General features: G+C 57.1%; 67 protein-coding genes and 1 pseudogene (2 of these 68 only partly in view). 29 read left to right on the top strand and 39 right to left on the bottom strand.

Translation table 11 applies throughout. The annotated features are described in order from the left end of the window. Positions 1-26, bottom strand: the start of a protein-coding gene (locus tag ACZ9A3_RS10415; RefSeq protein WP_476252542.1) for a LysR substrate-binding domain-containing protein. It extends 886 nt beyond the left edge of the window; 26 of the gene's 912 nt are visible here — the first part of the coding sequence; its start codon is at positions 24-26; the stop codon falls past the left edge of the window. 122 nt (positions 27-148) lie between these two features. Here ACZ9A3_RS10415 and ACZ9A3_RS10410 point away from each other — a divergent pair, with 122 nt between their 5' ends. The 5 genes from ACZ9A3_RS10410 (at position 149) to ACZ9A3_RS10390 (ending at position 7,254) form a co-directional block, all read left to right on the top strand. Next, a complete protein-coding gene (locus ACZ9A3_RS10410) occupies positions 149-1,498 on the top strand; it encodes a serine hydrolase domain-containing protein (RefSeq protein ID WP_476252541.1) in 1,350 nt (449 codons plus the stop codon). A 1,263-nt stretch (positions 1,499-2,761) separates the two neighbouring features. Further along, entirely contained in the window at positions 2,762-4,060 is a 1,299-nt protein-coding gene (locus ACZ9A3_RS10405; RefSeq protein WP_476252540.1) for a tyrosine-type recombinase/integrase, read from the top strand. Between the two features lie 213 nt (positions 4,061-4,273). Next, the gene (locus tag ACZ9A3_RS10400; RefSeq protein WP_371918904.1) at positions 4,274-4,753 is read left to right on the top strand and encodes a hypothetical protein; all 480 of its coding nucleotides are present in this window, start codon (positions 4,274-4,276) and stop codon (positions 4,751-4,753) included. Between the two features lie 559 nt (positions 4,754-5,312). Next, positions 5,313-5,840 (top strand): SH3 domain-containing protein, encoded by a 528-nt coding sequence (locus ACZ9A3_RS10395; RefSeq protein ID WP_101323020.1) that lies wholly within the window; start codon positions 5,313-5,315, stop codon positions 5,838-5,840. Positions 5,841-6,351: 511 nt separating this feature from the next. Continuing rightward, on the top strand, positions 6,352-7,254 hold the full coding sequence (locus tag ACZ9A3_RS10390) for a DUF6685 family protein (protein WP_401293649.1): 903 nt from the start codon (positions 6,352-6,354) through the stop codon (positions 7,252-7,254). Positions 7,255-7,820: 566 nt separating this feature from the next. Here the strand turns inward: ACZ9A3_RS10390 and ACZ9A3_RS10385 are convergent. From ACZ9A3_RS10385 to ACZ9A3_RS10360, 6 genes and pseudogenes are all read right to left on the bottom strand, one after another. Further along, positions 7,821-8,651, bottom strand: a pseudogene (locus tag ACZ9A3_RS10385) (hypothetical protein); the annotation flags it as partial. A 349-nt stretch (positions 8,652-9,000) separates the two neighbouring features. Beyond that, positions 9,001-9,516 carry a DUF4376 domain-containing protein gene (locus tag ACZ9A3_RS10380; protein ID WP_476252539.1) on the bottom strand — a complete coding sequence of 172 codons (516 nt, stop codon included), beginning with the start codon at positions 9,514-9,516 and terminating at the stop codon, positions 9,001-9,003. Between the two features lie 9 nt (positions 9,517-9,525). Further along, entirely contained in the window at positions 9,526-11,376 is a 1,851-nt protein-coding gene (locus ACZ9A3_RS10375) for a gp53-like domain-containing protein (protein WP_476252538.1), read from the bottom strand. 3 nt (positions 11,377-11,379) lie between these two features. Continuing rightward, a complete protein-coding gene (locus tag ACZ9A3_RS10370; RefSeq protein ID WP_476252537.1) occupies positions 11,380-11,961 on the bottom strand; it encodes a phage tail protein in 582 nt (193 codons plus the stop codon). Further along, positions 11,954-13,075, bottom strand: a complete 1,122-nt coding sequence (locus tag ACZ9A3_RS10365; RefSeq protein ID WP_476252536.1) for a baseplate assembly protein — start codon at positions 13,073-13,075, stop codon at positions 11,954-11,956. Before ACZ9A3_RS10365 ends, ACZ9A3_RS10370 begins: the two co-directional genes overlap by 8 nt. Beyond that, positions 13,059-13,436, bottom strand: coding sequence for a GPW/gp25 family protein (locus tag ACZ9A3_RS10360; protein WP_476252535.1), 378 nt, complete (start codon positions 13,434-13,436; stop codon positions 13,059-13,061). Before ACZ9A3_RS10360 ends, ACZ9A3_RS10365 begins: the two co-directional genes overlap by 17 nt. A gap of 89 nt (positions 13,437-13,525) precedes the next feature. On the opposite strand from ACZ9A3_RS10360, the gene ACZ9A3_RS10355 reads away from it, so the two are divergent. After that, positions 13,526-14,152, top strand: a complete 627-nt coding sequence (locus ACZ9A3_RS10355) for a DUF6338 family protein (RefSeq protein WP_433886055.1) — start codon at positions 13,526-13,528, stop codon at positions 14,150-14,152. Positions 14,153-14,465: 313 nt separating this feature from the next. On the opposite strand, the gene ACZ9A3_RS10350 is transcribed toward ACZ9A3_RS10355, so the two are convergent. The 5 genes from ACZ9A3_RS10350 to ACZ9A3_RS10330 are packed head-to-tail and all read right to left on the bottom strand — an operon-like array spanning position 14,466 to position 19,951. Continuing rightward, entirely contained in the window at positions 14,466-14,999 is a 534-nt protein-coding gene (locus tag ACZ9A3_RS10350; RefSeq protein WP_476252534.1) for a phage baseplate assembly protein V, read from the bottom strand. Beyond that, positions 14,999-16,111, bottom strand: coding sequence for a phage late control D family protein (locus ACZ9A3_RS10345; RefSeq protein ID WP_476252533.1), 1,113 nt, complete (start codon positions 16,109-16,111; stop codon positions 14,999-15,001). The genes ACZ9A3_RS10350 and ACZ9A3_RS10345 overlap by 1 nt, the downstream gene beginning before the upstream one ends. Next, positions 16,099-16,305: a tail protein X gene (locus tag ACZ9A3_RS10340; protein ID WP_433886058.1), complete on the bottom strand. Its 207-nt coding sequence runs from the start codon at positions 16,303-16,305 to the stop codon at positions 16,099-16,101. Before ACZ9A3_RS10340 ends, ACZ9A3_RS10345 begins: the two co-directional genes overlap by 13 nt. After that, positions 16,305-17,189 (bottom strand): phage tail protein, encoded by an 885-nt coding sequence (locus tag ACZ9A3_RS10335; RefSeq protein WP_476252532.1) that lies wholly within the window; start codon positions 17,187-17,189, stop codon positions 16,305-16,307. Before ACZ9A3_RS10335 ends, ACZ9A3_RS10340 begins: the two co-directional genes overlap by 1 nt. Further along, positions 17,189-19,951: a phage tail tape measure protein gene (locus tag ACZ9A3_RS10330; RefSeq protein ID WP_476252531.1), complete on the bottom strand. Its 2,763-nt coding sequence runs from the start codon at positions 19,949-19,951 to the stop codon at positions 17,189-17,191. Before ACZ9A3_RS10330 ends, ACZ9A3_RS10335 begins: the two co-directional genes overlap by 1 nt. Before the next feature lie 19 nt (positions 19,952-19,970). Between ACZ9A3_RS10330 and ACZ9A3_RS10325 the strand changes: the two genes are divergently transcribed. Next, positions 19,971-20,231, top strand: a complete 261-nt coding sequence (locus ACZ9A3_RS10325) for a hypothetical protein (protein WP_476252530.1) — start codon at positions 19,971-19,973, stop codon at positions 20,229-20,231. Positions 20,232-20,266: 35 nt separating this feature from the next. On the opposite strand, the gene ACZ9A3_RS10320 is transcribed toward ACZ9A3_RS10325, so the two are convergent. Further along, entirely contained in the window at positions 20,267-20,662 is a 396-nt protein-coding gene (locus tag ACZ9A3_RS10320; RefSeq protein ID WP_476252529.1) for a phage tail assembly protein, read from the bottom strand. A 78-nt stretch (positions 20,663-20,740) separates the two neighbouring features. On the opposite strand from ACZ9A3_RS10320, the gene ACZ9A3_RS10315 reads away from it, so the two are divergent. Continuing rightward, on the top strand, positions 20,741-21,205 hold the full coding sequence (locus tag ACZ9A3_RS10315) for a hypothetical protein (RefSeq protein ID WP_476252528.1): 465 nt from the start codon (positions 20,741-20,743) through the stop codon (positions 21,203-21,205). Here the strand turns inward: ACZ9A3_RS10315 and ACZ9A3_RS10310 are convergent. The 23 genes from ACZ9A3_RS10310 to ACZ9A3_RS10200 all read right to left on the bottom strand — a co-directional run bounded on the left by ACZ9A3_RS10310 (position 21,202) and on the right by ACZ9A3_RS10200 (position 36,220). Continuing rightward, positions 21,202-21,726, bottom strand: a complete 525-nt coding sequence (locus ACZ9A3_RS10310; protein WP_476252527.1) for a phage major tail tube protein — start codon at positions 21,724-21,726, stop codon at positions 21,202-21,204. The two genes, ACZ9A3_RS10315 and ACZ9A3_RS10310, sit on opposite strands and share 4 nt — an antisense overlap. Further along, complete coding sequence (locus ACZ9A3_RS10305; RefSeq protein WP_476252526.1) at positions 21,727-23,151, bottom strand: phage tail sheath subtilisin-like domain-containing protein; 1,425 nt, start codon at positions 23,149-23,151, stop codon at positions 21,727-21,729. It abuts the gene before it with no gap. Next, entirely contained in the window at positions 23,141-23,392 is a 252-nt protein-coding gene (locus tag ACZ9A3_RS10300) for a hypothetical protein (RefSeq protein ID WP_476252525.1), read from the bottom strand. Before ACZ9A3_RS10300 ends, ACZ9A3_RS10305 begins: the two co-directional genes overlap by 11 nt. Next, positions 23,389-23,877 carry a Gp37 family protein gene (locus tag ACZ9A3_RS10295; protein WP_476252524.1) on the bottom strand — a complete coding sequence of 163 codons (489 nt, stop codon included), beginning with the start codon at positions 23,875-23,877 and terminating at the stop codon, positions 23,389-23,391. The genes ACZ9A3_RS10300 and ACZ9A3_RS10295 overlap by 4 nt, the downstream gene beginning before the upstream one ends. Next, complete coding sequence (locus ACZ9A3_RS10290) at positions 23,877-24,308, bottom strand: gp436 family protein (protein ID WP_476252523.1); 432 nt, start codon at positions 24,306-24,308, stop codon at positions 23,877-23,879. Before ACZ9A3_RS10290 ends, ACZ9A3_RS10295 begins: the two co-directional genes overlap by 1 nt. 8 nt (positions 24,309-24,316) lie before the next feature. After that, complete coding sequence (locus tag ACZ9A3_RS10285; protein WP_433886069.1) at positions 24,317-24,649, bottom strand: capsid cement protein; 333 nt, start codon at positions 24,647-24,649, stop codon at positions 24,317-24,319. 3 nt (positions 24,650-24,652) lie between these two features. Beyond that, on the bottom strand, positions 24,653-24,955 hold the full coding sequence (locus tag ACZ9A3_RS10280) for a hypothetical protein (protein ID WP_476252522.1): 303 nt from the start codon (positions 24,953-24,955) through the stop codon (positions 24,653-24,655). An 8-nt stretch (positions 24,956-24,963) separates the two neighbouring features. Next, positions 24,964-25,887, bottom strand: a complete 924-nt coding sequence (locus ACZ9A3_RS10275; RefSeq protein WP_476252521.1) for a major capsid protein — start codon at positions 25,885-25,887, stop codon at positions 24,964-24,966. 9 nt (positions 25,888-25,896) lie between these two features. Continuing rightward, positions 25,897-26,970, bottom strand: a complete 1,074-nt coding sequence (locus ACZ9A3_RS10270) for a peptidase (RefSeq protein ID WP_476252520.1) — start codon at positions 26,968-26,970, stop codon at positions 25,897-25,899. A gap of 275 nt (positions 26,971-27,245) precedes the next feature. Further along, the gene (locus tag ACZ9A3_RS10265; RefSeq protein WP_433886073.1) at positions 27,246-27,722 is read right to left on the bottom strand and encodes a phage virion morphogenesis protein; all 477 of its coding nucleotides are present in this window, start codon (positions 27,720-27,722) and stop codon (positions 27,246-27,248) included. Between the two features lies 1 nt (position 27,723). After that, positions 27,724-28,569 carry a phage head morphogenesis protein gene (locus ACZ9A3_RS10260; RefSeq protein ID WP_476252519.1) on the bottom strand — a complete coding sequence of 282 codons (846 nt, stop codon included), beginning with the start codon at positions 28,567-28,569 and terminating at the stop codon, positions 27,724-27,726. A 1-nt stretch (position 28,570) separates the two neighbouring features. Further along, entirely contained in the window at positions 28,571-30,064 is a 1,494-nt protein-coding gene (locus ACZ9A3_RS10255; RefSeq protein WP_476252518.1) for a DUF935 domain-containing protein, read from the bottom strand. Further along, complete coding sequence (locus ACZ9A3_RS10250) at positions 30,061-31,680, bottom strand: hypothetical protein (RefSeq protein WP_476252517.1); 1,620 nt, start codon at positions 31,678-31,680, stop codon at positions 30,061-30,063. The genes ACZ9A3_RS10255 and ACZ9A3_RS10250 overlap by 4 nt, the downstream gene beginning before the upstream one ends. Continuing rightward, positions 31,677-32,225: a phage protein Gp27 family protein gene (locus tag ACZ9A3_RS10245; RefSeq protein WP_433886077.1), complete on the bottom strand. Its 549-nt coding sequence runs from the start codon at positions 32,223-32,225 to the stop codon at positions 31,677-31,679. Before ACZ9A3_RS10245 ends, ACZ9A3_RS10250 begins: the two co-directional genes overlap by 4 nt. A 2-nt stretch (positions 32,226-32,227) precedes the next feature. Beyond that, positions 32,228-32,521, bottom strand: coding sequence for a VpaChn25_0724 family phage protein (locus ACZ9A3_RS10240; RefSeq protein WP_273910147.1), 294 nt, complete (start codon positions 32,519-32,521; stop codon positions 32,228-32,230). Then, a complete protein-coding gene (locus ACZ9A3_RS10235) occupies positions 32,518-32,811 on the bottom strand; it encodes a DUF2730 family protein (protein ID WP_433886079.1) in 294 nt (97 codons plus the stop codon). The genes ACZ9A3_RS10240 and ACZ9A3_RS10235 overlap by 4 nt, the downstream gene beginning before the upstream one ends. Next, a complete protein-coding gene (locus tag ACZ9A3_RS10230; RefSeq protein WP_433886080.1) occupies positions 32,808-33,026 on the bottom strand; it encodes a TraR/DksA C4-type zinc finger protein in 219 nt (72 codons plus the stop codon). Before ACZ9A3_RS10230 ends, ACZ9A3_RS10235 begins: the two co-directional genes overlap by 4 nt. A gap of 6 nt (positions 33,027-33,032) precedes the next feature. After that, positions 33,033-33,623 carry a lysis protein gene (locus tag ACZ9A3_RS10225; protein WP_476252516.1) on the bottom strand — a complete coding sequence of 197 codons (591 nt, stop codon included), beginning with the start codon at positions 33,621-33,623 and terminating at the stop codon, positions 33,033-33,035. Positions 33,624-33,821: 198 nt separating this feature from the next. Continuing rightward, positions 33,822-34,040: a DUF7940 domain-containing protein gene (locus ACZ9A3_RS10220; protein WP_433886082.1), complete on the bottom strand. Its 219-nt coding sequence runs from the start codon at positions 34,038-34,040 to the stop codon at positions 33,822-33,824. Beyond that, positions 34,037-34,543, bottom strand: coding sequence for a structural protein (locus ACZ9A3_RS10215; protein ID WP_476252515.1), 507 nt, complete (start codon positions 34,541-34,543; stop codon positions 34,037-34,039). The genes ACZ9A3_RS10220 and ACZ9A3_RS10215 overlap by 4 nt, the downstream gene beginning before the upstream one ends. 113 nt (positions 34,544-34,656) lie before the next feature. Next, positions 34,657-35,211: a hypothetical protein gene (locus ACZ9A3_RS10210; protein WP_476252514.1), complete on the bottom strand. Its 555-nt coding sequence runs from the start codon at positions 35,209-35,211 to the stop codon at positions 34,657-34,659. Between the two features lie 32 nt (positions 35,212-35,243). Next, the gene (locus tag ACZ9A3_RS10205; protein ID WP_476252513.1) at positions 35,244-35,726 is read right to left on the bottom strand and encodes a hypothetical protein; all 483 of its coding nucleotides are present in this window, start codon (positions 35,724-35,726) and stop codon (positions 35,244-35,246) included. A gap of 17 nt (positions 35,727-35,743) precedes the next feature. Beyond that, a complete protein-coding gene (locus tag ACZ9A3_RS10200; RefSeq protein ID WP_476252512.1) occupies positions 35,744-36,220 on the bottom strand; it encodes a helix-turn-helix domain-containing protein in 477 nt (158 codons plus the stop codon). A 39-nt stretch (positions 36,221-36,259) separates the two neighbouring features. Between ACZ9A3_RS10200 and ACZ9A3_RS10195 the strand changes: the two genes are divergently transcribed. Beyond that, positions 36,260-36,472, top strand: coding sequence for a DNA-binding protein (locus ACZ9A3_RS10195; RefSeq protein ID WP_273910157.1), 213 nt, complete (start codon positions 36,260-36,262; stop codon positions 36,470-36,472). A 54-nt stretch (positions 36,473-36,526) separates the two neighbouring features. On the opposite strand, the gene ACZ9A3_RS10190 is transcribed toward ACZ9A3_RS10195, so the two are convergent. Further along, positions 36,527-36,787: a hypothetical protein gene (locus ACZ9A3_RS10190; RefSeq protein WP_476252511.1), complete on the bottom strand. Its 261-nt coding sequence runs from the start codon at positions 36,785-36,787 to the stop codon at positions 36,527-36,529. Positions 36,788-36,898: 111 nt separating this feature from the next. Between ACZ9A3_RS10190 and ACZ9A3_RS10185 the strand changes: the two genes are divergently transcribed. The 12 genes from ACZ9A3_RS10185 to ACZ9A3_RS10130 all read left to right on the top strand — a co-directional run bounded on the left by ACZ9A3_RS10185 (position 36,899) and on the right by ACZ9A3_RS10130 (position 45,568). Continuing rightward, positions 36,899-37,378, top strand: a complete 480-nt coding sequence (locus tag ACZ9A3_RS10185; protein ID WP_476252510.1) for a hypothetical protein — start codon at positions 36,899-36,901, stop codon at positions 37,376-37,378. Continuing rightward, complete coding sequence (locus ACZ9A3_RS10180) at positions 37,375-37,677, top strand: helix-turn-helix domain-containing protein (RefSeq protein WP_476252509.1); 303 nt, start codon at positions 37,375-37,377, stop codon at positions 37,675-37,677. Before ACZ9A3_RS10185 ends, ACZ9A3_RS10180 begins: the two co-directional genes overlap by 4 nt. A gap of 10 nt (positions 37,678-37,687) precedes the next feature. Beyond that, positions 37,688-38,614 carry a hypothetical protein gene (locus ACZ9A3_RS10175; protein WP_476252508.1) on the top strand — a complete coding sequence of 309 codons (927 nt, stop codon included), beginning with the start codon at positions 37,688-37,690 and terminating at the stop codon, positions 38,612-38,614. 3 nt (positions 38,615-38,617) lie between these two features. Next, the gene (locus ACZ9A3_RS10170) at positions 38,618-40,393 is read left to right on the top strand and encodes an integrase (protein WP_476252507.1); all 1,776 of its coding nucleotides are present in this window, start codon (positions 38,618-38,620) and stop codon (positions 40,391-40,393) included. Beyond that, entirely contained in the window at positions 40,393-41,574 is a 1,182-nt protein-coding gene (locus ACZ9A3_RS10165; protein WP_476252506.1) for an ExeA family protein, read from the top strand. Before ACZ9A3_RS10170 ends, ACZ9A3_RS10165 begins: the two co-directional genes overlap by 1 nt. Position 41,575: 1 nt before the next feature. Next, positions 41,576-41,893 carry a hypothetical protein gene (locus ACZ9A3_RS10160; RefSeq protein ID WP_476252505.1) on the top strand — a complete coding sequence of 106 codons (318 nt, stop codon included), beginning with the start codon at positions 41,576-41,578 and terminating at the stop codon, positions 41,891-41,893. Between the two features lie 227 nt (positions 41,894-42,120). Continuing rightward, entirely contained in the window at positions 42,121-42,756 is a 636-nt protein-coding gene (locus tag ACZ9A3_RS10155; protein ID WP_476252504.1) for a DUF3164 family protein, read from the top strand. Position 42,757: 1 nt separating this feature from the next. Continuing rightward, positions 42,758-43,444: a DUF2786 domain-containing protein gene (locus ACZ9A3_RS10150; protein WP_476252503.1), complete on the top strand. Its 687-nt coding sequence runs from the start codon at positions 42,758-42,760 to the stop codon at positions 43,442-43,444. Between the two features lie 3 nt (positions 43,445-43,447). Then, positions 43,448-44,002, top strand: coding sequence for a hypothetical protein (locus tag ACZ9A3_RS10145; RefSeq protein WP_476252502.1), 555 nt, complete (start codon positions 43,448-43,450; stop codon positions 44,000-44,002). Further along, positions 43,999-44,439 (top strand): gp16 family protein, encoded by a 441-nt coding sequence (locus ACZ9A3_RS10140; RefSeq protein ID WP_476252501.1) that lies wholly within the window; start codon positions 43,999-44,001, stop codon positions 44,437-44,439. The genes ACZ9A3_RS10145 and ACZ9A3_RS10140 overlap by 4 nt, the downstream gene beginning before the upstream one ends. Next, complete coding sequence (locus ACZ9A3_RS10135) at positions 44,436-44,798, top strand: Mor transcription activator family protein (RefSeq protein ID WP_433886098.1); 363 nt, start codon at positions 44,436-44,438, stop codon at positions 44,796-44,798. Before ACZ9A3_RS10140 ends, ACZ9A3_RS10135 begins: the two co-directional genes overlap by 4 nt. A 221-nt stretch (positions 44,799-45,019) precedes the next feature. Next, positions 45,020-45,568, top strand: a complete 549-nt coding sequence (locus ACZ9A3_RS10130) for a cytochrome b (RefSeq protein ID WP_476252500.1) — start codon at positions 45,020-45,022, stop codon at positions 45,566-45,568. On the opposite strand, the gene ACZ9A3_RS10125 is transcribed toward ACZ9A3_RS10130, so the two are convergent. Beyond that, positions 45,565-45,987, bottom strand: a complete 423-nt coding sequence (locus ACZ9A3_RS10125; protein ID WP_476252499.1) for a DUF3800 domain-containing protein — start codon at positions 45,985-45,987, stop codon at positions 45,565-45,567. The genes ACZ9A3_RS10130 and ACZ9A3_RS10125 overlap by 4 nt on opposite strands. A 17-nt stretch (positions 45,988-46,004) precedes the next feature. After that, on the bottom strand, positions 46,005-46,373 hold the full coding sequence (locus ACZ9A3_RS10120) for a hypothetical protein (protein ID WP_401294008.1): 369 nt from the start codon (positions 46,371-46,373) through the stop codon (positions 46,005-46,007). Between the two features lie 288 nt (positions 46,374-46,661). Between ACZ9A3_RS10120 and ACZ9A3_RS10115 the strand changes: the two genes are divergently transcribed. The 8 genes from ACZ9A3_RS10115 to ACZ9A3_RS10080 all read left to right on the top strand — a co-directional run. Then, entirely contained in the window at positions 46,662-47,339 is a 678-nt protein-coding gene (locus ACZ9A3_RS10115; protein ID WP_401294005.1) for a thermostable hemolysin, read from the top strand. Then, positions 47,329-48,810, top strand: a complete 1,482-nt coding sequence (locus tag ACZ9A3_RS10110) for an AMP-binding protein (protein ID WP_401294002.1) — start codon at positions 47,329-47,331, stop codon at positions 48,808-48,810. Before ACZ9A3_RS10115 ends, ACZ9A3_RS10110 begins: the two co-directional genes overlap by 11 nt. Continuing rightward, the gene (locus ACZ9A3_RS10105) at positions 48,807-49,481 is read left to right on the top strand and encodes a TenA family transcriptional regulator (protein WP_401293999.1); all 675 of its coding nucleotides are present in this window, start codon (positions 48,807-48,809) and stop codon (positions 49,479-49,481) included. Before ACZ9A3_RS10110 ends, ACZ9A3_RS10105 begins: the two co-directional genes overlap by 4 nt. Continuing rightward, a complete protein-coding gene (locus ACZ9A3_RS10100) occupies positions 49,468-50,277 on the top strand; it encodes an SDR family oxidoreductase (RefSeq protein WP_115086622.1) in 810 nt (269 codons plus the stop codon). Before ACZ9A3_RS10105 ends, ACZ9A3_RS10100 begins: the two co-directional genes overlap by 14 nt. Beyond that, a complete protein-coding gene (locus tag ACZ9A3_RS10095) occupies positions 50,274-50,918 on the top strand; it encodes a tetratricopeptide repeat protein (RefSeq protein WP_401293996.1) in 645 nt (214 codons plus the stop codon). Before ACZ9A3_RS10100 ends, ACZ9A3_RS10095 begins: the two co-directional genes overlap by 4 nt. Before the next feature lie 11 nt (positions 50,919-50,929). Next, positions 50,930-51,592 carry a response regulator gene (locus ACZ9A3_RS10090; protein ID WP_115086620.1) on the top strand — a complete coding sequence of 221 codons (663 nt, stop codon included), beginning with the start codon at positions 50,930-50,932 and terminating at the stop codon, positions 51,590-51,592. Then, positions 51,589-52,956: a sensor histidine kinase gene (locus tag ACZ9A3_RS10085; protein WP_476252498.1), complete on the top strand. Its 1,368-nt coding sequence runs from the start codon at positions 51,589-51,591 to the stop codon at positions 52,954-52,956. The genes ACZ9A3_RS10090 and ACZ9A3_RS10085 overlap by 4 nt, the downstream gene beginning before the upstream one ends. 194 nt (positions 52,957-53,150) lie before the next feature. Beyond that, positions 53,151-53,211, top strand: partial view of a GNAT family N-acetyltransferase gene (locus ACZ9A3_RS10080; RefSeq protein WP_203583957.1) — the start only. 512 nt of this gene lie beyond the right edge of the window; only the first 61 of its 573 coding nucleotides appear in the window; it begins with the start codon at positions 53,151-53,153; its stop codon lies beyond the right edge, outside the window.

Raw genomic sequence — 53,211 nt, 5'->3', positions numbered from 1 at the left:
AGCGGAGGCAGACGGTCGCTGGGCATGGCGTTCACTGTTGTTAGTTTTTGTAATATCGACCCGGACTTTATTGTTCTTTTCCCGCCCCGGCAAGTTGATAAGCTCGAAATCGACTGACGCAATTTCACTGGATGTCGAGGAAGTACCGATGTTACGCAGAACAATAAAAAAACAATCCACCCAGGTTTTTTCGCTGTTGGCATTGAGCATTGCCGCACTGGGCTTGACCCATAGCGGTATCAGCCTGGCTAGCGACCAAGGCGCACACTGTGGCGTTCCAGGGCTCAGCGTTTGCCCGCAACCCTTTGATAAAACGCTGCCCGACCCGCACAACATGCTGACCTGGGACCAGGCCACACGGGTAGTGGGTTTTCGTAATACCTACCGCCTGTACGAAGGCGATGTATTCAGCACCCAGGGCGTCAAACCATCGCCATTAATGCAGGCCAGCAGCCCATTGCCAGCCATTGACTATGCAATGAACGGCAAGCACTTCAGCATCGATAACTACATCGCCAACCAGAGCGTCACCGGCCTGTTGATCCTCAAGGACGGCAAGATTGCCTACGAGTACTACGGCAAGGGCAACAGCGAAAACACCCTGTGGACCTCGCGCTCAGTGGCCAAATCGGTGGTCAGCGTGCTGGTGGGCGTGGCGATAAAAGAAGGCAAGATCAACTCGGTGGACGACAAGATCACCCGGTACATCCCGGAACTCAAAGGCACGGCCTGGCAAGAGGTAACCTTGCACCAGTTGTTGCAGCACACCTCGGGCGTGGTCTGGGATGAAAACTACGCGTCAGCGAACTCCGATTTCTCCCACATGACCCAGTGCGAAGCCAAGCCTGCGCCATACGACTGCGTGTTCAACCTGGTCAAATCGGTGAAACGCAAACCCGGGGTCAATCCGGGCGAAGTCTGGTCCTACAATACCGGCGGCGCCTGGCTGGTGGGCCGCGTGCTGGAAAACGCCACCGGCATGACCCTGGCCAACTACCTCGAAAGTCGCATCTGGAGCCGTTACGGCATGCAGCAGGATGGCGTCTGGCATGCCTTGGTCAAAGACAAAGTCGACATGGGCGGCCACGGCTTCAACGCAGCACTGCGTGACTGGGGCCGCTTTGGCCAGTTTGTGCTCAGCGGCGGTCAGTTACCATCGGGCGAGAAGATTCTGCCGGATGACTGGATTGCACGCTCGACACACTGGACCACCGCCAAAGGCTCGGTCACGCCATCGGCACCGAACGGACAGTACGGCTATCAATGGTGGTACTCGGCGCCGGCGCCTGATGCCAATGCCGAACCCAAGAAAACCGCCACCAGCGAACAAACGTTCTGGGCGCTTGGGATTTACGGCCAGACCATTGCAATCAACCCGGCGGAGAAACTGGTGATGGTGCAATGGTCGACATGGCAGAACGCAGAGACACCCAGTTCGCTGTATGACGAGCAGGCGTTGTTTGTGAATACGGTGAGTGAAGCGTTGCACGGCAAGTAACGGTGTAAGGCTGAAAACGGGTGGTGCCAGGCTTGAAATCTGTCCTGGCACTGCCCGTGGGCTGCTATAGATGACTACGCATAATGTATATTATGTTAAATCGAGTATTATGAAAGAAAGCCCGGCATCACTGCCGGGCTTTGCATTCCCCTCTTGTCACCGTCGCGAATTGCGGACACTTTTACCCCATCAACCCTTTGAGCCCTCTACTCACGTGGCTTCCAGCGACTCGGCATTGCTCAAATGCGCCTCCATTCCGACGAAATGCGGACACTTTTGCAATCATACGATTTCCGTAACCCACTGATTTTACTGGGTCGCACGCTGATACGATGATTTGAACCGTTCTACCTAATTCCTCCGCTATCTGGACACTCGTGACCACTGCAGCACTGGCGTCTGAATTGCTACAATCCTTGTAATTCGGGGCTTCCAGTGACATCTGCACAAAATACGGACACTTTCCGAGTCGCGAGCCGAATCGCATAATGTGGACACTTTCCGAGATTTTTAGCCTTGGAAAGATACCTACGCCAAAGTGAACTCAGCGTTGCTTTATGACCTCGAAGCCAGGAGCGCCAGGGCCTGCAGCCATGCTGGCCTGCGAAACCCTCCGTTTCGGTGTTCTAGGTGCACCTAGCGCTCAGCTGAGCCATGGAGCTCTTTTTGAGTGGATCTGACAATAATGCGGACACTTTCCGAAGGCCCAGTTGAGAGTTCATGAAGCTAGAATCCCATTTTTCCTGGCCTCGGGATGTTTTGCACTTAATGCAGACACTTTCCGAAAGCGGCTAAAATTAAATTAACGTGGACACTTTCCTCAGGCCGCCGCTTTGGGGCTACGACTGTCAATACTTAGTCAATATTGATCGAGCCGTACGTTCGAAAATCAATTTCAATTATTGATTCGTGTAATCAGCAGCCCCGTATTCGTTGGGCGGAAGCTGAACCTTGGAGTGGAAAAAGCAATATATGCTATATGTTAACAACAGTGCTGCAGCACAATTATTTTGAAGCGCAAGGATTAATAGCGCTTACTGCGCCCAGGCCAATATGTCAAGTCCTGACTGGCATTTAGCGGATGAATGGGCATGGCATGTTTGTGGTTGCGACCGGCCTAACTTGTGGATATCATCCGCAGACTCCCATTAACTAGGCCCGGCGATTGAGAGTAGGTTGTATAGGAAAGCGAAAACTTCCTAAAACAGCCAGACTAGGAAGTTCTCAATCGCTAAGTAAGGCCACCTTTTCTCGGTAAGTTAGATGCCCTGCACTCCCCAGCCAATCTTTGAATCTCACGGTGACTTTGTGGATCAAGATTTCACTCTGGGCCGGCCATCCATCGCGAGCGCCGACCAGTACCTGGAGAGCTTTGCCGCAGAGCTGAAAGCCATCCCGGGCTTCATGGCCGTGCGTGGCTATCTGCGGTGTTACGCGGACAACGCGCTTACCTATAGCACTTATCGTGGGCACGTCGAACGCCTGCTGCTGTGGTCGCTGATCATCCGTGAGAAGCCCGTCACTGAACTGAAAAGGCTGGATGCGGAAGCTTTTCTGGAGTTTTGCAAAAACCCGCCAGCCAGTTGGGTTGGCTCCGTTGTCCGCAATCGTTTTGTTACCAAACAAGATGATGCTTTGGCTTTGTACTCGGAAGTTGGTCATAATCCAAAATGGAAACCTTTTACTCATCGCGCGCCTAAACAAAATAAAGCGCTGACTGAGGATGTTGATGAGTTTCGGTCTGCGGACTATCATTCATCCAAAGGCAGCATGAGTAATGTGTTCAAGGTCGCTAATGGCTTTTACGAATATTTGGTCGAAGAAGAACTCGCCAGTTCCAATCCCTTTCGTAAGGTCACAAAAAAAGGACAGTACAGTTCATCCCAGCAGGAGTCGAACTCTTCCCGCGCGCTAACACCCTTACAATGGGATTACGTGATTGATACAGCGGAAACAATGGCTGAAGCTGAGCCTAAAAAACATGAACGCACCTTGTTCATTCTCCTCACGATGTTCAGCATGTATCTACGTATATCGGACATAGTTGGGCGTTCCAATTGGCAGCCCACCATGGGTGATTTTCGTTTGGATGCCGATGGAAATTGGTGGTTCCATGTGGTGGGTAAAGGAAACAAGTCCGGCAAGATTGCAGTACGTGATGAGTACGTGGAGAAGTACCTAAAGCGCTATCGCACATTCATTGGGCTGGGCCCATTGCCGAGTTACCAGGAGAAGTCGCCGCTTCTGAAAACGCTAAGCGGCCGCGCAGGTCTCTCTGACCGGCAAGTACGCGCCCTCCTCCAAGCCGTGTTCGACAACGCGCTGGTACGCATGCGCGATGAAGGGCGCGAGCCCTACGAAATGGATAGCCTGCGGGTGGCATCGTCTCACTGGCTTCGCCATACCTCGGCCACGTTCGACGCGCCGTTCAGAAGTGCCAAGGATCTCCAGTACGACCTGCGCCACTCGAACTTGGCTACGACTCAGAACACTTACTATCACTCTCATGATCAAGAGCGGGCACTGTCCGTGAAGCGATTGGGGACACGGGATAGAGGCTAACGTTTACGGCGGTCAAATCGAAGGAGTACAAATGTATTCCTTCGTCTCAATCATCGTCGCTCAACAACTGAAGCCTCGGTCAGTGGAAAGGCATCTCGTCAGGGTCTTAGACTGGCTTCGCGCCGAGGTGCGATCAGGGCGCGGTTGGGATACCCACAAAAGAGGCCTTAATCACTTCGCGCAAAATTGCTAAAGCACTTAGAGAGGTTGAGCATGCCCCGCTTCGATGTTGACCTGTGCCGAGTGTCTCGTGAGCACTACATCACGGGGAAAGCAGCCATCAATTTTCCATGGCCAGAGACGACTACAGGCGGCTGGCATCATCTTTCCTACTGGGATAGGGAAGCTGGCCAGGTCAAGGTTTCACTCGCGGGAACCCATTACCCCGACACCTCAGTCTATTTTGGTGAGCTTGGCATCTTGGACGCTATCCACGAGCTTAGTCGACGCGGCTGGACGATAGATCACGAGATCTACATAGCTGATCATTTTCGTGCCGCTGCAGATATGGTTCTCGCCTGGGCGTTCGGCCAGTCGAAGCACTGCAATGTCGAGTTGTCCGACTGGTTTCCGGAAGACCAGGATCGATGCTACATCCTTCAACTGCTCACCTCTGCCACCGACAAAATGAGCAACTCACAGCGTGACCGTATCAATCAGTGGGCTGAGTCACAGCTTCGGCGAACTGGCTGATTTACATACACTGTGCAGTTTTGAGCTACCGTGGCCTGATCTCACCCACACTTTTCAAGATCATACGATGAAAGAGCTTCGAATTGCCGCAGAAGTGCTTGAACGCCTCAGTCACAACCAGGACGCCCTAAGAGCTGCGGTAGAAGAGCTAGCGAAATGGGTAGGTGATCGTGGGGCAACCTCAGTTGTTGGCAACGTCAACGGGGCGCTGGCCACAATGGACGACAATATAGATGCAGTGCGCAACGGGATCGCTGAGCTAGTAGCGGCAAGCGTGAAGCCGTAGCGAGCCGTCCCGACTCGATGAGGCGAAGTTTTTAGCTTCAGGTCAGGATGTCGTAAACCGAGCCACCGTCGTGCGCCGATGGCTCGGCCCTTCGGGCGTCCATCCGTCACGCCTGCGCGCTCCGCTTGCTCTCCCATACGCCTATCCTCGAGTTCGGTGGATATCTGAGCTGCCCCAGCAAACTCTTCCGCTCAGGCAATGCCACTCGACTAAGCTGAAAAGACAGCCAGGTATTGCTTGAAGGACAGTTCTAACTTCGAGGGTGCAAAGGATATGCGCAAGAAAGGTCAGTCTTGGCTTCTGCCGCTGCTGGTTCTATTCGTCGTGCTCTGGGCGATTGGCAAGAAGGATCCGCCTACAACTGAGCCTGCCGTCAGCCAGGCGCCGGTGAACACCTTGGCAACGGTCTCTTCACCAGCGCCCCGGCCAACACAAGATTCTGCACTAGAACACTTCGTCAACGCGGACAAGCTGAACCTGCGAGCTCAGCCAGGTGGGAAGGTAATTTCCAGCCTCAAGCGTGGCGAAAAGGTGCGGGTCTATGAGCAGAAGGAGGCATGGGCTCGCATCAGCCTCGACGGCCAGCCCCAGCGTTGGATTTCCTACAAGAATCTCTGCAGCGGATCGAATTGCTTCGCCACCTCGCAGCCGAAACGAGATCGCCCCGCTCCGCAACCAGCGCGTAGCACATCGCCAGAATATGGTTCATCGTGTCCCTGCTCTTCCGGCCGAGTTTGTATAGGCCCAAGAGGCGGGCGCTATTGCATCACGTCCGGTGGTAACAAGCGGTACGGCGTTTAGTTGCCTTGCTCATGCTGATGCTGCCAGTCAAGGATTTGGCCAACCGTTTTCTGAGGCCAATTCTCCTGCAACGACCTCAGCGCTGCGTTGGAGGTGATCATAGGTACCTGCGAAGTGAATGCTTCAATCTTCCTGCCTGGCCGTGCGAACTTGAGACGACTGCGGCCGGGAAGAAGCCTTATTGCTTGCCCAGGCTTTCGGGCGACGCTCAACCAGTGCCGCCCATAATCGGTCTCGCACCTGCGCGACAACTGCTGCTCCACTTCTCTTAATCGACGATGCATCGACTTGGGAGCTAGGTGCTCCCACCACAGGCGATTCAATCTGACCATCGAGCTATGACCCTCTGAGTTGTCAACTTGTCATTCACACCCAACGCGGCGAGGCAACATGAAGCGTTCCAACAATTCGATCTGTAGGGCTAAAGTCGTTTCCGGCACCGAGTTGAGTCGCATTGCTCCGCCAGTAAATGCATTCTAGTAAAGGAGCCCCACCACAAAGGAAAAACCATATGCTCAAAGCGGCAGCTCAATTCGTTGTAGGCGCGATCAAAGAAGAATTTGGACACCCCTCCTCCTTAGTAAAACTGATTGCCAAGGAACCGGGCCTCAACAAGCCATTGGTTGAATACGACAAAGGTATTTCCAGCGATGAGGTCGTGAAGTGGCATGAGTTCGGCAACCTTTCTTATGAACGTAACCGCCCATGCAAAGGTAGCCTCAACGGATTTGGGCACTGCCCAGGCGCCAATCGAAACTATGGTGGCGTGTCGGTACGTCGTGAAGACTTACTCAACCTCGGCACGACTCGAGAGGTGGAGAGATGGGAATGCGACATTCAGGACGTAGATGGCTTTTCGGCTTCCAAGTCAGAGCTCCACTTGTTCAAAAGCATGGATGCGATGGTGGAGAAGAACTCGAAAGAGATGATTGATGAAATCACCCCAGAGAAACTAGCCGAGAACTTGGCTTGGGATGAAATCCGAATTATAAGCCGTGTGGATCATGACTTTTTTCAGACCTGGTCGTGGGATGGGCGAGTTTTCTTGATGAATAGCGGTGGCTCCCATCATTTTGCTGCATCTAAGTACATCGCGAAACGCCTCAACATCGAGGTACCTCTAAGTGGTAGATACCGAGTTCACGGCATCAATCAGGTGGCTTTGGAGAGCCTCACTCAAGATTTCGAAATCTTCGTGATGTCGTCTTATCACACGCATCAAATGGGCTTTCACAGAGCCATGCAGAGCTTCAAGGCAACCTACTACTGGAAGGATCTGCCACGTCCATACACTGATCAATGTGCGGTTTTCCTACCGAAGGCAGAGAGAAGGTCAGCCAAAGTCGCCGAGATTTTACACGCGTCAGCTTTCCAAGACCTCGGCCGCTACCTGAAAGATATCAGCACGCGCTGACTCGAGAACCGCATGGGACTTCCAGCTATTTTAGGGAGTCCTGTTCGCGAAATCACAGCCGTCCTGCGACTTTTTTCTTCAACGCATTCAGCATTCGCTTTACCTCTATTTTTTTGGTTCAAAACGATGGTTTCCTCATAAACTGGATAGCCTCAGTGTGGGTCGACACTTGATGAAGATGAGGCAATTGAGAAACTCCATTCGGAAGTGCTGTGCAACCATTGTCGGTACGTTCTGGAAAAGGATCAGCGTCGCTTCCGGCCTGCTTGGCTCGAAGCGGAAGTCTTGATTCTTGGGGGCGTCTGTCGTAAACCGAGCCGCTCGCCAAGGCGACGTCCCGGCCAGATGGACTTCCATACTCGCGTCTCGCCCCCTAGGCCTGCGTGCTCCGTTTGCCTCCAGATTATTCCGAGCCGATTACTCCACCAATCGCCTTGCATCCCGAAGGAATGGGGGGCCAGCTACTGGGGCGCAGCAATCGCTCTTGAATCGGCGGCTGCATAGCTGCCCCCCTAAACTCCGCCGCCTTTGACACACTTTTTCAAGTAGGTCAGCCCTGCATGTTCTCATTCACCATCAATCTGACTAGCCTCCGCCTGATTGGCTTCGATGGCTTTGATCGCGGCAGCTCCTCCTCGCTTGGTGAGGTCTATGCCGATGACCTTGATGTCTTCAACGTTAGGAAACCTTGAAGCTATGGCCAACCAGTGTTCTTGCAATGCGATTACTAGATCATTAAACCCGACCCGGCCTTGGGTGGGCGTCTCCCACGTGGCCTGACCTCCACAGTTTACCAGCAAGAAGATGCCGCAGCTTGAGCTAATATCGCGGAGGTAATCCCCGCAGAGTTGGTTCTCGAGTCGTTCGAAATGCCCGGGGCCGCTCCAGTTCTGTGAAAGCTTAAGTTCGACAGGCACGGGCGCGTAGTACTGACTGTTTTGGAATCGATAATCAGGCCTTTTGTCATCGGCGAGCTGCTCTTCCTGCGGCACGACGTAGCGTCCCGCAGCATTATCCCTCAACCACTTACCGATGAACTTCCGAATGGAAGTCTCCTGATTGGTCTGGATCAAAATTTCTGCGTAGCTCGAATCGCTATCTTCAAGATCATGCTTTAAGTCCAGAAGTCGATCGATCGCCAGATTCCAGAGGTCACGGTGGGTGGATGGAGTGCTTTCCAGCGACTCATGAAAATCGACGACCTTCGATGGTTCCCATGGCGGCGTCTGCGAGTCGGCTGTAGCTTTTTGCTGAGCGTAGAATGCGCTCCAGGGACGTAATCGCTCCGCAGGGTGGGCCTGTGCGATTTCCTGCAATGCTAGGAATGATTCCTTCCCAGGTGTCTCTCGGATAAAAGCTAAAAGCCCATCACGAGCATTCTGGGCATCGTCCCTAATGCTGGAGTTCGGAAGGTGAGCGCCTTAGCCATAACCAGGATGCGTTGCGCGCCGCCGTCGAAGAGCTAGCCAAATGGGTTGGTGATCGAGGAGCAAGCAGTGTGGTAGGAAATGTGAACAGTGCTCTGACGACCCTCGACGACAACATCGATGTCGTGCGTAAGCGTTCTGTGGAAACGCACGTTTTTCGCGCACAGCATCAACAATTAAGTGATGCCGCGCGCGAAAAAATCACGGTCAGATGCGAGATAAATGGGCGCTGAATCTTTTGCGCATACTGCAACAGAATATCAATTCTGCGCCCATAGTCCGAAGCTTGTGTCTGCGGTATAGGGGCATCAGCCTTCGACTAGGCAGGCCATCCTTCATCCAACATGCTAGCGACGAAGGTCCCCTCTTTGTAGGCGGCTAAGAGGATAGCCTCTCGGTCAAAGCATGCCTGGACGTGGGCCCGTACCGCCGTTGCAAGCTCGATGAGCTGTGACGCACTTAGATCAACGAAGCGATCCACCGTTTTCCAACCGATTTTGCAGTTCGGCTCCAGCATTGCCTGGACGGCAGCCCCCGCCACGAGAGCCTGGCTATCGCGGCTGGTGTCGATGAACAAACTTTGAACCTGGATGCCCGCCGTTTCGCGTTCATAACGCGTCTTCGCGATCAGGGCCTCGACTGCGCCTGCTTTAACAGGACGCGGTCGCTTTACTAGGACCCCATCCACTAACGCCCAAATGCCGTCGCTCTCCTGTGTCAGACGCATCCATTCAGCCTGACTGATGGCAATCGCTTGCTCTGGCAGCTGTCCCACGCCCTCAACGTGACGTGTTGCAACATCACCATTCGAATGTGTCGTTATGTAGTAACTCATCGAATCCCCCTACCATCCACACGAGATAAACTTAAAAGTACCGGCGACTTGGATAGCAGTGCCATTGGCAGAAACAATCGTTGCCCGGAAAAAGGCCTGTTCAGAGCTACTGATTTCAACCCCATCTAGGCCAAGTGAGGTGTTGCTTGCTGTTGCCATAGTCGCAAACTCACTGTTTGGGTATGTCAGTGGGAACGAGATGACCGTCGGCTCGGCGGGGATCGTGACAGTGCCCCACTGAACAATGAAACCACCAAGCCAATGGGGAAACGCAATGTATCCGTTGGGCGCCCTTAGAACCGCAAAACCATATTTCACGACCGCAGGGTTCAGCGTCTTGGTCTCGGAGTTCGTGTTGATCAGTTCACTGGCATTGGCAAATGAGGCGATCCCTGCAACGGCGTAGGTGGCCTGTACAACGCGTGTCGCGATGGCTTGAACAACCCGTAACGGGGTCATCGGCAAGGTGTTATCGGCTCCCGCCTCGGCTTGTGCCTGGGTTGGCAGGGCAATTCCGTAACCGCTTAATGTAGTTGGCTTGCCGCTGGTGATCTTGGACCAGTCCAGATTGGGCACATCTGAAGCGACCATCGCTGTGGCCGCGACCACACGCCCGAACTGGTCAACGGTAAACTTTGTGTAGGTCCCCGCCCCAACTCCACTTGGACTTAGCGAAACCTGATTCCCGGTGACAGTGATTCCCAATCCCGCTGTGACCGTACCTGCCCCTGCGAACTGCGAAACGACAATTGCAGTGCTGCCCAGTGTTCCGCCCGTATCGGCGGTACAGACCCAACCGGTATCCGCGTTTTGCGTGCCTCGCTCGACGAATACAAAGGCCGACACCAGCTCGTTCCAGATATCGGCATCAACGGTCCGAGTCCAGGCGCCTGCGGCTACGGCATAAAGACCGTTCTGGCTCGCCGTGGCCTGGTTTTTTACCAGCACACGATTTCCGGCGGCCACGGCAACACCGTCGATGGTTTGCGTGCCCGACAAGGCAATGTTCGCGGTAGTTGCAACCAGAACGGACTCTTTGACGTTTAGGCCGCTAATCAGATTGTCCACGTATTGCTTGGTGGCAGCCTGAAGCGCGCTGACAGGGTCAGCGCCAAGCGACACCTGCCCGAATGACGGTACTGCCAAGTTGTGGATTGATTGAGGCAGCGAGAACGTGACCGCGCCGTTAGAGCTGGAGACCACTACCTGATTGGCGGTACCCGCTACCGATGTCACCCCAGTGTTAACAAGCGTAGGGTTTCCGGCAACACCGTTGCCATTGCTCAAGCTCAAGCCAGGACCGGTGACAGCTATAGCTCTCGCCGCCACGGCACCCACACCTGTATTGACATAGAAGCCTTGCGTTGTCAGCGCGGCCAGAGCGGTAAGGTCAGAGTCCAAGGGTTGTGCATCTGCTATTCCGTACCCGCTCAACGTCGTCGGCTTGCCAGTCGTAATCTTCGTCCAGTCCAGACTTGGAATATCGGATGCGACTAACGCAGAGCCCACAGTCACTAGACCTTTTGCGTTGACCGAAACTTTCCCATACGTGCCTGCTACAACGCCGCTGTTGGCCAGAGTGAGGGCTGCCGTGACATTGGCCCCTCCATTGAACGAGACCGACCAGCTTCCGTCGCCGGTGATGGAAATCGACCGCAAGTTGGCGAGCACTGCCGCTTTGCCTGCAACCGTGGCTCCAGTTTCCAGAAAGGAAGTGCGTTGTTTAAGCCACGCGGTGCGATTGGCCAGTTGCTTACTTGGTAGGTTATCGACACCTTCAGGCCCACCAAGCACTGGGTCAGAGGTTTCAAATTGATAGATGCCGGGTGTCCACTCGGCGACTTCTGGTAGGTCGGCCATGTATTAGCTGCTCCCATGGTTGTAGGTGCCGTCACGTCGAGCAAAGCCGTTATGCCGTATGGCCACTGATTGGTAATCCAGTGAAACAAGACGGCAGCGAGCCGGAGCGACGGATAAAAGTAACCGGCGCAGCAAGGCGGCCTGGTCATTGGTAATCGAGCGTTCGAGGTACACCCGGTAAAGAGGCCAAGAGGCAGGGTTACCATGGACATGCGTTCCGTCCCGGCGAATCGTCCCGTCATGCACCTGGTTGCTCAAGCCTTCCTGCAGCGTGATTTCGCCGAAGCCGAGCAGCCGAATGACCTCGCGGATTGCCCAGGGCGTTCCTTTAAAACGGTGCAGCTCTGCGGCGTTCTTGATCAAATTGCGTCGGGCGTCTGATGACTCGGCGAGCAGCCAAGCGGCTTCATCAAGCATCGAGAATTGGTCGGCCAGCACAGGCAGCAAATTTGGCTTAACCAGGTCAACCAGGTACACAAGCATCGCGTTGAGATCGAGGCCACTCATGCTGTCATCAAGCAGCTCGCACAACTGCGCGAAGCGCTCGTCACCCGCTAGCGCAGGAGGTAACTGGTGCTTAGCCAAAGGCCACCCCTGCATCAATTAGCTGAATCGAAGTGCAGTTGGCCCACTCATTCCCTTGCAACTCGCGCAAGACGCTGGGGAGTTCAAGGTCTGCGCGATACACGCCATCCACCTGCAGAGCCGCTGTCAGTTGCTCCCGGACCAGGTCAAGGCCAAGCTTCGCCCGCTTTTCAGCCGCGAAGGTTTCCGCCGCAACTTTTGCAGCGGCCATGGACTCTGTCCGTTCGGCGGTGGCGTAAAACGTGAGCCGGGCCTTGATGGCATAAGTGACCTCTGTTGGCATCAGGGCATGGACCGTGTCGCACAGCGGTCGAACCTTCTCTCCGCTAAGACGCCCCTTTATCTGTGCCAACAGATCGTTGGAGGGTAAGCCGTTGCTTGTGAGGGGAAACACTGCGACATGGCCATCCAGCTGACCTTCATCAGGCCCATGCACGGCGACGTCAATAATCGATTGATGAACTGCTAGAGCATGATAGCGATAGGCGCCACGGCTTCCTGCATTGCTGAAGGCCTCAGGCGCCAGGATGATCCGTTCTCTATAGCGCTCGTCGTCCTCGTCTTCCACGCCGTCTGCAGTCACGGAAGTGTTGCTTGCGACCAACCCGGCCAAGGGACTGTTGCTGATGACATTGATTTGCCCAATCGCCCATCCGTTGCCCTGAACTCCAGCAGTCAGGCAGGTCGCCACAACACTGACCTGGAGTTGTCCTGGAGTGATCTCTGCGTCCTGATTGGTAGCGAAGCTCAACTTGCCGTCTTGGGTGCTGACGCGAGTGCCTGCGGGGATCACCAGTGGTTGAGACAGCGTCGTAGGCATGCTGAAGCGCAGCATGCAACGAGCAGGCTGGGCCAAAAGTCGAGGGGTCGCGACCAGCTCGCCCAGGTAGTCGAGGATGGGACCGTTGGAAAAGCGTACCAACAGCTGCTCGCCTGCGTTCTGAATAGCCATCTGCAGGCGAGATGTGGCGTAGGCAACCTGGTCGATGAATAGACGTTCGATTTGCGCGGGATACAAGGTTTTACCGGACTTGAGCTCATATCGAGCGATCAGGTCTGCCTCGGTGGCGGCTGGATCGATCCTCACGAATTCCGGCTTAGGCAGTTCGCGCATACGGCACCTCGGTCATCTGCTCAACGCCATCAGTCACGCGCCACAGCACTGTCAGGGTGAGATGCGCTGCATCGGTCTGCACCTGGACCTGGACCACCGACACGCGGGTCTCCCAACGACGAATAGCCTCAACCGTTTCGCGGACCAGGTACGGGGTGACGCGGTCATGCGGCCAGTCGATATAGAGGTGCAGGTCACTGCCGAATTCAGGGCGGTGCGCATCGCTGCCTTTTGGGGTGGCCAGAATGATGCGGATGGACTGGTCTATGTCGCGCAAACCCTCGACCACCTCGCCGGGTGTACCGAGGGCGGGCTGCCAGTGGGCGGCGGTGATGCTGGTGTAGGGAGTAGGCGTAGTCATGCGCCCATCATGGGAAAGCCACGATGGGTTAGCTTTTAATCTGGTTTAAAGACAGGCAACATCAGCGCGAACCCGGATTAGGAGCAGGCATGGACATATGGGAAGTAGACAAGCTCGTTTTATTCATCGCCTTTGTAGTTCCAGGCTTCATCAGCCTGAAGACCTACGCATTGCTCCAGCCTACTCAAGTCAGAGACACATCCCAGCAATTGGTCGATGCGGTAGCCTACAGCTCAATCAACTATGCGCTGTTGATCGGTCCTATTTACGCCGTGGAGCAGCTTGAGCTGAGAGCTAGCCATCCTGTTTGGTATGTACTTTTCTATGTTGTGGTGTTGCTGCTTGCGCCTATCGGATGGGCGTGGGGCTTCCTGTGGCTTAGAAAAACCCGACTTCTACAACGTTCGGTAGTGCATCCGACTGGCAAGCCCTGGGATTTTGTCTTTGAGCAACGCCTCTGTTACTGGGTAGTGGCTACACTGAACGACGGTCGCCGCATTGGGGGCTACTACGGCCCGGAGTCCTTTGCATCCAACAACCCTGAGCCCGAGCAGATTTATCTCCAAGAGTCTTGGGTTCTCAATGATGCCGGTGGGTTCGAGAGGGCTAGAGTCAATACCGCTGGCATCATCATCCTAGGCAAAGAAATTGCTACGCTCGAATTGTTTCATGTAGAGCATCCCGAGGAGTGTGAGAATGTCGAACAAACGAAGTGACTCATCCGAAAAATTTGGCTACCAACCCAGCAAAAGTGATTCTAGCCCCGCGAAAGGCGGGTACTCGCCGAGTCCTACCAGTGAGCGGGCCCCTGCACCACCACCCAAGAATCCCTAACACAGAACCCAAGAGAGCGATTGACATGTCCACAAGTGACAAGAAAAGCGGTGAGCTCGTGAACAACGGGTATCAACCGACCAGCAAACAACAGTTTAAAGATGGGTACCAACCATCCGCTACCGCGCAGACTCAGCCAAAACCGGTGGCACCGCCACCTAAAAACCCGTAACCATTGGCCCGTAAGGGCCTTTTTTAATGGGTGTGGTGATTCGAGTTTCCACCAGCATCCATGATTGTTCCGGTCGCGTTGACATTCCCATTCACCTGGAGATTACCGTCCAACGTCACCTGCGGGATCACCAAATTCGCCGATGGGGCTTTCACCACAACAGGCTCCCCCGACTGGATCGTAATGTTTCGGACACACTTAACAAGCAACGTCCCTACGCTATCCAACATCATCACCCCCGCCGCTCGGTCGTAACTGACGACCGTCCCGTCGCTGTACCGCACATAGTCGGTATCCTCATCAACCACAGGCGGCGGCTCAGCGGTCGAGTAGATCCCGCCCAGGTACACACCACCCACGCCATCCTCATCAAGTAGCACCGCAACCTGTTCGCCGATCTCAGGCATCAACGGTCGTCGCTTCGTGCCCTGGGCGTTACGTTGTGGCACGTTGAGCCAGAAGCTCTCGACACCATCGCGATCATCCAGGCGAACACGAATGCGGCACGTCAGATAGTCCACGGCACTGACCTCGCCATACTCCAATTCGACGCCCATCAGGCCACGACCTCATGCTGGGGACCATAGCTGGACAACGCCAAATCAGGCTGGACGTTCTGCTGGCTCATCGAGATCGAGGCCGCAGCCACGCGACAGGCCTCCTGGTCCACGGTGTAACCGCCGCTGCGGGTCACACGGTGGTGCGCGGCGGTGATCAGGTAATCACCGCCCAGCTTTCCAGCAGCTACTAAAGTGATGACATTGCCACTCACCAGCTCGGGCCGCCCCAGTGCGGTCCAGCCACCCGTTGTGCGCTCCCGGTTGGCCTTGGCCAAATCGGCCTTGGCACGTGCCTTAGCCACCTCTTCCGAAGCGGCGCGCTTGCGTTGCTTCTTGGTATCCGCACTGGTGGTGGCCTTGCTGGAACTGCTTGGAACTGCCACGGTTTCGCCGTTGACGATGTCATACGAGATCAGCTTTTTCTTCACCGGATCCTTGTGTTTGACCGCAACTTTCTTTGGCACAACGGTGATCTGGTCACGGACCCGCACGCTAGCCAGGTCCTTCAACACCAGGCTGGCTACCGGTCTGCCCTTAGCCAGGTCGCTGATGGCATGGAACACCATACGCTTGCCCGTGACCTTGAATGCATAGTCGTACTCGCCAGCCAGGTTGCGCAGAAAGGTCAAATCAGAGTCCTGCTGTGTGAGACGGTCAAGCTTGATCGGCTCGATTCGACCGACTAGTTCCAGGCCTTGGCGTGCAGCGATCTGTTTGGCCACCGCGTTCAAGGTGGTGTTCTCATAAGCGCGATGCTCAGTGGTGCGCAAGGCCGACTGGATACCTGCGCCCAGGGCGCGGATGTTCACGGTCGAAGGGGGAGCGTTCAGTTCCACCTCATCTATCTCGAAACTACCGAGGGTACGCAGCGGCTGTCCTTGCCATCCCATTGACAGGGTCAACAGGTCGCCATGTCCGGGATACCAGGTATCGATCCACTTGCCTTCGGTGTCCTCCAGCTCGACGTCAAGGCTGTCCGCCTGACCGGTGAGGAAGTCTGAGTAAGTTAACGACAGCAGGTGCTGGCTGATGTCATGAGTGATGTTCCGGTGCTGATAGCTCAAGACAAAACGGGCTTCGGGCACCTGCTGTGGGGTTAGCGCATCCATGGGGGCAGATCCTCGGTAGCGAGTACGGTTTCGAGCATGGGGATGGCCAGCGTCAGGCCAGCTGGCAAGGCGCTGGTCAGCGGTACATGGGGATTGGCCTGGACGATGGGTTGGTACCGGTGGGCATCACCGTAATAACGCCAGGCCAACTGGTCCCAGCGCTCACCCTCGGTTGTGGTATGGGGAATGAACATCAGGCCCTCCGAGTCAGCACTTGTGCGGTGAGCCCAGCCAAACGGGGCCTGGCAGCGTCCATGGTATTCAACGCCTGGTCCAAGGACTCCCGAGAGGCAGCAAAGCGTTCAACGATGTTGCTCAGGTCAACAGGGTCGAGACTGGAACGTGCGCCGGTAACACTGCCCAGCACGTCCTCACCCAGCTTCGCCAAATCAGCCCCGTCCTGGAGCAGGCCTGCCGCTTCAGTCAGGCCCTGTAGCGGCTCAATGGCGCGCCCTGTCACACCCAATAGTTGCGGTACCTGGCCGAGAATCATCGAAGCATTGCCGTTCTTGACCTGGTCGTAGAGATTCTTGCCAGCCTGCAGCACGTTGGCCGCTGTTTTGGCATGACCAACAACCAACTGCGTGGTGCTGGGCGAAGGCATGAACTTGGAAAACAAGCCGGGTGTCCCAGCTGCTGCCGCTGGGGTACCGCTGAGCGCCGGATTGATCAGTCCAGGCTTGGCTATCACCTTACGGGTGAACGCGCCTGTGTACTCCCTCAGGCTCAGTTGCACGGTGGCGGATGTCAGTTGGCCAGTGGCCGATAGGCGTCGACGCTGCAGGCTGAGATCCGCAATGACATGCGGGCCGAGGTAGTCACCGCTGCCTAGGACCAGGGCCAGCGGCTCGTGCTTGCTCTTGGCCTCGCGCAGCGCTTGCCAACGCTTTTCCGGATCACCCAGCTTCGGGTGCAACTCAATGCTCAGGTTAATCTCGTCGAGTCCTTCACCGATCCACTCGAGCAACGGCTTACCCTTGATCCGAGCATGTTCGGCCCAGTCCGCGGTGCCGCGTTGTTCCATACCAGAGATACCGCCTGCAACGGTGAACTCGATGTCGCCTAGTAGTGCAAACATCAGGGTCTCCCTCCAGTGTCAGGACCATAACTGCGACGCCGCTTATCGTGTTGGAAACGTTCCATGAAGCGCACAAACTCGTCGTAGCTACCTTTAAGTACCTGTTCGAACTGTTTGGGTTGAGCGCCTGCAGGCAGTTCGATCTTCGGCGAGTAATGAACCACCAGCTCCCCGGCTGCGGCAGGTTGTCCGATTCCAGGAGCTCCCATACGACTGGCCACTGATACCGCTTCAGGGCTTGGTGGTAGGCGTTGTGGTCCCTGCGCTGAGTCAGGCCTGTCAGGAACTGCCTTATGTTTTAGTGCAGCCATAGGCTTTAGCAGCTTCGGCTGTGGCTGTTCTGGGACCGCAGTAAACGATGCTCGCGGTGCCATCAAGCTGCTGAGCGACGGGGAGATTTCAGGCATCGTAGGTGAGAGGAATTTGGGGGCGGCAAGCTCTACCGCCGTGGCGCCTGCCATTCCCAAGGCAGCTTGGCGGACCTGGTCAGACTGAGCTGTGATGCCAATCGCAGCCCCTTCACTGATGTTCGCCCCGTAGCCGATAAAGACTCGGCTGGGCGACTGAATGCCAAGGGTCTCCGCGAACCAACTTTTGATCGATGTACCAACGCCAACTATCGACTCTTTGGCAGCAGTAAGTGCATTGCCGATTCCGTTGACCAAGCCACTGATGATCATGCCGCCGAACTCGCTGAACTTCGCGGGCAACTCGATTCCGAAGTAACTCATGACACCGCTGAAGGCACGGTAGAACAGTCCCAGAGGCGAGAAGTTAGCGAGTAAGCCTAGGATGCCAGTCAGGCCACCACTGAAGCCTGTTTTGATTTCAGCCCATAAGCCGCCGAAGAAGCCCTTGATGGGCTCCCAGTAGCGGTAGATCAGGTAAGCGCTGAGCGCGATGCCGGTGACCAATAGACCAATGGGGTTCATCAGCAAGGCACGGCCAAGCCAGAGCACGGCCTGGCCCGCCAGCTTCAGGCCAAACAGCAAAGTCCCACCGAGTACCTTGCCGAGCATCAGGACGCCACGAGCCGCCATCATTAGGGGGGCGCCGAAGGCCATAGCCATACCGCGCAGGAACAGGCCGCTGAATCGCAGTACCGTTCCAAGCCCCGAGCCGATGCGAGTTAGCCCCGTAACCAGGGGCGCGAACTTCCCCATCTGCCACATGGCTCGCATTAAAGTCCATTTGGCAGACAGGCCTGTCACCGTGGTGGTCATTGCCACAAAGGGCGACATCAGCAGATTGGCGCCGTAGGCCAGACCAATGAATGCCAACTTACCAGCCAGGAGGCCTGCCACCAGACCAACAACACCTTTGATGATGGCGGGATTTTCGCTGGCCCAGGTTGAGAAAGATTGCATTACCGGCACCAACGCTTTGGTGACGTCGACCAACGCGGGAATCAGTGCACTACCAACAGAAATACCGATATCAGATAGATTCACCCCGAGTTGTTTCAGCTGCTCTTTGGGGCTTTCCATTCGTTTTTTCCAGTCGGCATCACCAATTCCCTTGTCGGCGTCATCAATACTGGTTTGTTGAATCGCTGCCAAGTCCTTTCGATTAGCCATTGCAGGCCGAACAAATGAAAGCACCTGCATGTCAGCAAAGAGCTCACCCAATTTATAGGCTTCGTTCAACCGCTTCAGGGCAGTCTCTCGTTCGGCGTCATCCTTAATAGCCATAGCTTTCTGAAACTCGCCGGCAGCTTTTGGCCCCTTACTTCCGACATACTGAGTGATGACTTCAAGCATCGCCTGGACCGGAGTGAGCCCTTTGCCAATAAGGTTCGTCATTGCATCTTGAAGATCTATGCCTGCCCCTTCAAATGACTTGAGGGTGTCCTTGGCAGTTAGTTTCGAGAGGAAGTTCTTGAAGTTGTTGGCGGCCTCATCATTGCTACCGGCACCACGTCGGGCGATTTGCAGGGAAGCCCCAATCTCAGCAACAGCGCGCTCTCCAGTTATGCCCAGCGCAGCAAACTGAGGAGTTATCTGCGGTAACCATTTCGCCATATCCGCCAGCTCGAACTGGCCTTGCTTACCAGCAGACGCGAGCATGTTCATGGAGCGATCAAATCCTGCGGCACTGATGCCCAGGTTGTCATTTAGTGCGATGGCAACGGAACCAAGATCATCCATGCTGGCTCGTGTAGCTGTCGCAAATTTCGCCATTTGTGGTGCATATGCTTGCAGTTCTTTTGCGCTGGAGATACCACCCGCGATCAGCACTGCAGTACCGTTCGCAACTTCGGTTTGGGTCTGATTCCACTTCAACGCTGCTCCACGCATGACCTCACTTAGGCGCTGTTCTTCTGCCGCATCAAATCCACCGGTGATAGCAATGTCGTTGGTCTGGTCCTTGAAGTCGATTGCAGTACGCATCGACTGCACAATTGGAGCACCGAGGACTGCTGCTGTGCCAACGGTCTCCATGGCTTGACCACGTAGATCGGCACGGGCGCTCTTCAGCGTTTCGCCACGCGCAATGCTGGTGTTGAGTCGCTCTTGCTTGAGCTTGAGTTGGTCGATGGAGCGTCCGACCTGGTCGTACTGCCGACGCATACGCTCAAGGCCACTGCCACCACGGGCTAATGCTGTCGACAGCTCGCTACCGATCAGCTTCTGCTTGGCCGTCAGACCATCCGTAGCCCGGCCGAGTTGTTGTACGGTGGATTTCGCCGAACCAAACGCGGCATGTAGGCTGCCCGATACGGCGGCGCCGATCTTCAATCCAACCAGGACTTCATTGGCCATATTTTGCTACGCTGCAAGAATGTTTGAAAAAGTCGCTCTGCTCACCGCCAAAACCCTCTATGCACTTGCCATTAGCGTCGGTGTGGTTTGGCTCGCGTGGTTGTGCTTGGCGAGCCTTCCGTTGTGGGCAGCGGTGCTGATGTTCTGTTTGGGGTTGCCAGTGCTGGCCCTGGCGGCCACCCCCATTGCGGCAGGTGGCGCTTTACTGGGCGGACTGGTAGCAGGTCTGGTCGCGGTTATTGCCGGTTTAGTTTCTCGGCAGCCTCAACGCGGCGATTGATCTCACGCTCGCAGACTTCGCACCAACGCCAGTACTCAACCATCGACAGCTTGCGGATCTCCGAGGGCTGCAGCCTCAGCACCAGGACCAGTGCTTCGTCCCAAGACTGCAGCGATGTCTCCGCCGCCAGCCATTTCCCGAAACACCTCCGTCACGATCTTCGAGTCCGCGATATCGAGATCGCCCAGGTCTTCGACGGTTAAACCGGTCATCTTCGCGAACAGGAAGTCTTCCTGAGCACCTTCGTTCCTGGGGGAATAGTCATGTGCAGCAGACAGGTCTTTGCGCTTGAGGCGCTTGATCTGCAGCGAGGCAATGTAGGTGCCAGCAGCGCTGGTGAAAGGGAACTTAAGGGGGATGCTGAGTTTGTCGGCCATCTGATGCTCCAGGTTGATCGTTCTGATCAGTTGCTCAAAGAGAGGCTTGAGCATCGCACCGGAGCCTGGCACTGGCTTTTAATCAGGATTAAAGACAGGATTGGCGGACACTCACCGTTAAAGGACCGGCTAATGACAGCCCCAAACATTGAGCGTTTCAACATACTCACAGGCGCAATATTTGCGTTGCTGTATGAAGAGTTCCCTCAGCCTTTTGATCTACAGCAAGAGTACTTTATCAACGAGATGACACTGAAGGATGAGTCGTTCGATGGTGAGCCGTTGCTACGACTCGAAGATGAGGATTTCCTGATAGCCACTATTCAATGGCTAGGGCGGCATGGGTATCTACACCATGGGCAGATTTACGGACCACCAGCAACGGTCTCCAACTGTGTCCTTACTGCACAGGCACTGAGCCTGCTTAATTCGATGCCGAACGTGCTTGAGCAGAAAGGACCATCCATTGGTGAGCAGATGATCAGCGCTACGAAAGAAGGTGCCACTGGAAAGCTGAAGGAGTTAGCCAGTGGCTTTCTTGAAAAAGCGGTCGAGCTAGGTATCAAGACCGCTTCGTCAAACTGGCCTGGCCTTTAGGCCTGCCCGATATTCTTCCGATACTTGGCCAACTGGTCCTCACCACCTACCTTGAAGATGTTGGCCAGGTAGTCCAGCAGCACCACCTCGTTACCGTTGAGGATCTGCCGCACATAGGTGGCCGAGAACGGTGATTCAAACTTGCTCGGGTCGCGTGGCTTGTAGCTCCCCAGTTGGTACTCCTTGAACATGATGGTCATCATCGTGACCAAGGGGAATTCATCAACCAGACCACCGCTGTTGAAGACCTGGACGTTGGAGCGGCACTGCAGCTGTACGGTCTTGAAGGGCGTGGCCAGGCGCTTGGCCGCGTCGTAGTACAGGCTGTTCCAGACGATCTTGCCTTCCAGCTTGTCGATGCCATCCGGCAGTTCAATCAAGCCAACCATACCCAGGCCCTGGAAGTCGCTCATGACGGTCTTGACCGTGCCCAGGTCAATTTCTTCGCAACGTCCGAAGAAGCTGTTGCCGTCCAGGTAGACCGCCGCGTTGGTTATACGGTGTGCGCTAAAGCCTGCCATTTACGCGGCCCCCAGATTGACCAGGTATTCCCCGGTGATTTCGGTTTCAAAGGTGCCGCGTTCGAATGGCAGCGGCACCGTCAATTTGTAGTTGAACAGCAGGTGTCCCAGCTCGATCTCAGTCTTCGGGTTGCGAGCTGGGTCATACCAGCACTCACCCCCGATCAAGGCCTGGTCACCAATCAGCTTGCGCATGAACATGTTGACGCTCTCAACAATGCTGTCGATCAATGCGTCGGTGATCGGCATGTCAACGAACTGCAGCGAGCTATAGCGGATGGATTCGTCGATGATGTCCTTGGTGCGTCGCACGTTCTCGAAGTTGCGCATGTGCGTCACTGTTGGCCAGGCCGCCGTGCGGTTACCCCACAGCCGCAGGCCGGTGCCGAACGAATTGAACACGGTGGTGATGCCGTTTTCGTTGAGGAGATTGACTTCGCTGCTGGCATCGTCGATGCGAGCGGTCAACGGACGTTCCAAACCGATCACGCCCAGGAGCTCTTTGTTGGAGCTGCTCCACCAGTAGCCATTGTCGTTATCAACCTTCGCACGCAACCCTGCGGCGCGAATGGATAGTGGCTGAAGGCGGTCGCCTCCACTGGCCTTGTCATACACCTTCACATGGGGGTAGCACAGGCGGACCCGGTCGCTGCTGGTGTTGAAGTTGATAGTGCCAGATGGGCCACGACCGGCGATCACCTGCTGGACCGTAGTGCCAATTGGCGCGTCGATGTAGGCAACACCGCCCATTTTGATCGCCGACGCGATCAGCTCGACGCTGACTGCATTGAGAGTGCTGAAGCCGGGCGCGATGAAGATCTTCGGGAAGAACCCGAACTGGGTGTAGCTGTCCTGAAAGGCCAGCAAACCGCTGCGCTGACCGGCCAGCGAGACGGCGCCGATAATATCAGCCGGAGTCACCTTGCTCGGGTCAGCGTAAGTGTAGTCAACCTTGACCTGGCCATTGATCGGAATGCTGCCGGTGCTGATGCGTTGAACCCGGCCCGAGAGCATATCGACGCTGTAATCAGTGCCGAGGCTGTAGGTGGCGGTGCCATCTTCAGACTTCACGGCCAGCGCTTGCAGCGCCCCATGATCAAGCCGAAGCAGGTCGTTGTCAGAGAAGCCTCCAGGCTGACCCACCAGGCTGCTTTTATGTACGTCAGGATCGAGCACGTTGTAGACCAGCACAGTCCCAGCACCGAAGTCATAGATGCCGTCCAGAGCCTCAGGAATGCTGAAACCAGGCAAGTGCGTGCCGAACTGGGCGCCGTCAATGTCATTCAACGACAGGGTCAGGGTTTTCACTGGGCCGGTGGGTGCGGTGCCAATCAAGGCAATCACCGCTGACTTGACGACGCGGATTGCACGGGGGCCGCGCTCGATCTCCAGGGTTTCGATGCCGTGTAAGTAGTTAGCTGCCATTGGCTTTGGCTCCTTTCTTGTCCGCACCTGGTGCAATCGCATTAGGCTTGGCGGTGTCGGCCTCTACCGGGTCAAGCACAAGGTGCTTGAGCTCCAGCAAGACCTGGGTGTACTCGTGATCAGCAGGCAGATTGACGGGTTGCCCTGGCAGGAGCTGCACATCGAGCAGCTCCTGTTTGGCCCCTACACGCAATGAGGCAGCGCTTTGCGGGCCGGTGTAGCGGTAGCGAGTGAGTTTCATGGAAAGCCCTCATGTTCGAAGGTGGCGCGGGTAAGTCCTGGCTCATTGCCTGGCAGCACAACCTGAATCTGGGTAGCACGGATACTGAAGTCCTGGGCGTACTGCCAAACCCCATTCATATGCCCGATAAAATGCTCGGCAACAGGCCAGCAGGCTTTGTCGCAATGCGGAGGAAACCAGCCCGCGAGGCAACCGCGTAAACGGTCGAGGTAGCTGATCACCCCGTCCTTGCCATGGAGCTGGCGGAAAACCAGGGTCAGCCGGATCACCAGGTTGCGTTCCTGAAACACCGCATCGGTCGCTTCCGAGTGACCGAAGTTCGACCTGCCGTAGGCCAGCAACACCGCGCCACGGGGATGGTTCAGCCGGTACCCCTGAGGGCTCTCCGGAAACAGCTCGACCATCAGTTCCTTGCCGAAGTCTTCCTTGAGCCGCACCAACATGGCATCCATCAGCTGCTCGGTCTGGGTCTTGTTACTGACCATCAGTAGCCCTCCCAACGACGGTCATCGAACTGCTGACGGCGAGAGCGAACGCGAATTTCACCCGGTTCCGGCGTAGCCTGGCCGCTGGGCATGCCCAAGGTGACCATGCCATCGCGGATGCTCTCCAGCAGCTTGACGGTGTCGCGGCGGCTGTCCTTGACCGCATCGGGCACAGGGCTTTCCGGGCGACGTTGATACAACCAGTGCCGGGTGAGGTACACCGCTGCATCACGTAACACTGTTGGAACCGGATCGAGCGGCAGGTTGTACCGACCGCGCAAGTAGCCATCAATCAGCTCCTCTGCCTGGCGTACACCGTCCTCGATCACTGCATCAACCGGCTGCAGAGCAGCCGGATCGTCATTGGAGAGCTGGATCAGCGTCAGCTCGGGGATCGCCTTGCCAATGTCGGCGCGAGTGCAGTAGCGCATGGTCTACCTCAGATGCCGCGAACGATGCGAACCACATCGCCGGACGCGGTGGCCACGTCCATGGCAATGCCGTTCGCTGCTCCGGTAGTGAGCTTGATGGCACGCCCACTTGCGTCCGACTCCACCTGGTCACCGGCAGCAAAAGCACCGCCTGCAGTCACCAGGCAGATGCCCAGCACATTGACCGGGGCCACATTGTCAGCCTCGGTATCCGCCGCAACTGGGCCGAGTGACTTGGCGCCTGCGGCGCACAGCCCCCCGTCAAAACCGGCAAAGTGGTAGCGCGGGAGGTCGACCAGGGCGACCACCGAGGTGGTCAATACGGGTTGTTGAGTTTTCACAGGTTACCGTCCTTCGGCCAGTACATGGCCGCGCTTGAGCAGTGGCTTGGCGTCCGTATCGCTCAGGTAGATGTAATCGCCTTCGCGATACAGCTCGCCGTTGTGGAGAACGTCAGAGCGCCCGGTTACCGTGTAGCTGCCCAGCTCTGGCTCTGGCTCTGGGTTCGGCGTATCGCTCGGAGCAGGTGCTGCAGCGGGTGCCACGGGCTCGCTTGACGACGCAGTTGCAAGGGCTTCGTCCTGCGGGCTCGGTTCACCAGGCGTGTTAGCTACGGCCTTGTCCTTGGGAGCGTTTTTGGAAGTCATCTGGCGCCTCAACCGTTGATGTCGGAGATGAGGTAGCCCGCATCGGCCCCCACCACGACAGGCTTATAGATGTCGGTGTTACGGACATAGCGCACCTTGCCGCCAGCGCCGTCGTAGGTATCGATCTCCGGCATACCCTTGCGACGCAGGGTGTAACCGAAGCTCGGCTCTTCGTAGTCGGATTTTTCACCACCTGCAGGCTTGGCCACGTAGGCCAACGTCATGTTGTCGGACCAGATGTCGGAGGTGTTGTGGCTGCCTGCAATTGCTTCGCCGATATGAATGTTCGGGATACCGAAAATCGCCTTGAGGTGTTCCAGGGTAATCATCTTGCGTTCGTCACTGCCCAGGGCTGCCTGCAGCTTCGGGTGAAACTTCAGTGACAGGTAAACGGATGCCCCCATGGTCATGGTGTTGGGACGAACACCGATCCGGCTGCGCACCACCTCCTTTGCTTGCTCGACCACCGCAATCGGATCGCCACCGCCATTGCTCCATTGGCTGGAACCCGACAACGTGAGTTTGGCGCCTGCCAGGTAGGTGTTGGGGTTCTGCGCCAACTTGGCGCAGCTGACTTCGCGACGCAGATCGATCGCGCCAACCACGCGGCGAGAGGCGCGTGACTCGGCATCGAACATCGACTCGTTCTGCTCGCGGTAGTCCACCGGGTAGGCCAAGTCGTGTTCACGCAAGACCACATCGAGACCATCCAGGTCGTCCGGGTTCATCACGTTCGACTGCGCACGGATTGCCCGTTCGGTGTCATAGACCTCGAACGCGTCCTTGCCGAACAGCGGAATGGTGCCTGCTTCCTTGTCCATTTCGGCCACGGGGAACAGGGCTTCACCGATGAACTGGGCATTGCGGTAACCCCGCGCCAGGCTCGTCAGTACCGGGTCAACGACCCGCAGAATTTTCAAACGGTCAGCCATGACGGCTCCTTACTGATTGATGAGTTGGCGTACAGCCGACTCGTAGGGAATGTTTTTGTCGGCGGCCAGTTGCGAAGCACGGACGTGCAGATCGAGACGACCCGGATCGGTTTCTACCTCGGCGAACTCCAGCTCAGCGCCAGTACGTGCACCGTTGGTCTTGCGGTCTTTGCTGGCCTGCTCGGCAAAACTGATCTGCTTGGGCAGGTCGTTGAAGATGGCCTTCAGGCCGTTGGCAACCGGTTGACGGTCATCGCCTTCGCCGAACTCCAGCGGCTTTTCGGTGCCCTCGGCGAAGTCCAGGACAGCGATCAGGGCAGCACTGTGCTTGGGCAGCAAACGACCGGCTGCGACCAGGCCTTCGGCGAACGCGACGTTGCTGCTATGGATAGCGGCTTGTGCTTTCTGGCGTTTCTCTTCCTTGTGCTGCTGAACCTCACGCTGCAGGCGGGCGTTGTCCGCCAACAGATCGGCTTTTTCTTTTTCGGTCACGGGCGTGTCCTCGATGATGGGTGGTTTGGGTTGGGTGGGGTCACTGAAGGCCGGGAGTGATTTGTCACCGCCGCGTGCTGCATCGGAGATGGTGTCAATTGCCCAGGTCGGAATGACCTGGTCGGCAACTTCCTGGCCGCGATCCCCGATCAACCACTCGCGCAATCGACGCCATAGGCTGGCAGTGGTCTCATGCCCAAAGTCGCCGAAGGAAATGACACCTTCCTCGTCATCAGCCAGTTCGATGGGGCGCAAGCCTTTTACAGCGGGTGGTTGCGCCCCCAGGAAACCGACATGACGCAGGTAGTACACGCCCGGTACAGGGTTGTTGGCTGCGTCGGGGTGGTAGAACGATGCGGATATCTTCTTGTAGGCGCCTTTGGCGATCAGATCGGCGAAGGCCGGGTCAATCTGCTGGGGCTCAGCGATCAGTCCTGCCGCCGATGCCGAGAGCGATTTGACCCAGCCAGCTGCGGGTGCATCGTGCTTCGGATGGCCGAGCACCAACGGCGCTTCGTGCACAGCTGGGTCATAGGCCAACACGGTCGCGGCAATGTCGCTCTCGCTGAAGTTGAAACTATCACCGCTCATGGCGGTGTGTTTGCCTGGCCTGAATATGTGAAGTGGTTTCATGGTCTGTGCGCAGGTAATGGAGTTGATGCGCACAGCCTGGGCGAATGTTCGGCCCAGGACTTTTAATCGGGTTTAAAGAGTGAATGCCCAGGAAAGTTACTGCGGTCTTGCCAATGACGTTGGCGATGTCCGTGGGAAGTCGGACAGGAGGGTTTTATAAAGCTTTATGGCAGTGGTCACTGACAACATTCGATGAACCACTGCCGTTGGCTGCAGGAGCGCGTCAGCGGACGTTACAGGCGAGCCGCCTTCGACAGGTGTTGCAGTGCCAGATCCAGGATCGCGTCCTCTGCTTCAGGCTGCAGCTTGCCCTCAACGTCCATGGGCAGATATGGACGTCCTGGGATGTCACCCCACAGGTGCGGGAAGTCGGCCTTCTTCCCACCGAAGTGCATCATCGCGGCATAGGGCTTGTTACTGCCGACCAGCGCTGAGCTGTCAGTGGCCTGGGTGGTGATCGAGGCTGCCAGACCTGCAGCACTGACCTGGAGCATTTGCCCCGGCCAAGTGCCGGATTGCTCCCGGCGTTCGGTGGTGACGCTGGACAATGACTCCCAGTCTGGCCGTCCTTCTTCCTCCAGGTTCTCTTCGGTCACGCTGGCCATCTCGGCGGCGATGCCTTTCATCAAGGGGGCCAGATCACCCACGGCCCACTCAACCTTGCGTAAGGTCTCCTGCAGCCGGGAGTGATCGAGTTCGACGGTGATCATGTTAAACCTCGTTTAGGCCAGCAGCGGCCTGCTTGCGTTGGAGGGCTTCGGCAAGCCCAGTACCTGGAGCATGGTTGAAACCGGGGTCAGTGCGGAACGTGATGGGTTTGCCGCCCTGGTCGGTGAGTCGTAGTCCGGTCACACCAGCGATTCTGATTTCGCCCGTGCGTTTGTTGGTACCGATCTCGACCGTGTCATTGAAGCTGAGTCCCTGGCTGGAGATGACCGTCAGACCACGGCGCTTAACAGCGGCCTCAGTCAATGCCACCACGCGGCATCGGCAGTTGAAGCCGTTCGGTGGGAAGATCGAAGACCATATCGGGTCATCATGGCGAAACACCTTACCGTGCAGGGCGCGATGACTTGGTCTGGTCTTGCCATCCAGGATGGCCACGTACATCCAATACGGGTGAGTGTCTGAGGTTTCCTCCATGCTGGCCTTGCGTCCGGCCATGTACGCACTCTGCAGGTTGGTCTGGTAGATCGTCTGCAGACGACGCGGACTGCCCAACTGGACCAGCTCGCCGACACCCTGGCTATCGACGATCACCTGCTTGCCCCACCAACCCTGAGTCTCAAGAGTAGGCTGCAGCGCCTCGGTGAACTGCTTGAGGGTTTGGCCTTTCTGCAGCGCGGTTTCCAGGGCTTCACGGATATCCGAGAGCAGATCGAGGCGCATCGCCTTAGCCACGGTGAAGGCCTGATCGTGAGTCTGGTCAAGCATCTCCTGCCAGTCCCAGGTGACCGCGTAGCCTTTGCCCTTGAGGTAGTCGATGGCTTTCGCAGGTTCAAGGCCGAAGATGGCCTTGAGATCGGCTGGGCTTGGGATTTTTGCCTTGGTTGCCATCTCAGCTCTCCTGATCCGCGACGGCGTTCAAGCGTCCCCAGACATCGGCAACAAACATCAACCGGGCCAACAACGCCTGCAGCGCTACGGCATCCAGGTCAGGGCTGGTCTCGGCCAGAAGTCCCAGCACTTCGACTTCATCGCGCCCCTGCTGCAGGGCTTCGATGATGGGATGCAAAGCTTCCATCGCTTGTTCCTGGAGCTGCTCCCCGGTGAGGCTATCGATAGCCTGGTCCAACGCGACCTGGTCGAGAATCGGGCGCACTGTGGCTTCGGCAAACTCCGGCCCCTGGGCGACTGGACCTTCGATAATGTCTCCGTCCTGCAAGTTGTAGGTCCGCTTCCAGTATTGAGGCGTGAACCGCACACCGGCTTCGGTCAAACCCCGGTCGCGCTCAGCCAGCACCTTGTCGATTTCTTCCTGTTCCCACAGCTCGTACACCGGGGCGGTGACCTGCTCACCGAAGTTGAGATCGACGACCAGGCGAATGGCCGCGTTCAGGGTCGCGGCAACAATGCCTGCGTCACCATCACGGATATCTTCAGTCACCTCCAGGCCCGCCGTTGCACTGGCACGGTTGGCGTTGGCCTCTGTGGTCTGGTTCTGGCCGAGCATGGCAACGTTGATCTCGCTACGGCAGTAGGTCAGCAGTTCGCGATAGACCTCGGCGCTGGAGCTCTTGCCCGCGGCTTCCTTGATTTCGATGCTGGAGTCATCCGGAATCGCCGCCACTGCGTCCTGGACCATGGCCTCAAGGCTGTCGAGCAGCAAGTTGGTCTCGGCGTCGCTGGCACCGCGTGGATGCTTACCGATTACCCAAGGGCTACCGTACTTCTCGGTGAACTGAACCCAGAACTTCAACCCTCCCTTCATGAACATCACCGGCCAGAAACACATGGACAGGTCGGCGAAACCATAGGGGTTGTCGTAGGAGGAATCTTGCCGGGCGACGACAAAGCGCTGTGGGTCGCATTGCTCACCGGCAATGCCTGCGTCACGGGCACGGAAGCGCAACACGTTGTCCTGGTCATAAAGAAACCATTCGGCAGGTTTACCGAGTAGATCCTCTGGTACCAAGCTCAGCCCCAAAGGCTTCCACATCAGCTCAACCGGTTGGTAACCGAACAGCGGTGCATTGAGCAGCTCGCGGATGATGCGGTCGAGGTCGAGGTCGGCCAACCAATCACGAATGAAGCGCTCGACCCGTACCGGTGCTGAAGCGCGCTTCAAGTCGCGCTCCAGGGCCAGCACAGCAGACTTGCGGCGGCGGATGTTACCGCCGACCAGGGCTGAGCTGCGCAGATCACGATAGACCTTGATGTCCTTGCCCTGGGCTTTGAGGATCGGGTCCGGGTTCGGTAGGTACATGCCCAGAGCCTGGGCATCGAAGCTACGCCCACGGGTGGCGATATGGTCGGTGAGTCCCTTGTCGCGCCGGGGCTCGGCGAATCGAACGAATTCAGTGGGGCTGACCCACAGTCCTTTGGTGCTCATGCGTACCCCTGAGTGATGCGAGAAGCCGCTCGGGGGCGGCGTGATTTGGCAGAGACTGGACCGGAGGCAACCTCCAGCGTGGCGAAATGAGCGAGTACCCCGGCACCGGCAAAGTCGCCATGGCGGTAGAGGTCCGGGTCTTTGAGGTCTTGGGTGCGGGCTTTTACGATCATCGGAATGCCGTCCACCAGTTCGATACCGCGCACATCCTGCTGCAGGTTGTCGTCCTGGGGGATGGTGATGGTGCTGTCTTCAAACAGTCCGACGAACTTGGGCATCCAGGCGCCGTACCAAGCACGGCTGAGCTTCACCTGCTGGATGCGGTTGTGACCGAACTCATCGGCGGTTTCTTCAGCCAGCGTCTCGCCGTTGCCCGAGGCGTCCAGGGCGGCACCGATGAAGCGCGGCAACCCACGCAAGGTGTAGAACAGCACCAGCTTTTGCTGACGTGCAGGCACACGGTGCATCTCAACCACAAACGGGACATCACGGTGACGGGCCTGGTCAACTGACATCGGGCAGGCGATGGAGAAGTCGCGGTGACGGGCGTAGTCCATGCCCAGGAAGTGGCGCAGGTCGGGATTGAGCTGCGCCACGACGGGCGCTAGGTTGCGCTCAATCCACTCTTCAACGTAGGCATCGCGCCGGTAGACCGGTTGCTGGGTAAAGTCGTCCGGCAGCGCCAGGCGTAGCACAGGCCGACCTGGACGCATGGCATCCTCAATCCACACACCCGGAATGCAAACGCCATTGCCATCGCGGGGCACGGCGTCGAGCTCTTCACGCATCTGGGCCTTACGCGGGCCGTAGGCGTTGCGGATCTTCTTGTACCAGGCTTCCTTGCCTTCCGGCGTGGCGGGCTCGCCCTTCATGAAGCAAACGCGTTCGAACAGGCCGTTGGCCACGGCATCGTCAAAGGTTGCCCGATAGACCTGGGCGGCATCGCCATAGCGCTGGTCACGGATGTCGTTGACCATCTGGTTGAAGGCGTTGCTCTTGCCGTTGTGGGTACTGATGATGACGATGCGACCGCCCCAGATCAGCAAGGCGGTTGCCGCATCGAGCACCGCCGACACGTCACGGTGAAAGGCTGCTTCGTCGATGATCACCTTGCCCTGCAGGCCACGCAGGTTGGCTGGGTTGCTCGACAAAGCAACGATCTTGAAGCCCGAGGCGTAGCGGATGCGGTAAGCGTTGATCTGCCGGGTGTTGCCCGACTCGTCCTGGTCTTCGAACAGGAACTCTTCGATCTGACTGACACCGGAGGCTTGAGCCTCGGCGATCACCCGACTGAACTTGGCGCAGTAGCCAATGAATTCCAGGCCTTTTTCCTTGGTGTCACCGACATAGAATATGTCCATGCCACCGGCACTCTTGCGTGACGCGGCGGTGATCACCGAATCCAGCGCCTCGGCAAAGGTGATGCCGGTACGGCGACCTTTCTCGCAGAGTTTGATCTGTGCCTGAATGCGCAACCAGTCAACTTGGTGCGCCATGAGGATGCCTTCGGCAATCGGGTTGTAGCCCTCGGGGATCTGCCGAACGCTGTCCGGCAACTCGTCCCATTCGACGACACGCAGGGTGCTCGATGAGGGCTTGACCGCTGAAGCGCTCATTTGACCCCCAGGAACTTCTCACGCCAGAACAACGCCTGGTCTTCGTTCATTCCACCGGTCTGCACCGACTTCTCTAGCTCGGCGGCTTGCTCAGCCAGCAACTGCTCGCGGGCAGCTTTGGCAATGGCCTGGCGCTCTTTGACACTGAGGGTGCGAGCCTCCATGGTGGCCTTCGCCGCACGGGCCAAGGTGGCCACCTCCTTGATGGTCACCTCGTCGTTCTCATGCGCACCTAAGGCCGCCTGATAGGTCAGGGTTGAGATCGCTTCGACCAGCAAGACGCCGGTCTTGTCACTGGCATCCTCACCGAAAGCACCGACAAAGGCCTCAGCCTGTTCGCGGTGCTGCCGGGCTTTCTCGGTCAGTTGGTCAAAGCCCTGCTTGAAGCGCCCCAAGGCACTGCGGCTGGGGGCCTTCTCGTTGGGGAATCGCCCGCGAATGTCATCGAGCATGTCATCCAGGGTCATGCGGTCTTCGCGCAAGAGCTTCTGGATATACGCCTTGACCATGGGCGGCAAGCGGCTGATGGAGGATTTGCCTGCCATGGTCAGGCCCCCGGACGCTTGATGCCGGGCACGCGGGCACGGCCTGCAGCGATGTCCTGGCCACGCTCGGTGAGACTGGCCACCATCACCGGGCCGATATCGTCTAGCGACACCGCGCCCTGTTCAGACAGCCACTGCAGTTCGGTCTTGACCTGGTCACGGCTGACACTGTGGCCGAAGTTGTCCAGGGCGGCGTTGAGCACGGAGCTATTGGCCCGATAGGCAGGCATTTCTACCAACAGGCGCAGGATCACCAGGCGCATGTCCTGGCGCAGGAATTCAGCGTATTGGCTCATGTCTTTTCTCGCAGCAAGTAGTCATTGATCCGGTCCACCGCACGGGAGATGGCCTGCATTCCAGCCAGCTCGGCCCGTACCGCCTTCATGTCACCCAGCAATTCGGCGATGGCGGCGTGGTCCGGCAGGTGGCGCACGCGCTCCTCCAGGGCGACGATGCGGGTGCGCAGTTCCAACAGTTCCTGGGCACTGGCAGCCTGGCGCTTGGTCAACCAGGTGTACACGCCAATCACCGTGAGGATCAGCCACTGCACGGTTTGGAAACCGAAGTTCAGTTCGTTCAGGTTCATCGCAACCCTCGTTTGGCCAGGTGCTCCAGGGTGGTCTTGCAGTCAAAGCAGTGCTCGGTACCAGGCTCTGCCTGGCGGCGATCTTCAGGTATCGCATCGCCGCATTCTTCACACCGATAGGCCGAGGGGCCCGAGCGTCGCTGCAGGCCACTTTTGTGAGCCAGCAACGCGGCTTCGGTGAAGTCGTTGTCATTGGCCAGATCCGCTACATCCATACGCTGTCAGTCCTTTTCTTGTAGATCGAGCAAGGCATTGAGTTGGGCCAGGTTGTTGCGGGCCCACACCCCATAGTCCTGGGCGTGGGCCAGGATGTCGGCGGGAGTGACACCGCTTTCCAGTAGTTCGGCGTCAGTGCCGGGGGCGGCGCTGGGCGTTGTTTGAGCGTGGCTGGCAGTGGTGCCTTGGGTTGCGGCTGGCACACCGAGGGCGGCGTTGTAGTCGCGCAGCCAGCCAGCAGTGAACACGCAACGAGGAATGGGCTGAGTCGCTGCACCAGGTGCAGCACGGTATTGGGTGGTGACATGGGGGATGCGCTCCTGCAGCTGCTGCAGCTCGGTTTGATGTTGCGCCTGGAGTTGAATCAGCAAGGCATCGGAAGCATTGGCACGGATGACCTGTGCCAATAGCTGCTCCTGGCTCTGCTTTGCATTGGCTGCGAATTGCTCTGCGTTCTTGGTTTTCAGATCTCCCAGCGCGGTGTCGCCTAGGGCCTGGGCGTGGCGGAACCCCAGGCCATAGCCAATCGAGCCAGCAGCCGCTGCGCTTATCACGCAAGCGGCCATAGCCCAAGCCAACCCGCTGCGCAGGGACATAGGACTAAGCACGGCCATGGTGGTGCCTCCTGCGGTTACGGGTCTTACGCGCACGCCGTTTGGCTGCTGCAACACCAGAATTCTTGCGGCTTGACGGCATCCGGGTGGCGCAGGTCAACCACGTGCCTGCGGCAATGTTGGGTGATGACCAGGTCCAGAGCCTGGCCAGACAGGAGACCAAAGCAGATGCCAACAGCCTCATGATTCGATGTCCTGGTCTGGGCCTTGTTTGATCAGGCGCGCAATGAACAAGAGAAAACCTAGGGCACTGTTGAGTACGGCATACGCCCTGGGTGAAAGCTCCGCCTGCCACATCGGCAGCAGCTCAAGTTGCGCGAAGCCGAACAGCGCGATCAACACGCTAATCTGGACGCTGTAGAGCTTGTAGCAACAGCGCCAATCGCAGATCGGCTTCATGCAGGCACCCCGGCGCCTCGGCCATGGGTGGCACCGCGCTCGATCCCGGCCAACTGCAGGCCATCGGCGATGATCGCTTCGCCGTACCAGAGTCCACCTGGCAACGGGCCTGGACCGTTTTCATGGCGAATGATGGCCAGCACCAGAGCGCGCATAGTGTTGAAGTCATAAACGTCCAGGCGCTCGTCGTCCGGCGCTACGCCCAGGGCACGAGCGACGGCCATCGCGTATGCATCGGTGTTGTTTTCAGAGGCCGGTGCCCAACGCTCGATGATCTCCCGCACGCTGTCGATGCGGCTGCCATCGGCGGCGCGGCGTTTGTCCTGGTACGTGATCAGGACCCGAGCGATCGCACGGATGCCCCAGCGTGGGCTACCGAACTGGACGAACGCGCTGTCACCCTGGAGTGCAGCCTGGCCTTGCCAGCGCACACCTTTGGCGTGACGGATATTGCCGGGGTTGTAGTTGCGGATGCCGCGAGGGGATTGCTTTTCGGGTCGCATGGGACGCCTCCTGATAAGGCGCCCGAGGGTAAATTCAGGCGCCAGAATGCACACACCGCCATGATCGGCGGTGTGTGAGGGAGGCGCTTTTAATCGGGTTTAAAGAGATAGCGTCAGCCGTTGGTCTCGAAACCTTCGGTAATGGTACTTAAGCAATCCTTGCGCTTTGACTGATACAGGTTGAAATCACTTTGGATCTCACCTGGGGTAGCTTCAACACCACCCTTCATTGCAGCACCGACTTGAGCCTGCCACCAGGTACGGGCAAAATTCCCCGCCATGCCGCAGTATCCCAAAGGGTCGGCAATTGTAGCGCCGAAGAGTTCTTTTCCTTGATCCGCCAATGCGGAAAACCGGCGGCTATGTTCACCCACTGACGTCACGTTTTGGGACTTAAGAATCTCGACACCAAGACTCATTGCTTTCTCTATGTCAGCAAAGTATTGATTGGCGCTTACTAGCGCCTCAGGGGATGCCTTCGCATAGGTGATTGTAGGCGCTGTCACTACAGCAATCTTGTGCTGTGGTGCCTCTTGCACCGTTTCAGTTGGATTTGAAGGCCACAAGAAGTAAGCGCCAATCGCTAAGATCGCTGCCCACCCCACAAGTACAGCTTTACGTTCGCCAGTGTTCAAGTCCTTCCAGGATTTACTTTTCTTCTGCATCACGTTTGCATCCCTTCAAAATATGAAATAGTCGGTTATCGCTCTGCTTGAAGGATAACGAAGGCCAGAAATCCGGAGACGACCGTTACGGCGATTGCCCAGTCCTGCAGTGCTCCCGGCAGATACCCCCTAAGAAAGAAACTCCCCACGGCAATAGCCACGCACACGCCAAACGCCTTCAACATTCGGAGCCCGTTTGCTTCCTTGCGTCGTTCCGCCCGTTCTGCTGCCTCAATTTGATCGTGCCGATGCAGATCATAGTCGCAATGCATGCACAGCTGGGTGTAACGCCAAGCAGGCTTGCCACACTGCGGACACTCTCTTTCGCGGTCGCTACCAGGTGGTGGTGGCTGTTTTCCTGACTGGATCTCAAAGGTTTGAGTACCAAGGTTGATATTCCCGTGGTCACCTTTGATCTTGATGATCAGCTCATGATCCTTCCCGTCATTGGGGAGATTGCCGATCTCCTCGGTGAGCCGCGCTGATAGCTTCGCCATCAGATCTTCATCGCTTCGCATAATGCTCCTTTGCTACTTCAGCGATTTACTACCAACTTCAGCACTCGCTCTACCTGGGGCTCATCCAGCACCTGGTCTGTACTCAGCACGTTGTAAACCTCAGCTGCAACAGCGGTGAGCTTTTGCACAGGCCAGCGTTTACCTGCCTGCTTTGCAGCAGCCTCAAGCATCTCTGCGATCCGTTCCAGGCGCTTCACATCAATTTGTACTGAACTCGATGTCTGCAACCCAGTGCCTACGGAATGCGTTCCCGTGAGTACGAACTGGATATCAGCACCTGCCTTGGCAAAAGAGAATAAAACTTCTCCTCCAGGGACTGCAGCACCTCGCTCATAGCGCCCCCAAATTTCCCGCGAGACTCCACATAACTCAGCTGCCGATGCCTGCTTGAGGCCTAAGCGGATGCGCTCTTCCTTCATCCGCTCAGCAGAAAGAGAAGAAAAGGTCACTTTAACCCCTTGCAAAAGAGAACTTAAGTTCTCATAATCATTCATACAAACACACATTATCTTTGCATCACAGGAGCCACCACCATGGCCACCCATGCCAAAGCCCTAACCGCCGACCAGGTGAAAGAAAACTTTCGCCGGGCAGGCAAAACCATTACCGACTGGGCTACCGAAAACGGCTACACCCGCAACGAGGTGTACCGCGTTCTCAATGGCCAAGCCAAAGCCCACTACGGCAAAGCTCACGACATCGCCGTAAAGCTGGGCCTTAAAGCCACAGCAGCATTGGCAGCGTGAGGTCGGACATGCCAAACAATGACACCCCGTTTGCTTTGAGCTTAACCACTGCAGTCATTGGGACTCGCTACGTTCGCGAGCATTCAGTTGCTGGTAGTCCGTCAACAACAGATCTGCCAACTCATTCAGAGTGCGAACCACTGTTGTGTGATTCGACACTGTTGGCTGAAGCCCCTCAGCATGAATCCGCAGACCTGCTTGCAGCTTCTGCTCATCCAGCATCCCCTGGCGCTGAAGTGTCCCGGCCAAAATCATCACGCTGCGGGCAATGCCCTCAATGCGGCCAGCCAGTTCACCAAAATCCTGCGTGGTCATTGCTATGACTCCGGTTGTCAATTTACAGCAAAAGTTTGCACCGGCAGTAATCCTTTTGCCCATGTGCAAAACCGCAATTTGTTTGGAAACACTTCCGCAGGAGGTCTTCCAATGAGTCGTCGTCGTTGGAAAGGGCTGCGCCCGACCTCGCTACGTCATGCACTAGAGCTGTGCAAGGACTATGCACGGGAGAACCACAGCAAGGGCGTTGAGCGTATTGCTGATGAGATGGGGCTGGCTGATCACTGGGCGCTTTACAAGTGGCTACAAAGTGGCCGCATGCCCGCCAATCTGATCCGTCCCTATGAGCAAGCTTGCCGCTGTGACTACGTCACCCGCTGGATCGCGGCAAGCGCGGGACGGCTGACCATTGATATGCCGACCGGGCGTCACTGCCCAGCGCAGGACATGCACGCGCTACAAGAGCTACTGAACACTGCCGCAGGAAAGTTACTGGCGTTCTACGCCAAGAACAGCGAGGCCGACGAGACCTTGGCCGCTATCCAGGCAGCAATGGAGGGGTTGGCCTGGCACCAGGGCAACGTCGCCCAGAGCCAACAACCACAACTCGAACTGGAGGGGCAGCAATGAGCCGCACCGTCTCTGCCGCTGCACGTGTGTTGCGTGTGTTCAAGGCGCTCAAAGGCCACACCGTGACGGGGTTGAGCAACACCGAACTGGCCCAATTGACCGGGGACAGCCCGAGCAATATTACCCGTGCCATGCAGACCCTGATCGAAGAAGGTCTGGCGGTGAAGCTGGATAACGGGCGCTTTGCTCACTCGGTCGGGGTCCTGCAGATCGCTCAGGCCCATGCCGAACACATGGCCCGGTTGCAGGGCCGGATGCAGGAAATCAATCAGCGCATTGCTGCTGGCTCGATCAACTAAGGGGATAGATATGGCACGTACTAAAGCTGCAGTACGAGAAGCGATTGGGCTGCCGGTACTGGATGGGGAAATGCTGACTGCAAACCAGAACGCCATGGCATCCATGATCGCTGCGCACAGCGAAGATCGTGACCTGGTCAACCAAATGCTAGGCCAGGCGCAAATGGCCGATGCTTTCGCCAAATTTTCCGTGACCGTCACGACTTCTAAACTGGCCCATGTCAAAGAACACAAGCTGTACCGGGCACTCAAGGGGCAAAAAATCCGTGACGGTCACGACTTTATGTCTGGCACTTGGCAGGAGTTCTGCAGCCTTATTGGTCGTTCCGTCGAGCAAATCGACGAGGACATTCGTAACCTGCGGTCCCTCGGAGAAGAGGCTCTAGAGTCCATGTCTCGTATGGGTATTGGCTATCGCGAAATGCGCCAGTACCGCCGTCTGCCCGAGGACCAGAAGTCGGCTCTGATCGAAGTTGCCAAGACCGGCGACAAGGACGCCTTCGTCGAGTTGGCTGAAGAAATCATCGCCAGACACGCCAAGGAAAAGGAGCAGCTGACCCAGCGCCTCGACGAAACCAACGCTGACTATGAAGCCCAGTCGGAGGTCATGGCAAAGAAAACCACTGAGCTGGATAAGACCAAACAAGAGCTGGAGAAAACCCGCAAGCGCATTCAGTCCTTGCCTGCCAGTGAAGTTGTCAGCGAGCTGCGTCAGGAGGTTGCCGCTGTGGCCTATGAGGCTGAAGCCACCATCTTGGGCGCGCTACGCGAAGGCTTCACCAAGCTCGCGGAACACTCCATTTCCGGCGGTGAAGATCAACGCCTGTTCAAAGCGGCGCTGATTCGCCAACTCGAAACTGTCTTGGCCGAAGTCCGCAGCGAATTTCATCTGCCTGTAGAGCTGGACGGCAATCCAGCCTGGCTAGAGCAGGCTTAAACCATGACGCCCATCCAAACACAACTTCTGGTCCAGATCGCCCAGCGGGCAGCTGATGCTCCGCACGGTCAGCGCACTGCCGTGTACCAGGCAGGTGCGGTGGAACTGGGCGTGTCCGTACAAACCCTGCAACGCAAACTCAAGGAGGTCACTGTGAGCAAACCACGCAAGCGCCGCAGTGATGCGGGCAACAGTGCGTTGCCCCTGGATGAAGCGCGGCTGATCTCGGCGGTGTTGTTGGAGTCAATCCGGGCCAATAACAAGCAGCTCTCGACTATCGAACGGGCCGTCGAGCGCTTGCGCAGCAACAACATGGTCCTGGCCGGTCGAGTCGATGAGGCGACCGGCGTGTTCCGCCCATTGACCAGCGGTGCTATTGCCCGTGCTCTGCGGGCTTACAAGCTCCATCCAGAGCAGTTGCTGCAAGACGCGCCTGCAGTATCGCTGGCCAGCAAGCACCCGAACCATGTCTGGCAGGTCGATGCGTCGATCTCCACCCAGTTCTACCTGGCCGATGACGGCGCACAGGCGATGAACAAGGCAGAGTTCTACGACGGCAAGCCAGGCAACCTGAAGAAGATTGAACGTCAACGGCTGTGGCGCTACGTCGTTACCGACCATACCAGCGGCACGTTGTACCTGGAGTATGTGCTGGGAGCCGAGTCTGCCGAGAACCTCTGTTCGGTGCTGATCAACGCCATGCAGAAACGCCATGACGCGGACCCGTTTCACGGTGTGCCATGGATGCTGATGACCGACCCCGGCGCGGCCATGACCAGTGGGATCTTTCGCAACCTGTGCCGGGCGATGAGCATCGAGTTGATCATCAACCAGGTCGGCAATGCCCGCGCCAAGGGTCAGGTCGAGCAGGCACACAACATTGTTGAGCGTGAATTCGAAAGCGCTTTGAAGTTTCAGGCTGCCGAAAGCTTGGAGCAGATCAACGATTGGGCCGGTAAGTGGATGCGCTACTACAACGCCACTTCAATCCACACGCGGACACGCCGCACCCGCTTTGGCGTCTGGCAGATGATCACTGCTGAACAGCTACGTCTGGCTCCCAGCGTCGAGGTTTGTCGCGACCTGGCCGTCAGCACGCCGGAACATCGCAAGGTCAGCACCTTGTTGCGGGTGTCGTTCCGTGGCGCGCAGTTCGATGTCGGCTCGGTACCTGGTGTGATGGTCGGTGAAAAGCTGCTGATCACCCGAAACTGCTGGCGTGATCAGGACACGGCGATTGCCGTACTGATCGGCGACGACGGGCGGGAGCACTATCACGTCATCGACAAGATCGGTATCGATCAGTTCGGCTTTGCCGAGACCTCAGCCACCATCGGCGAGCAATACAAGAGTCACGCCGAAACCCCGGCGCAGCTATCACGCAAGCTCCTGGAGCAGCTGGCCACAGGTACCACCAACGAGGCAGATGCCGAGGCTGCCCGCAAGGCCAAGGCTGTGCCGTTCGGTGGTCGCATTGACCCGCACAAACACGTGACCGACACCGTGCTCCCGGCCTACCTGCCACGCCGGGGCACCGACTTGAATGTCGGGGCACCCACGGTTGAGCTGGCACCTCTGACTCACGTCGAAGCCGCCAAAGTGCTGCGGCCTCGACTGGCCAATCTCTGGTCGGCTGACACCTTCAGCTGGCTACAGCAGCGGTACCCACAGGGAGTACCTCAAGAACAGCTCGACGCTATCGAGGCCGAGCTCAAGCGACCTATGGAGGTCATGCGCACACCGTTGAGCCTGGTACGGGCAGCGGCTGGAGGTGAGTGATGTTGAAGTTAAAGCAAGTACTGCAAGACGTTGGGCAGCGCCAAGCGGCCCTGGCCGAGTCGCTGAAGCTGAGTTCAGCAACGGTGGCTCAGTTGCTGAACCACGGACAGTGGCCACGCAGCCTGGACAAGGCTGAGCTGCAAGCACGGATCAGCGTATTCCTGGTCGATGTCGGTGCCAACGATGCCGATATCGCCAACGCCTTTGATGAAGTGGACCTGCCGTGCGCCAACACGGCAGATCCGGCCCTTTCGCAAGAGCCGTCCGGGGAGGACGAAACTATGTTACTGCCAAAGCAAACCCTGCTGCCAACTACTCGTAAGGCATTCAGTCTGTTCCGCGATCCGTTTGATGAACTACAAAGCGCGCAGGACATGTGGGTTAGCCCGGATATCCGCTATGTCCGCGAGGTGATGTATCAGACAGCACGTCACGGGGGGTTCCTGGCTATCGAGGGCGAATCAGGGGCAGGCAAAAGCACACTGCGCCGTGACCTGGTCAATCGGATTGCTGAGAACAATGACCCGGTGATCATCATCGAACCCTATGTTCTGGCCTCAGAGGACAACGACACCAAGGGCAAATCGCTGAAGAGCACCCACATTGCTGAGTCGATGATGGCGGCAGTGGCGCCTTTGGAGAAAGCCAAGAGCAGCCCTGAGGCACGCTTTGCCCAGTTGCACCGTGCACTCAAAGAATCTCACGCAGCAGGTTATCGCCACTGTCTGGTGATCGAGGAGGCGCATAGCCTGCCGATTCCCACCCTCAAGCACCTCAAGCGCATTCTTGAACTGGAAGTCGGCTTCACCAAGCTGGTCAGCATTATCATGATCGGCCAGCCGGAGCTGGGTGTGAAACTCAGCGAGCGCAACGCGGATGTGCGGGAAGTCGTCCAGCGCTGCGAGCGAGTAACCCTTTCACCAGTTGAGGGCAGTCGTCTCGCAGAGTTCTTGAAGTTCCGCTTTGAGCGGGCCGGTAAGCCGCTGGCTGAGGTGATTGACGACTCAGGCATCCAAGCGATTGCTGCTCGGCTTTCCCAACCGTCCCGTAGCGGCGGTCGAGATCAACAGATCTCGCTGCTGTACCCGCTGGCTATCGGCAACCTTATGACTGCTGCAATGAACCTGGCTGCCCAGTTGGGCGTACCGGTGATCAACGCCGACGTTGTGAAGGGGGTGTGACATGCCGGCCTTCAATGTCATTCGCCCAGAGGGGCATGTTTCGCTGAGCATCTTGGCCGAGGAATTCCCGGTCAAGTTGTCGGCCTTCAATGATCTGACCCGCGATATGCGTGAGAGCGGCATAGAAGTTCTTCGTCTGGAGTTTGCTGACAACAAGATCTTCATCAGCCCGTTGAGCGTGGATCTGATGTCGCGACGTTTCGGGCATGAATTGCGTGGAGTGCGCTACGCCACGGTTGGACGTTGCACGCGGAACACTGTGACGATCCGAGGCGTGGATGTGGTCTGGCTCAGCTTGGTGAAGGAGCAGGAACAATGATCGCGCTCTGCTGGTTTACCTATATCTACGTCTATCAGGTGGGGAAAGGCTCATGGAAAGGAGTCCGGCCATGACTGACAGCCAAAACCTCAAATGTCGTCGGTGCCGCTGGATCGGTGCGATGAAGCAACTCCTGTCGCGACCCCACCCGAAAGAGTCCTGGCGTAGGGACAAAGTGTGCCCGCGTTGCGGCTGCAAGACCTTCTCTCCCGTTGAGGAACCAACTCATGGCTGATGCACAACAATTCCAGGCTGTCATGATCCCGCCCGGTTTCGTCATGAACGGTGCAGGGCACCTGGTGCCGGAACACCAGGTACGCGACCACGACAAGTTGCGCGACGGTGTTGCTCGTGATCTTGGGGTTGCGGCCGAGCAACTCAGCATCGCGCTGGCCAGCTTCAAGAAAACGGCATTGGCCGATATCGCGGATCTGATCGCCGTATCTTCGGAGCGATACGGCGTCACCCTCGGCGGCCAGAAGGGTAATGTCTCGATCACCACCTATGACGGCCAGTACAAGATCGAGCGAGCCTATGCCGACCGCATCGTCTTCACCGAAGAGATCCTTGCTGCCCGGGAGTTGATCAACCAGTGCATCAACGCCTGGTCAGAGGGTGCCAACAATCACCTGCGGGTATTGGTCGACCGTGCATTCAGGGCGAATCGCCAAGGCCAACTCATGGTTAAAGACGTACTGAGTCTGCTGCGTGTTGAGATCGATGACCCGGATTGGAAGACAGCCATGCAAGCGCTGAAAGACTCTATCCAGGTGAACGGTACCGCCGTGTACATCCGGGTCTACAAACGCCAGGGCACCACCGACCAGTACCTGCCGATCAATTTGACTCTGGCGGGGGTATGACATGGACGACAACCGCATTCTCGACAAGATCAAAAAGTGCCTGGAGATGGCCAAGTCCAAGACCAGTAACCCCAACGAAGCCGAAATTGCATTGCGCCAGGCACGCAAGCTGATGGACCTGTACAGCCTGGAGATGGGTGATGTCATGGCCAGCATGGCTTCGGAGTCCGCCTTCCCAGCAGGCTCAGAAGGTAAGCCACCTGCTTGGCGAGTGCGTCTGGTTGGCGTTTGTGGTGAGGCGCTTGGTACACGCCTGATCATTTCCCAACGCTGGCAGGGGGCGTACTTCATCATGGTTGGCTGTGGCCCAGCCCCAGAGCTGGCTGGTTACGCGTACCAGGTACTGGGGCGCCAGCTGCAGAAAGCACGACGCGATTACCTGTCAACGCAAACTCGTTGCAAGCGCTCGACCAAGGTCGCCCGGGGTGATCACTTCGCCAATGCTTGGATCGACGCGGTGTATGACAAGGTCGCGGCCTTTGCCGGAGTTGAAGACAACATCGCCGAGGCCATTGAAGCTTATATGGCTAAGCACCATCCAGACCTGGGCACGTTCGAAATGAAGCGCCGCAAGCTCAAGGTGCGTGATGAAGGTGCTATTGATGCCGGATATGAGGCGGGCAAGTCGGCTCAGTTGCACCAGGCTGTGAGCCATAAACCGCTTGCTCGTCTGACTGCCGGAGCCTAGGCCATGCGTATCCAATGCCCATGCTGCGGCGAGCAGTTTCCGCTAGAGGCCGGGTTCCTTGACGATGAGGGCAAGCGCTTGGCTGCCCAATTCGCGGGGATGGAACCACGATTGGGGCGGGCAGTGCTGGCTTACCTGCGATTGTTCAGCCCGGCCAAGCGTGGTTTGCGGACTTCTCGGGCGATCAAGTTGGTTGAGGACCTGGTGCAATTGGTGGAATCCGGCAGCGTGACACGCGACGCTCGCACCACTGATAGCAAACCGGCGACCGCTGTCGTCTGGGCCGCAGGTATCGATCAGATGTTGGCCCAGCGGGAACGGCTCACGCTGCCGCTGGAGAACCATCACTATCTGAGGGCTGTGGTGTACAGCATCGCCAGTGACCCTAAGCAGGTTGCCAAAGTGCAGCCCCCGCGCACCAGTAAACCACGCACAAGGATGACCGCGCAGCAGCTGCACCAGGAGCAGATCGGACGAATCAACAGCGACGTGATGCTTGGCATCCTGAGTAAAGAGGAAGGCGAGCGCCGTATTGCTGAGTTGGGAGTATCAGTATGACGAATGACAAAAGGAAGAGCCTGATCAAACTGATCCATGTCGCACGGCGTGAATTGCAGATGGAAGATGACACCTATCGGCTGATGCTCGCGGGCATCCGGGAATTGGACGGGGCTACTTCGACCGCTGAGTTGAGTGTTCCAAAGCTGATGAAGGTTTTGGACGTACTTAAACAGAAAGGATTCAAGGTACGTCCAAACAAGGCAGGTATGCGGCCAAAGGCAGATGATCTTCAGTCGAAGAAAATCCGCTCACTGTGGCTCGCTCTGCATGACACAGGTGCGGTGCGCAATCCATCAGAAGAGGCCCTGGCCAAATTTGTCCAGGGCCAAACCGGTGTCGCTGCCTTGCAATGGTTGAGCACTGCACAGGCCAGCCAGGTGATCGAACACTTGAAACAGTGGCAGAGCCGCATGACGCCAAAGGAGGTTGTATGAAGGAGATCAGCAGCACTGCTGGCGACTTGCTCCAGGCCTTAGCGGATCACGTGGCCCAGTCAGCAAAAGAAACGCTACAGATCAGTGACGAACAGGCTGAGGCCCACGGCATTGAAGTGGCGATGCAGATGGCATCCGTCTGGGGCGGTCAGCAACTCTATATCCCCAAGGGAATCCACCTGCAGGCGTCGAAGCTGCATCAGCAGATTTTCGACGAATGGAAAGGACGGAACCAGCGCGAGATCGCCATGAAGCACGGCATCTCCTTGGCGTTCGTTTACAAGGTGATTAAGCGAATGAGGCTCGCAGTCATCGCTCGCGATCAGGGCGACCTTTTTCACAACCATCTCGAAGAATAGGGCCAGGGGCAGTGATGCCCCAACCCTTGCACCACTTGCAACGTTATTGCAGTCTCTATCCCACCTTTACCCATCGTCTACCGGCTTATCCCGGATTTATCTCAGACTTCCCTTAGTATTTATCTCAGTCCTAAACAATTAAGGCTGGCTTAAGCTGGCCCGCTCACTATCCAGCCCTTCCCCGCCCCCCTGGCGGACTCAGCGCTAACAAGGAAACCGCGATGGCCTGGAAAAATACCGAATCCCGCTATGGCAACCTCAGCATCGCCCTGCACTGGCTGATGCTAGTGATGATTGCCGGCCTGTATGCCTGTATCGAACTCAAGGGCAACTTTCCCAAGGGCAGCGACACCCGCGAGCTGGTCAAACAATGGCACTTCATGCTCGGGCTCGGGGTTTTCGCGCTGGTCTGGCTGCGCCTGTTCGCCCGCCTGATCGCCCCGACGCCAAAAATCAAACCGGCACCACAAGGCTTGCAGCAAGCCCTCGGCAAGCTCATGCACCTGGCGCTCTACGCCCTGATGATCGGTGCGCCGCTGGCCGGTTGGTTGGTGCTCAGCGCGGCCGACAAGCCGATTCCGTTTTTTGGCCTGGAACTGCCCGCACTGATCGGCAAGAACCCGCCGCTGGCCGGCGAGATCAAGGAATGGCACGAACTGGCCGGCGTCGTCGGCTACTGGTTGATCGGCCTGCACGCCGCTGCCGCCCTGTTCCACCACTTCATCAGCCGCGACAACACCGTCGTGCGCATGCTCCCCGGTCGCGACTAAGCCGCCTTCGGCGTAGCAGTGGATGTCTGTAGGAGCTGCAGGTTGCGGCAATTCCTGAAGAGTCGGCCATACAGCAATCCATTTATGTGCTTTACGAACGAGGTCTTGAACTGCAGTCCTCCGTCTTTGTAGATGCGTTCCTTGTCCACGACCACGAAATAAAGCTTGATCGGAAGCTCCACGAGGTCGGCCAGGATACGAACACGTCTATCAGTGTCTTTCGCCCGCACCTTACTTGATTTGATTTCACCCGTTTGGAAGTGCTGCCGGCGAAGATCTTCTGCACCCTGATAAGCCGCTTGTAGGTCTTTCTCAGACACAAGGATGGAGCACACCACGAAGAAGCCAGAGCTTCCCGCCTTGGATGTGTCTAGATCAGAGTTACCCGACTCATCAACATAGGCATACGTTCTGTCCAATCAGGAACTCTCCCTCATCAGTAGGTGGCTGTGCTGCTACCAGGTGCAGGGCCTTCACTGAAGGTGTAATTGATGACCACATCATCGCGGATGAGGACATCCAGAGTCTTCTGCGTACCGGTGGTGGTGACCTTCATCGTCACCACATAGCTCTGAGCATGCGCAGAGCCAGACGTGTACATGTAAATCCACTTCTCATCGGTCTCGCTTACAGCACTCTTCGTGTAAGGCTCACCGAAAAGTGCTTTCAGCTCAGTCGTCGTAGTCTTTCCTTTGGTGATGTTACCCACACTTGCCGAAGGAAAATCTCGGCCAGCGGTGTAATGGGATGTCGCGCAAGCACTGAGCACAAAGCACATTCCAACGACAGCGATGAGCCTGTTCATAGTCTTCCTTGATGCCTGAAAAACTTGAGCTTATCTCGCAGAGCGGCTAAATGCCATCACTCAGCTATGCCGTACACGTTTCATTATCTTCCATCGTTAGTCGCGGGCATCCGGAGCTTCTCAGACACCCGTGACTGCGGCATTCAATCGCCGCAGTCTCTCTGAATAGGTTCCGAAGGAATTCCTTACGCGGACAACCACCGAAGCATCAGTGAGCCTCACCTTCAGACTTCGTTAAGAAATACCTTGGATACTCCTCTCCAACCTATACAGGGAGGCGATCTGCCAATGCCCCATTTCGACTGGAACACTCCCCTGCCCCTGCGCTTCGGCCAAGCCGAGACGCCGCAGCTGACATTGACCGGTGCCATGCCAGGCGACAGCCTGCGACCCGCATTCGAAGCGTTTATTCAGCAACGCTTTCGCAAGGCTCACGGCGCCGACATCCGTCATTTCATGCCACAGCTGTTTGGCATGAGCAAAGCCTATGGCGAGTTATGTGCGGTCGCCGGGGTGCGCCTTGCACATGACGAACCACTGTTCCTGGAACGTTATCTAGACGAGCCCATCGATCCGCTGATCAGTGCTGCTGCCGGATACCCGGTGGGTCGGGCCAGCATTGTCGAGGTCGGCAACCTGGCTGCCTGCGATACCGGCAGTGCGCGACTGAGCATCATCGCCATCACCTGGTTACTGGCCATGGGCGGCCTGGAATGGGTGGCATTTACCGGCAACATCGGCTTGGTCAATAGCTTCCATCGCCTCGGTCTGAAACCGGTGACGTTGTGCGCAGCCGACCCGGCCCGACTGGGTGACGATCGCTACAGTTGGGGCAGCTATTACGAGAGCAAACCCTGGGTACACGTCGGTAACATTCGCGCGGGATTCATCCATTTGCGCAACAGTGGTCTGTTCACTCGGCTGGGTCTGCCGTCATCCATTGAGGGCACTAGCCATGTCGCTTGAGTTACAACGTTTCCAGAAGACCCTGCATAGCCATATGGAGTGCAACCCACACGCGATTGCACTTTGGGATGATCGGGTGAGACTCGATTACGCCACTCTTTACGCCGAAGTGTCGTACCGCCAGCAACGCCTACGCGACAACCACGTTCAGGTTATAGCCTTGGCACTGGATAACGGCGTTGAAGCAATACTCTGGGATCTTGCCGCGCTGTTCGAGGGCTTGACTTGCGTAACCTTGCCGCCCTTCTTTAGCCCAACACAGCGCGCCCATTGCCTGGAGCAAAGTCAGGCGGCAAGGGTGATTTCGGAACCGGAGCTGGATGCTGAATTGCTTGCCTTGGGCTATGAAAAAAGCGGCGAGTTCTGGCGCCGTACATTCGCCGGCCCGAACCGGATGCCCCCAGGCACGGCCAAACTGACCTTCACCTCCGGTACCACCGGTACCCCTAAAGGCGTGTGCCTGAGCGCGGAAAACCTACTACAAGTAGCAAGAGAGCTGGATCAAGCCAGTAAACCTGCTGACCCGCAGCATCACTTGGCATTGTTGCCACTAGCAATCCTGCTGGAAAACCTCGGTTGCTACGCCGCACTGTACGCTGGCGCAACCTTGAGCTTACCGAGTCAAAAAGCCTTGGGCATTCAAGGCGCCAGCGGCGTCAACTTACCCCGGCTACTCGAGCGCCTTACCAAGCGCGCACCCGAGAGTCTGATTTTGGTGCCGCAGTTGCTGCAGATGTTGGTCAGCGCCACTGAGCAGAAAGCCTTCGACCCACAGAAATTGCGATTTGCTGCTGTAGGAGGAGCGCGCGTCTCTGAGGACTTGTTGCTCCGAGCTGAGCGCGTCGGTCTGCCGGTTTACGAAGGTTACGGATTATCTGAGTGCGCCTCTGTGGTGTGCCTCAATCGTCCCGGTGCACAGCGCCTGGGAAGCGTTGGTAGACCCTTGCCTCACATCCAGGTGAAGCTGGCAGAAGATGGTGAAGTACTGATCAAGGGCTCGGCACTGCTCGGCTATCTGGGCGATGCACCTTACGCCGAGGATTGGTGGCCCAGCGGCGACCTCGGAGAGCTAGATCCGGAAGGCTTCCTTTACCTCAAAGGTCGCAAGAAGCATCAATTTGTCACCAGTTTCGGACGCAACGTCAACCCGGAATGGGTAGAGGCCGAACTCACCCAACGCCGCCACATTGCCCAAGCTTTTGTGTACGGGGAATCGCTTCCACGCAATCACGCTCTGTTGTGGCCCCATCGTACCGATTGTACTGATGCAGAACTTGCTGGGGCTGTAGCGGAAGCTAACGACGCATTGCCCGACTACGCCCAAGTTCATAGCTGGACGCGCCTGCCCTATCCCTTCACGGCTGCCAACGGCCTGCTGACTGCCAATGGCCGCCCGCGCCGCGACGCAATTGTCGAGACGTTTCACGCGCAACTTACCGAATCTGCCGTATCTGAGGAGTCTGCATCATGAGTTTTTTCGACACGCTTCAAGAAGCTACACATCAAGAGCGCCACGAACTGTTCAACCTGCCGATAATCCTCGACGCACTTGAAGGTAAGGTCAGCCTTGAGAGTTATCGGGAATTTCTTGCGCAAGCCTACTACCACGTCCGCCACACGGTGCCACTGATGATGGCCTGCGGCGCGCGACTGCCAAGCCACCTCGAATGGCTACGCAAAGCGGTATGCGAGTACATCGAAGAAGAATACGGCCATGAACAGTGGGTGCTTAACGATATAGCCGCCTGCGGCGGTGACCGTGACGCCGTGCGTGACAGCCAACCCTCAATGCCGATTGAACTGATGATCAGCTTTCTTTACGACTTGATTGCTCGAGGCAACCCGGTAGGCCTGTTCGGCATGGTCAATGTGCTGGAAGGCACAAGCATTGCCCTGGCCACCCATGCAGCGGGCAGCATCCGCGAGCATCTGGGTCTTCCAGAAAGCGCCTTCAGCTATCTCAGTTCCCACGGTTCACTGGATATCGAGCATATGCAGACCTACCGCCGCCTGATGAACAGGCTGGAAGACCCCGCAGACCAGGCGGCTATCATCCATGCGTCAAAAGTGGTGTATCGGCTGTACATCGATATGTTTCGTGGCTTGCCCCGGGCTGCGGAGGTTCATCATGCAGCTGCATGATGCCCGGGTGGTTTTGACTGGCGCCAGCGGTGGGATCGGCCAGGAAATTGCCAGGGCTCTGTGCGCCGCCGGCGCCCAGGTGCTGGCGGTAGCTCGACATCAGGAATCCCTGATGCCGTTGCTTGAGCGCTATCCGCAAAACTTGTTCTGGGTAGCCGCCGACCTCACGCTCCTCAATGATCGTCGCAAAGTACTGGCCGCCGCCGAAGCCATTGATGGCATCAACTTGTTGATCAATGCTGCCGGCGTCAACCACTTCGCCATGCTCGAACAGCTGGATGACAATGAAATCAACGCGATGTTGAGCGTGAACGTCAGCGCCCCAATTTGCCTGACCAAACTGCTTCTACCGTTGCTCAAGCAGGCCGACAGCGCCATGGTGGTCAACGTCGGTTCAACCTATGGCTCGATTGGCTACCCTGGATATGCCAGTTACTGTGCCAGCAAGTTTGCACTTCGCGGCTTTTCCGAAGCCCTGCGCCGGGAGCTTGCCGACACCCGGGTCGGCGTCCTCTATGTCGCACCACGCGCCACCCGTACCTCGATGAACAGCTCTGCCGCCCAAGCGCTCAACGATGCACTCAAGGCAAGCGTCGATGATCCACAGGCGGTGGCAGCGGCGGTGATCCACGCCATTGCTGGTGACCGTCGCGATCTCTATCTGGGGTGGCCGGAGCGATTTTTTGTGCGGTTGAACAGCCTGTTGCCCAACTTGGTGGATCGTGGCCTGCGCAAGCAATTGCCGCTGATCCGGCGTCTTAGTCACACCCACGAAAATGAGCACCTCAAACCATGAAAAAGACCGTTGCCTGCCTGCTGCTCGGCATGTTGAGCCAAGGCGTCTGGGCGCTCGACAACTCGGATCAGCAACGCCTTAATGACATTCAGCAAAGCTGGGCGCACATACAATATGAACTGCCAGAGCAACAGCGCGTAGCGGCGTTCGCGCAATTGGCGGCACAAACATCGTCGTTCACGCGAGATCGCCCAGTGTTAGCCGAAGCGTGGATCTGGTCAGGAATCGTTACCAGCAGTTGGGCGGGTGCTCAAGGCGGGCTGGGCGCCCTAGGTAAGGTCAAAGATGCCAAGGCCGATCTGGAAAAAGCCCTAACTCTAGACGCCGATGCCTTGCAAGGCTCGGCCTATACCAGCCTTGCTGCACTCTACGACAGAGTACCCGGCTGGCCGATCGGTTTCGGTGATGCTGACAAGGCAGAGCAACTGCTTCAGAAAGCGTTGCAACTCAATCCTGCCGGCATCGATAGCCTATATTTCTGGGGCGATCACCTCTACCGCCAGAAGCGCTACGCTGAAGCCAAGGTTGCCCTGCAAAAGGCACTACAAGCGCCTCCGCGACAGGGCCGGGAAAGTGCTGACGTTGGACGGCGCAAAGAAATCGCCGCGCTACTGGAAGACGTTAACAAGAAACTCGACTGACTGGAGTTTGCGTGCGTTTATTACTGATCGAAGATGATGTCGCCCTGGGCGAGGGTATTCATCAAGCGCTAGGGCGTGAAGGTTACACTGTCGATTGGCTCAAGGACGGGAGTAGTGCTCTGCACGCCATGCTCAGTGAGACCTTCGACTTGGCAGTGCTTGACCTTGGTTTGCCACGTATGGACGGACTAGAAGTACTCAGGCGTCTGCGCGATAGCGGTTCCAACCTGCCGGTGCTGATCCTCACGGCCCGTGATGCAACAGAAGACCGTATCGCAGGGCTGGACGCAGGCGCCGATGACTATTTGATCAAACCGTTCGACCTGGCCGAACTGAAGGCCCGTTTACGTGCTTTGTTACGCCGCAGTGCCGGGCGAGCACAGATGTTGATCGAGCATGCGGGCATCTGTCTGAACCCTGGCACTCAGCAAGTCAGCTACCAGGGCCTGCCTGTAGCCCTGACACCCAAGGAATATCAGTTGCTGCATGAATTGCTGTCACCCCCTGGTCGCGTGATGACCCGAGATCAACTGATGCAATTGTTGTACGGCTGGAACGAAGAAGCCGAAAGCAACACGCTGGAAGTACACATCCATCACCTGCGCAAGAAGTTCTCGACTGATCTGATTCGCACAGTTCGCGGCGTGGGATATCTGGTGGAGGAGCGTCGATGACGTCAATCCGACGTCGCACACTCACCCTGATAATCGGCTTGATGCTCTTGGGGTTTGCGGTGATCAGTGCGCTTAATTTTCACGACAGTAATCACGAAATCACGGAAGTCTACGACGCTCAGCTCGCACAAAACGCACGGCTTCTACAGGGTGTCATGCGCATGCCGCTACAGAGAAAGGAGTACGCCGAGCTCTATCAGGCCTTCAATACAGCATTAGGCGAAGCCGTACCCAGAGTCGACGGACATCCTTATGAAAGCAAAATCGCGTTCCAAGTCTGGAACAGCCAAGGTGAGCTCCTTGTGCATACGGCGAGCGCCCCCTCTTTTCACACCCTGCCTGGCAAGCCCGGTTTCAGCGATGTCGTGGATCTGAACAATCGGAATTGGCGCGCTTTCATGTTGGAAGACAAACGCAACGGTATGCGGATTTGGGTGGGCGAGCGCGATGATGTGCGAGCTGACCTCGTTGAGCGTATTGTGCGCCACACTTTGTGGCCCAACGTTTTGGGCAGCTTGATTCTTGCGGCAATGGTTTGGCTTGCCATTGGATGGGGTCTCAGGCCGCTCGCGAATATGGCTTCTACCCTTCGTGCTAGACACAGCGGGTCACTGGAGCCACTTCAATTGACCCCCCTTCCGAGTGAGCTGGAGCCAATGCAGGCAGCGCTCAACCGTATGCTGGCGCAAATTCAGGAAGTGCTTGGGCGTGAGCGACGTTTCATTGCCGACGCTGCGCATGAAATGCGCACCCCCCTGGCAGTGCTAAAGGTACATGCCCAGAACTTGTTGGAAACACAGAGTGAAGAAAGTCGGCGCGAGTCACTAGAGCATTTGATTGCGGGTGTGGATCGTACCAGTCGATTGGTCAACCAGTTGCTGACGATGGCTCGCATCGAGCCGCAATCAGTATCCACTACGCCATCAACCATTGATCTTGCAGCCACCGTCCGCGAAAGCCTGGTTCAATTGACGCCTTGGCTGCTGAGCCAGGGACTTGAACTGGTATTCGATGTCAGCGACGACACCTACAACGTCAGAGTTGATCCGACTGCCATCAATATTGCGTTAAACAATCTGGTAACCAATGCGGCAAATTTTTCTCCGGCACACGGCCTGATCACGGTGCGTCTTGGAAGAAAAGGCGACCACTACGAACTGTCTGTCGAAGACGACGGCCCGGGTATCGATGAGTCCGAGTATGGCCGGCTCCTTGAACGTTTCTATAGTCGAGGTAATGACCAGGGAGCAGGACTGGGGCTCGCTATCGTGAAAACAATTGCAGATCGTATGGGAGGGCAGATAACGCTAGAAAATCGTAGTCAAGGAGGTATGCGTGCAACGTTAGACCTACCCTTCAAATAATACTCTCGGTTTCGCAATCAGTCTCCCTTCGGTGGGCCCAGTGGCTGGGCTCGCTTCGGACAAAGCCTTGAAAGTAGCCATCCGTAAATTGGTTGGGAAGACTCATGTTTGACATACATCAAACGGGGGCGCCCCGACAGGTGTAGATAAGAATGGTGATTTACGAACCTCTCCATCCCTTCGGAGTAAATCCCATGGCACCTGTTCAATCTAACGCGCAAACACCATCTACTCCCGCCTTTCCTCCTGAAAAAG

It is taken from the genome of Pseudomonas sp. TE4620, assembly GCF_056279045.1.
The sequence above is the reverse complement of the archived record's forward strand: the minus strand, read 5'-3'. Positions and strand labels throughout refer to the sequence as shown.

Coding starts and splice junctions, on each gene's coding strand:
- ACZ9A3_RS10410 (WP_476252541.1), top strand. CDS start 149: ATGTTACGCAGAACAATAAAAAAACAATCCACCCAGGTTTTTTCGCTG.
- ACZ9A3_RS10405 (WP_476252540.1), top strand. CDS start 2,762: ATGCCCTGCACTCCCCAGCCAATCTTTGAATCTCACGGTGACTTTGTG.
- ACZ9A3_RS10400 (WP_371918904.1), top strand. CDS start 4,274: ATGCCCCGCTTCGATGTTGACCTGTGCCGAGTGTCTCGTGAGCACTAC.
- ACZ9A3_RS10395 (WP_101323020.1), top strand. CDS start 5,313: ATGCGCAAGAAAGGTCAGTCTTGGCTTCTGCCGCTGCTGGTTCTATTC.
- ACZ9A3_RS10390 (WP_401293649.1), top strand. CDS start 6,352: ATGCTCAAAGCGGCAGCTCAATTCGTTGTAGGCGCGATCAAAGAAGAA.
- ACZ9A3_RS10380 (WP_476252539.1), bottom strand. CDS start 9,516: ATGAGTTACTACATAACGACACATTCGAATGGTGATGTTGCAACACGT.
- ACZ9A3_RS10375 (WP_476252538.1), bottom strand. CDS start 11,376: ATGGCCGACCTACCAGAAGTCGCCGAGTGGACACCCGGCATCTATCAA.
- ACZ9A3_RS10365 (WP_476252536.1), bottom strand. CDS start 13,075: ATGCGCGAACTGCCTAAGCCGGAATTCGTGAGGATCGATCCAGCCGCC.
- ACZ9A3_RS10360 (WP_476252535.1), bottom strand. CDS start 13,436: ATGACTACGCCTACTCCCTACACCAGCATCACCGCCGCCCACTGGCAG.
- ACZ9A3_RS10355 (WP_433886055.1), top strand. CDS start 13,526: ATGGACATATGGGAAGTAGACAAGCTCGTTTTATTCATCGCCTTTGTA.
- ACZ9A3_RS10350 (WP_476252534.1), bottom strand. CDS start 14,999: ATGGGCGTCGAATTGGAGTATGGCGAGGTCAGTGCCGTGGACTATCTG.
- ACZ9A3_RS10345 (WP_476252533.1), bottom strand. CDS start 16,111: ATGGATGCGCTAACCCCACAGCAGGTGCCCGAAGCCCGTTTTGTCTTG.
- ACZ9A3_RS10340 (WP_433886058.1), bottom strand. CDS start 16,305: ATGTTCATTCCCCATACCACAACCGAGGGTGAGCGCTGGGACCAGTTG.
- ACZ9A3_RS10335 (WP_476252532.1), bottom strand. CDS start 17,189: ATGTTTGCACTACTAGGCGACATCGAGTTCACCGTTGCAGGCGGTATC.
- ACZ9A3_RS10330 (WP_476252531.1), bottom strand. CDS start 19,951: ATGGCCAATGAAGTCCTGGTTGGATTGAAGATCGGCGCCGCCGTATCG.
- ACZ9A3_RS10325 (WP_476252530.1), top strand. CDS start 19,971: ATGTTTGAAAAAGTCGCTCTGCTCACCGCCAAAACCCTCTATGCACTT.
- ACZ9A3_RS10320 (WP_476252529.1), bottom strand. CDS start 20,662: ATGCTCAAGCCTCTCTTTGAGCAACTGATCAGAACGATCAACCTGGAG.
- ACZ9A3_RS10315 (WP_476252528.1), top strand. CDS start 20,741: ATGACAGCCCCAAACATTGAGCGTTTCAACATACTCACAGGCGCAATA.
- ACZ9A3_RS10310 (WP_476252527.1), bottom strand. CDS start 21,726: ATGGCAGGCTTTAGCGCACACCGTATAACCAACGCGGCGGTCTACCTG.
- ACZ9A3_RS10305 (WP_476252526.1), bottom strand. CDS start 23,151: ATGGCAGCTAACTACTTACACGGCATCGAAACCCTGGAGATCGAGCGC.
- ACZ9A3_RS10300 (WP_476252525.1), bottom strand. CDS start 23,392: ATGAAACTCACTCGCTACCGCTACACCGGCCCGCAAAGCGCTGCCTCA.
- ACZ9A3_RS10295 (WP_476252524.1), bottom strand. CDS start 23,877: ATGGTCAGTAACAAGACCCAGACCGAGCAGCTGATGGATGCCATGTTG.
- ACZ9A3_RS10290 (WP_476252523.1), bottom strand. CDS start 24,308: ATGCGCTACTGCACTCGCGCCGACATTGGCAAGGCGATCCCCGAGCTG.
- ACZ9A3_RS10280 (WP_476252522.1), bottom strand. CDS start 24,955: ATGACTTCCAAAAACGCTCCCAAGGACAAGGCCGTAGCTAACACGCCT.
- ACZ9A3_RS10275 (WP_476252521.1), bottom strand. CDS start 25,887: ATGGCTGACCGTTTGAAAATTCTGCGGGTCGTTGACCCGGTACTGACG.
- ACZ9A3_RS10270 (WP_476252520.1), bottom strand. CDS start 26,970: ATGAGCGGTGATAGTTTCAACTTCAGCGAGAGCGACATTGCCGCGACC.
- ACZ9A3_RS10265 (WP_433886073.1), bottom strand. CDS start 27,722: ATGATCACCGTCGAACTCGATCACTCCCGGCTGCAGGAGACCTTACGC.
- ACZ9A3_RS10260 (WP_476252519.1), bottom strand. CDS start 28,569: ATGGCAACCAAGGCAAAAATCCCAAGCCCAGCCGATCTCAAGGCCATC.
- ACZ9A3_RS10255 (WP_476252518.1), bottom strand. CDS start 30,064: ATGAGCACCAAAGGACTGTGGGTCAGCCCCACTGAATTCGTTCGATTC.
- ACZ9A3_RS10250 (WP_476252517.1), bottom strand. CDS start 31,680: ATGAGCGCTTCAGCGGTCAAGCCCTCATCGAGCACCCTGCGTGTCGTC.
- ACZ9A3_RS10245 (WP_433886077.1), bottom strand. CDS start 32,225: ATGGCAGGCAAATCCTCCATCAGCCGCTTGCCGCCCATGGTCAAGGCG.
- ACZ9A3_RS10240 (WP_273910147.1), bottom strand. CDS start 32,521: ATGAGCCAATACGCTGAATTCCTGCGCCAGGACATGCGCCTGGTGATC.
- ACZ9A3_RS10235 (WP_433886079.1), bottom strand. CDS start 32,811: ATGAACCTGAACGAACTGAACTTCGGTTTCCAAACCGTGCAGTGGCTG.
- ACZ9A3_RS10230 (WP_433886080.1), bottom strand. CDS start 33,026: ATGGATGTAGCGGATCTGGCCAATGACAACGACTTCACCGAAGCCGCG.
- ACZ9A3_RS10225 (WP_476252516.1), bottom strand. CDS start 33,623: ATGTCCCTGCGCAGCGGGTTGGCTTGGGCTATGGCCGCTTGCGTGATA.
- ACZ9A3_RS10220 (WP_433886082.1), bottom strand. CDS start 34,040: ATGAAGCCGATCTGCGATTGGCGCTGTTGCTACAAGCTCTACAGCGTC.
- ACZ9A3_RS10215 (WP_476252515.1), bottom strand. CDS start 34,543: ATGCGACCCGAAAAGCAATCCCCTCGCGGCATCCGCAACTACAACCCC.
- ACZ9A3_RS10205 (WP_476252513.1), bottom strand. CDS start 35,726: ATGCGAAGCGATGAAGATCTGATGGCGAAGCTATCAGCGCGGCTCACC.
- ACZ9A3_RS10200 (WP_476252512.1), bottom strand. CDS start 36,220: ATGAATGATTATGAGAACTTAAGTTCTCTTTTGCAAGGGGTTAAAGTG.
- ACZ9A3_RS10195 (WP_273910157.1), top strand. CDS start 36,260: ATGGCCACCCATGCCAAAGCCCTAACCGCCGACCAGGTGAAAGAAAAC.
- ACZ9A3_RS10190 (WP_476252511.1), bottom strand. CDS start 36,787: ATGACCACGCAGGATTTTGGTGAACTGGCTGGCCGCATTGAGGGCATT.
- ACZ9A3_RS10185 (WP_476252510.1), top strand. CDS start 36,899: ATGAGTCGTCGTCGTTGGAAAGGGCTGCGCCCGACCTCGCTACGTCAT.
- ACZ9A3_RS10180 (WP_476252509.1), top strand. CDS start 37,375: ATGAGCCGCACCGTCTCTGCCGCTGCACGTGTGTTGCGTGTGTTCAAG.
- ACZ9A3_RS10175 (WP_476252508.1), top strand. CDS start 37,688: ATGGCACGTACTAAAGCTGCAGTACGAGAAGCGATTGGGCTGCCGGTA.
- ACZ9A3_RS10170 (WP_476252507.1), top strand. CDS start 38,618: ATGACGCCCATCCAAACACAACTTCTGGTCCAGATCGCCCAGCGGGCA.
- ACZ9A3_RS10165 (WP_476252506.1), top strand. CDS start 40,393: ATGTTGAAGTTAAAGCAAGTACTGCAAGACGTTGGGCAGCGCCAAGCG.
- ACZ9A3_RS10160 (WP_476252505.1), top strand. CDS start 41,576: ATGCCGGCCTTCAATGTCATTCGCCCAGAGGGGCATGTTTCGCTGAGC.
- ACZ9A3_RS10155 (WP_476252504.1), top strand. CDS start 42,121: ATGGCTGATGCACAACAATTCCAGGCTGTCATGATCCCGCCCGGTTTC.
- ACZ9A3_RS10150 (WP_476252503.1), top strand. CDS start 42,758: ATGGACGACAACCGCATTCTCGACAAGATCAAAAAGTGCCTGGAGATG.
- ACZ9A3_RS10145 (WP_476252502.1), top strand. CDS start 43,448: ATGCGTATCCAATGCCCATGCTGCGGCGAGCAGTTTCCGCTAGAGGCC.
- ACZ9A3_RS10140 (WP_476252501.1), top strand. CDS start 43,999: ATGACGAATGACAAAAGGAAGAGCCTGATCAAACTGATCCATGTCGCA.
- ACZ9A3_RS10135 (WP_433886098.1), top strand. CDS start 44,436: ATGAAGGAGATCAGCAGCACTGCTGGCGACTTGCTCCAGGCCTTAGCG.
- ACZ9A3_RS10130 (WP_476252500.1), top strand. CDS start 45,020: ATGGCCTGGAAAAATACCGAATCCCGCTATGGCAACCTCAGCATCGCC.
- ACZ9A3_RS10120 (WP_401294008.1), bottom strand. CDS start 46,373: ATGAACAGGCTCATCGCTGTCGTTGGAATGTGCTTTGTGCTCAGTGCT.
- ACZ9A3_RS10115 (WP_401294005.1), top strand. CDS start 46,662: ATGCCCCATTTCGACTGGAACACTCCCCTGCCCCTGCGCTTCGGCCAA.
- ACZ9A3_RS10110 (WP_401294002.1), top strand. CDS start 47,329: ATGTCGCTTGAGTTACAACGTTTCCAGAAGACCCTGCATAGCCATATG.
- ACZ9A3_RS10105 (WP_401293999.1), top strand. CDS start 48,807: ATGAGTTTTTTCGACACGCTTCAAGAAGCTACACATCAAGAGCGCCAC.
- ACZ9A3_RS10100 (WP_115086622.1), top strand. CDS start 49,468: ATGCAGCTGCATGATGCCCGGGTGGTTTTGACTGGCGCCAGCGGTGGG.
- ACZ9A3_RS10095 (WP_401293996.1), top strand. CDS start 50,274: ATGAAAAAGACCGTTGCCTGCCTGCTGCTCGGCATGTTGAGCCAAGGC.
- ACZ9A3_RS10085 (WP_476252498.1), top strand. CDS start 51,589: ATGACGTCAATCCGACGTCGCACACTCACCCTGATAATCGGCTTGATG.